The following is a 57,671-nucleotide window of genomic DNA, read 5'->3' on the forward strand; positions in this document are numbered from 1 at the left end:
TTTTCTCCGCTTTCGACCGAGAAGATCGAATCGTTAATAGCGTCAAACAACATGACTCTATCAACTCCTTCTGGGCTTCGATGAACTGAAGCAATCCGCTGCCTTATTCTGCATAACTCTTTGTTTACCAAGGAGTTTTGCGTTTCGACTGCGCCGGAAGTGGGGCGAATTATAGACGCCTACAATCTGCGGTCAAGCGTTAATTACGCTTTTGTTGCAGTGGGTGCTTTTTTAGTAATAAGTCGGGGGATTCGGCGCGCCACTGGCGGTACACGCAGTACCAGAAGCAACGCACCTATAGAAGCATAGATAGCCCATTCCTTCAGATCAGCTCGCACGATCCACAGCATGTGCAACAGACCAAGCCCAAGAATCACATACACCAGCCGATGCAGCTTCTTCCAGCGACTACCCAGTCGGCGTTGGCTATAGCGATTAGAAGTCACCGCCAACACAAACAAAGACAAGAACCCCAGCGCCCCCACAATAATGTAGGGCCGCTTACGCAGCTCCACACCCAATTGCGACCAATCCAGCCCCAGGACAAACACACAGTAAGCCGCTAAATGCGCCACTACATAAGCAAAGCACCACAATCCAAGCTGCCGGCGCACCGCGATCCACCCCGCCCAACCGCTCAGTTTCTGCAGCGGCGTCATTCCAAGGGTAATCAGCAAGAGGATCAGGGTACCCAGGCCAAGCCGATCAACCAGCACCTTGCCCGGATCCGGCCCCAAGGCAAAACTCCATGCCTCATACAGCCATAATAACGGCCACACTGCCGCAGCTATAAAAACGCCAATGCGCCAGATGGGGTAACGCATCAGTAGTTCTTCCGCAGATCGAGGCCTGTATATAAAGAGGCGACCTCATCCGAGTAGCCATTGAACATCTGCGTCTCACGCACATTGGGACTGAACAGCCCACTTGGCAGACGACGCTCCCGCGCCTGGGTCCAGCGGGGATGATCCACCGTAGGGTTCACATTCGCATAGAAGCCATATTCATCCGCAGCGATACTCTGCCAAGTGGTTTTGGGCTGCTCGCTTACAAGACTGATACGCACGATGGATTTCACGCTCTTGAAACCGTACTTCCAAGGTACGACCAGACGTAACGGTGCACCGTTCTGATTGGGCAACTCGCGCCCATACATGCCAACGGCCAGAATCGCCAAAGGGTTCATCGCTTCATCCAGACGCAGCCCTTCTACATAAGGCCAGTCGATCAAGCCAAAACTCGAACGCTGCCCAGGCATGCTCTTGGCATCCTGGAGGGTTTCAAAGCGGATGTATTTGGCCTTGGAGGTCGGCTCAACCTGCTTGAGTAAGGCAGAGATCGGAAAACCCATCCACGGGATGACCATCGACCACGCCTCGACACAGCGTAAACGGTAGATCCGCTCTTCTAATTGATAGGGCTTCATGAAGTCTTCAAGGGCGTAACGCCCCGGCTTTGCGACCTCACCATCGATCACCACACTCCAGGGCTCGGTCTTGAGCGAGCCCGCATTTTTCGCAGGATCGCCCTTGTCTGTACCGAACTCGTAGAAGTTGTTGTAGTGGGTTGCGTCCTTGAACGGGGTGATGGGCTCATCCTTGACCGTCACCGCCTGCCATTTCGTTGCCGGCAATTTTTCGGCAAACCAATTGGGCGCCTTGCCAGGCTCAACATCGGGATAACGCGCGGCCTCGTCAGCACTGGCCCAACGCGGCAGGCTGCTGGCAGCAATGCTGGCAAGCGCACCACCGAGCAAGCTACGGCGAGAAAGGTAGAAGGATTCAGGCGTGACATCCGATTCTTGGCAATCGGACGCTTTGGGCAATTTGATTAACATGGCAACTCCGCAGCATTGGAGAACTGATGCACCAATAGACTGCGGAGTATGGGGGAAATTACATTAAGGCAACGTTTTGTCCCGACGCATATGCAGCAAGTACTGAATCGGCCCCGAAGCGGCGTAGACCAGGAAGGCCAATAGCAGGATCCGAGGAGGATCACTGAAGACCACCGCGAACACCAATACCACTGCCAGGATCGCCACGAAAGGCACACGCCCTTTGAGATCAAGCTCCTTGAAGCTGTTGTACTTGATGTTGCTGACCATCAGCATACCGGCCGCAGCAACCATCAACGCCACCAGGAACGACATTTTTGAACCCTGGATGCCGTAGTCACTGAACGCCCAGACGATACCCGCGACCACGCCCGCTGCCGCCGGACTGGCCAGACCAATGAAGTAACGCTTGTCAGCAGTACCCACCTGGGTATTGAAGCGCGCCAGACGCAACGCCGCACCCGCGACATAGATGAAGGCGACCATCCAACCAACCTTGCCCATGTCCCCCAGCGCCCAGGCGAAGGCCAGCAGTGCAGGCGCAACACCAAAGGCAACCATGTCCGATAGCGAGTCATACTCGGCACCGAAGGCGCTTTGGGTGTTGGTCATGCGCGCCACGCGACCATCAAGGCCGTCCAGCACCATGGCCACAAAGATTGCGATGGCAGCAAAGCCGAAATACTTGCTGGCGCTCGCCGCATCACCCGCCGCCAGGGCACTTTGGGCACTCATTGAGTTGATGATGGAATAGAACCCGGCAAACAGGTTTGCCGTAGTGAACAGATTGGGCAGCAAATAGATGCCACGATGCCGGACCTTACGGCCTTCAGCGTCATGCCCTTCTTCGACATGTTCATCGATCGGTAGCAGGCTTTCGGCGTCAGGAGCCTGGCTTGGCTCTTCGGGACGTTCGCTCATGGACTTTACCTTGCAACGGTGTGAAAAAAATTCGACCAATACTTGCGGCGAGTGTTCGCCCGCAAACGATGCAGCTTTATACCAGAACCCGCCCCTCAAACGAAAAAACGCGGCCTAAGCCGCGTTTTCTGTTGATACGTACGACTTAGTTTTTGGCTTTGTCGACGATCTTGTTGGCACCGATCCACGGCATCATGGAGCGCAGTTGCTCGCCGATGACTTCGATACCGTGAGCAGCGTTGTTACGACGCTTGGCGGTCATCGAAGGGTAGCCGGTAGCACCTTCGCTGATGAACATTTTGGCGTACTCGCCGTCCTGAATACGTTTCAGGGCGTTGCGCATAGCTTGGCGGGACTCGGCGTTGATCACTTCCGGGCCAGTCACGTACTCGCCGTATTCGGCGTTGTTGGAGATCGAGTAGTTCATGTTGGCGATACCGCCTTCGTACATGAGGTCAACGATCAGCTTCAGTTCGTGCAGGCATTCGAAGTAGGCCATTTCCGGCGCGTAGCCAGCTTCAACCAGGGTTTCGAAACCGGCTTTAACCAGCTCAACGGTACCGCCGCACAGAACGGCCTGCTCGCCGAACAGGTCGGTTTCGGTCTCGTCCTTGAAGGTGGTTTCGATGATGCCGGTACGACCGCCACCTACGCCGGCAGCGTAAGACAGCGCAACGTTCTTGGCATTGCCCGAAGCATCCTGGTAGATCGCGATCAGGTCAGGGATACCACCGCCTTTGACGAACTCGGAGCGTACGGTGTGGCCCGGTGCTTTCGGCGCAATCATGATCACGTCGAGGTCAGCGCGCGGTACAACCTGGTTGTAGTGGATCGCGAAGCCGTGGGAGAAGGCCAGGGTGGCGCCCTTTTTGATGTTCGGCTCGATTTCGTTCTTGTACAGCGCGGACTGGAACTCGTCCGGGGTCAGGATCATGACCAGGTCGGCTGCAGCAACGGCGGAAGCAACGTCAGTCACTTTCAGGCCGTGAGCTTCGGCTTTGGCAACGGTGGCCGAGCCTTTACGCAGGCCAACAGTCACGTCAACGCCGGAGTCTTTCAGGTTGCAAGCTTGCGCGTGCCCCTGGGAGCCGTAGCCGATGATGGCGACTTTCTTGCCCTGGATGATCGACAGGTCACAATCTTTATCGTAATAAACTTTCATGAGGTTCCTCTATATATCCAGGCCGTAAGGCCATTCGCTAATTTGGGTTAGATGCTGAGTACTTTGTCGCCACGGGCAATCCCGGTGACACCACTGCGTACCGTTTCCAGAATCGAGGCCGTCCCGATCGACTGGATGAAGCTGTCCAGCTTGTCGCTCGTACCGGTCAGTTGAACGGTATAAACACTGGCGCTCACATCGACGATCTGCCCGCGATAAATATCGGTAGTGCGCTTGATCTCGGCACGTTGAGCACCCGTGGCCTTAACCTTAACCAGCATCAGCTCGCGCTCGATGTGGGCGCTTTCCGACAGGTCGACCAGCTTGACCACTTCGATCAGCTTGTTGAGGTTCTTGGTGATCTGCTCGATCACCTCATCATGGCCAACGGTGGTCAACGTCAGGCGCGACAGGGTCGGGTCTTCGGTCGGTGCCACGGTCAGGCTTTCGATGTTGTAGTTGCGTTGCGAAAACAGGCCGACAACACGAGACAGAGCGCCGGGTTCGTTCTCCAGAAGCAGGGAGATAATGTGCCGCATGATTAAGTACGCTCCGTCTTGTTCAGCCACATATCGCGCATGGAGCCGTCTTTGATCTGCATCGGGTAGACGTGCTCGCTGGTATCCACTTGAATATCGAGGAACACCAGGCGGTCCTTCATGGCGAACGCCTCTTCCATCTTCGGCTTCAGATCTTTCAGATCAGTGATGCGAATGCCGACGTGGCCATAGGCTTCAACCAACTTGATGAAATCCGGAAGCGATTCCATGTAGGAATGGGAGTGACGGCTACCGTAGCTCATGTCCTGCCACTGACGAACCATACCCAGCACACCGTTGTTCAAGCACACGATTTTCACCGGAAGACCGTACTGCAGGCACGTCGACAGTTCCTGGATGTTCATCTGAATGCTGCCTTCACCGGTGACGCACGCGACGTCAGAGTCCGGGAAACTCAGTTTCACACCCATAGCTGCTGGGAAACCAAAGCCCATCGTGCCCAGGCCACCGGAGTTGATCCAGCGGTTAGGCTTGTCGAACTTGTAATACTGCGCGGCGAACATCTGGTGCTGGCCCACATCGGAGGTCACAAAGGCGTCGCCCTTGGTCACTTCGCAGAGGGTCTCGATCACGGTTTGTGGCTTGATGATGCTGCCGTCACCCTTGTCGTAAGGAAACAGGCCGCGGTCACCGCGCCATTCGTCGATCTGCTTCCACCAACTGGCAACGGATTCCTTGTTCGGCGTCTCACCGATGTCCTTGAGCGCAGCAACCATTTCGGTCAATACACTTTCAACAGGACCTACGATCGGCACGTCGGCCTTGATGGTCTTGGAGATGGACGCCGGGTCGATGTCGATGTGGATGATCTTGGCATTCGGGCAGAACTTGCTCGCGCCATTGATCACGCGGTCATCGAAACGTGCGCCCACTGCCAGGATCACGTCGGCATGGTGCATGGTCAGGTTGGCGGTGTAGCTGCCGTGCATGCCCAGCATGCCCACGAACTGACGGTCCGTACCCGGGAATGCGCCGAGGCCCATCAGGGTGTTGGTGACCGGCAGGTTGAGCAGCTTGGCCAGTTCGGTCAGCGGTGCAGAACCGCCGCCCAGGATCACGCCACCACCCGAGTACAACACGGGACGCTTGGCCGCCAGGAGCATTTCTGCCGCCTTGCGGATTTGGCCCGAGTGCCCACGAACGGCCGGGCTATAGGAACGCAGCTTGGCTTTCTTCGGGAAAACGTATTCGAATTTTTCAGCCGGGTTGGTCATGTCTTTCGGGATATCGACCACGACAGGACCCGGGCGACCGGACTGCGCGAGGTAGAAGGCCTTTTTCATGACGTCCGGAATTTCCGAGGCATGCTTGATCATGAAGCTGTGTTTCACGATCGGCCGGGAGATACCGATCATGTCGGTTTCCTGGAACGCATCGGTCCCCACCATGGTGCTTGGCACCTGGCCGGAAATGATCACCATCGGGATGGAGTCCATATAAGCAGTCGCGATGCCAGTAATGGCATTGGTTGCGCCTGGACCGGACGTTACCAGTACCACACCGGCTTTACCGGTGGCACGGGCATAACCGTCAGCCATATGGGTCGCGGCCTGTTCGTGACGAACCAGGATGTGGGTAACAGCCGGTTCCTTGAACAGTGCGTCGTAAACATGCAGCAGAGCACCACCTGGGTACCCGTAGATATAGTCGACGCCTTCGTCACGCAAAAAGCGGACGAGCATCTCACCGCCAGATAAAAGCTCCACGTTGTTCACCTCTAAAACGCCAGAATACCGTCCGTTTAAAACCGACGGGTCTTAATAGGTTTACTTCTCAACAGAGCATGAGCGACGGTGGTCGCCGACTACGTCAGCACTGACTGAGCAAGTATTGGGATCGTCCCAAGTGTTGCGGGCTTTTCCCACCCAGCGCGAGGTAACGCGTTGCGGGTGTAACAGGTCGGCGCGGATGTGCGCCTCATGATCTGCTGAGCGGGCCTGCTTCTGGCAGTCCCGATACAGCGGACTTTGGATTCTTCTGTTTCAGGCCTCTCAAGTCAAGCAATAATTGCGCTTTTTTCCAACTAAGCGCATGAGAACGTAGAAGAAAGGGCTTTGAGGAGGGATAAAACTCGCCTGAATGTCGTCAAGCGGTAGAAATGTGCGCAAGACTGCCGGAAAAACCGGCAGCCAGGCAATTAACGAGCGTCGACGATCAGTTGATCGAACTTTTTCAGCGCGTTACGTAAACCAAGACTCTCCTGAGGCCGATCGGCATAGACCATCTCGGCCATTTCGAGAATGCCTGACGCATTGGGCAACGGCAGGTCCTGTTCGAGGATCTGTTTCATGCGCACCAGGAAGATCCATTGCAACCACTGGTGGAAGTCCAGTGTGTCGACCGCAAACGGCTCGACGCTGCTGAGCGCCTCGGTGCTGGGGGACACTTCGTCCCACCAGCCCCGCACGCGCAATTCGCGCTCGATCAGCAATAACTGTTCGGCAATCGCTGGAAACCGAGCATCCATCAGAGGCTGACCTTGGCTTTTTGCCGAGCCTGGGCAGCGCCGGCGGCGTCACCTTGTGCGGCACGCGCATCGCCGATCAACGCCCACAGGCTGGCTTGCAGATCAGGACGACCGTTGGCCAGGGTCAGGCCACGACGGGCAAATTGCTCAGCCTGCGGCGCATCGCCCTGGGCCATGCGTACCTGGGCAAGGCGATACAACACTTGCGGTTCACGGGGCGCAACACGCTGGGCCCGCTCAAGGCTCGACGATGCACCATTCAAATCCCCCCCCGCCTGCTGTTGCTGGGCAGTGGTCAGCAACGCCAGCACCGGGCCATCCAATTGCTCGTCGGCTGACAAACCGCCAGCGCTGGAGGACGATGGAATGCCGCTCGGCGTCGACGGCATGGTGTAGGTACCCTGGTTGATCGGCGCGGTCTGCATCGGCGCGGAATCGATCGGCCCGGAGGTGCTTGGCCCAGGCGTCCAAGGCTCGGCACTGATTGGCGCCGAGGTAGCTGCACCGCCGCCCGGCACCATCACGACCACACCCGAATCCTGCGGCACGGCCTGAGGCCTGGCCTGGGCCGGACGGTTGGTCACGGTTTGGCGGAAACCGCCATTGGCCGATATCCGGTCATTATTGGAGACAGCTGTACTCGAATCCACCACAGGAATAGAGCCGCGCTGCACGCTGGAGCAACCGCCGAGCAAAGCCAGAGCTGTAATAGCTGGAATCCACCACTTGTTCACTTGAAACCCTCTTTGCTTAATTCATCCAGCCCTTGACCCAATCCATCACCGATTCCGCATCTGCAGGGGCTCCGCCACCGCACGCAGCACCGGCTGGTGGTTCGCTGCCGCGAATATACGGCATCTGCACCGCGCCCGGACAGTTGGCATCGGAGCCCTGGCCGGTATGCGGATCAATCCAGGCCTGCACGATGTTATCCGGCTGCGGCATGTTCAGCGGCAGCGGGTCGGCCTTGCGCATGAAACTGGTCCAGACCTGCAATGCGCCAGTGGCGCCGGTGAATGGTGTCTTGCCATTGTCGTCACGGCCCAGCCACACCACGGCGAGCACATCCTGGCCGAAACCGGCGAACCAGCTGTCACGGGAGTCGTTACTGGTACCGGTCTTGCCCGCCAGTGTCAGGTTGGAAGGCAAGACTTTATAGACCGAGCTGCCGGTACCTTCACGCATCACACGCTGCATGGCGTTCTGGATCAGATAGATGGAGCCCGCATCGAAACGCTGCTGAATCTGGAAAGGATAGCGCTTGAGCGGCTCCCCCTCCGCCGTCAGTACACTGCGGATCCCGCGCATCGGGGTGTTGAAGCCACCGTTGGCGAGGGTCTGGTACATGGTCGCCACTTCAATCGGCGTCATGGCACCGGCACCCAACAGAATCGACGGGAAAGCCGGGAATTCGCGGGTGATGCCCAGGCGCGCGAGTGTCTTGAGGACATTCGGCACGCCAACCTCCAAGCCGAGCCGGGACGTGGAAATGTTGTAGGAATGGGCCAAGCCCTGGTACAGGAACACCGTGCCGTGGGAGCGGCGATCAAAGTTCTGCGGCGTCCAGACCTGGCCGTCCCCTCCTTTGACCGACAGTGGATCATCCGACAGCCAGCTGGTGAGGGTGTATTTGCTCGGCTTTTCCAGCGCCGTCAGGTAGACCGCCGGCTTGACCAGCGAGCCGATCGGCCGCACGGCATCCAGTGCGCGGTTGAAACCGGCAAAGCTGGCCTGGCGGCTGCCGATCATGGCCTGGACTTCACCGGTTTCCGGGTTGGTCACCACCATGGCGGCTTCTACTTCGTCGGCGCCCTTACGGCCCGTCAGGCGCTTGAAGGTGTCGTTGACCGACGCTTCTGCCTTCATCTGCAGGATCGGGTCGAAACTGGTGAAGATCCGCAGGCCTTCTTCGGTCAAGTCTTCGTCGCGGTAGTCTTCACGCAACTGGCGCTTTACCAGATCGATAAAGCCTGGGAATGAACTGTCCGCCAACTTCCCGCGGGTTGTCACACCCAGTGGCATTTTCTTCGCCGCGGCCACTTGTTCCGCCGTGGCAACGCCTTGCTGTTCAAGCACATCGAGCACCAGGTTACGGCGCTCAAGCGCACGCTCCGGATTGCGACGCGGGTTGTAGTAGGAAGGCCCCTTGACCATGCCCACCAACAAGGCCACTTGATGCAGCTTCAACTCCGACAGCGGCTGACCGAAAAAGAACTGGCTGGCCAAACCGAAGCCGTGCACCGCGCGCTGACCATCCTGGCCGACGAATACCTCGTTGAGGTACGCCTCAAGGATCTCCTGCTTGCTGTAGTGCAGCTCGAGCAGCATCGCCATCATGGCTTCGGTGAGCTTACGGGTCAGGCTGCGCTCGTTGGTCAGGTAGAAGTTCTTCACCAACTGCTGGGTCAGCGTACTGCCGCCCTGGGTCATCCTGCCTCCGGATGTATTCACCCAGACAGCACGGGCAATCGACTTCGGCGAAACGCCCCAGTGGCTATAAAAGTCGCGGTCCTCTACAGCCACCAACGTTTCCAGTAGATACGGCGGCACCTGATCAAGCTTGATCAGGATGCGATCTTCAAGGTTCTTCGGGTAAATCCCGCCGATCATCAGCGGTTCCAGGCGTACCACCGGCAACTTCGAACCGTTAAGGGAGGACAGTTCGGCCACGTAGTCGCCGGAGAAGCGCACGCGCACAGGCTGGGCTTTCTCCAGGCCTTCATAGAACTGAAAGCCGCGGGTATTGAGGTCGACGGTGTTGCCGCTGACCGCAGCCGCCCCCGGACCATTGCTCACGGGTTCGCGTCGATAGCCCAGGGCGTCGAGTTCGGTGAGAAAGTCATCCTTGCTCAGCTTCTGGCCGGTGAACAGTTCCAGCGGGCGTGCGTACACCTTGGCCGGGATAGTCCAGCGCTTGCCGGAGAACTTCTCCTGGACCACAGCGTCGAGGTAGACCGCAAAGCCAGCGAGCACCACAAGGCCTACCAGGCCGAGCTTGAGCGCCCAGCCAAGCCACGGGCGCAGGCCGCGGGAAGGAGGTTTTTTACGGGAACGGGGAGATCGGGTTCGAGTCATGGCGGCGGATTATACGCACTTTATTGATGATCAACATGAGCCGGACAGCGGTTTGCACGACCGCCCGTAGCAGCCATAATGCGCGCCATGATTTCCCCCCGACTCTGAAGGATCGCCCGTGAGCCAGTCACTGATCGCAGCCCTGCAAAACCCGGCTTTGTACCCTCATCCGGTTGAAGCGTTCCAAGTCATCGAAACGCATATTTCATGGGTCATCTTGACCGGCCCCTACGCTTATAAATTGAAAAAACCGATGAACTTCGGGTTCCTGGACTTCACCGACCTGGAGAAACGCGGGCACTTCTGCAACGAAGAGCTGCGCCTCAACCAACGCCTGACAACGGATCTGTATCTGGAAGTGTTGCCGATTACCGGCACTGCCGAAGCCCCACAATTGGGTGGCGACGGCCCGGTGATCGAATATGCCCTGAAGATGCGTCAGTTCCCGCAAAGCCAACTGCTCAGCACCCTGCAAGCCAATGGCGAATTGACCGCCACGCACATCGATGAAATGGCCAGGCAGATCGCACGCTTTCACCTCGCCGCACCAAAAGTGCCGCAGGACCACGCGGCCGGCACCCCCGATGAAGTGATGGCGCCGGTACGGCAGAACTTCGACCAGATCCGCCCATTCCTCAGCGACAAGGCCGACCTGATTCAACTGGAAGCCCTGCAAGCCTGGGCCGAAAGCAGCTTCGAGCGCCTGAAACCGCTGCTGGCACAGCGCAAGCTCGACGGTTTCACCCGCGAGTGCCACGGTGACATCCACCTCGGCAACGCCACCTTGATTGACGGCAACGTGGTGATCTTCGACTGCATCGAGTTCAACGAGCCGTTTCGCTTCACCGATGTGTACGCCGACACCGCTTTCCTGGCCATGGACCTGGAAGACCGCGGCCTCAAGTCCCTGGCGCGGCGCTTTATCAGCCAGTACCTGGAACTGACCGGTGACTATCAGGGCCTTGAAGTGCTGAACTTCTACAAAGCCTACCGCGCCCTGGTACGTGCCAAGGTGGCGCTGTTCAGCATGCCGAGCGAGGCAAGCGCGGTGCAGCGCGCCACGACCCTGCGCCAATACCGCAACTACGCCAACCTGGCAGAAAGCTATAGCACCATTCCATCGCGCTTCCTGGCAATTACCCATGGCGTCTCGGCAGTGGGCAAAAGCCACGTGGCCATGCGCCTGGTGGAAGCATTGGGCGCTGTACGCCTGCGCTCGGACGTGGAGCGCAAGCGCATGTTCGGCGAGCAGCAGGTGGAAAACACGCCCCAGGCCGGCATCTATGCATCCGACGCCAGCGCCAGGACCTACGCTCGCTTGAATGACATCGCGGATACCGTGCTGCGCGCCGGCTTCCCGGTAGTAGTGGATGCCACCTTCCTCAAACGCGAACAACGCGACGCCGCAGCCAAGGTGGCCGAAGCCACGGGGGCGCCGTTCCTGATCCTGGACTGCAACGCGCCACAGGCGGTTATCACCAGTTGGTTGGCGCAACGTCAGGCCGACAAAAACGATCCATCCGACGCGACCCTGAGCGTTATCGAAGAACAACAGGCCAACCGTGACCCACTGACCGCCGAAGAACTGTTGCTGAGTAAACGCGTCGAGACCAACCAAAGTGGAACCCTCGATGCGTTGGTCGCACAAATTCGCCAGCGCCTGCCAGGCTTGTAAGAAAAATTTCTTGGGCGTGTCGTCTACTTGGACGCACGCCCAAGAAATAGTGGCACTATAATGGCGTCATAAATCCAACAGGAGTCGTTTTCATGAGTCAGCCCAAGCTTCTAGATACACCGCTCTACGCACTCCTGCATAAAGACGATATTCGTGGCTTCAATCAGGCACGCCCGGCAGGCGGCATTATCGACATGCGCGGCGGCGACTTCCGTGGGCTGGACTTGCGCGACCTGAACGCCACCGGCGTGGACTTCACCGACGCGTATTTCCGCTCCGCCGACTTGCGCGGCCTGGATTTGCGCGACTGCTCAATGGAAGGCGCCAGCCTGGCCCATGCGCAGATTTCGGGCACCTACTTCCCGCCTGAATTGACTGCCGATGAGATCCTCATGTCGGTCAATTTCGGCACTCGCCTGCGCTACCGCACCAAGTAACATTCGATCCAAGCCCGACTACGCGCAACGCGTAGCGGGTGCTTCACGCCTGCCCAGCGTCAAAATCCCCGCGCCATTCTTATAAGCTTTTTGGCCGTTTCGGACCAAAGAACTACGCTTTTCCTACTGAGCGCTACACTGCTGTTCAGGCCTGCCTGGTCACGATACCCACCGCACCATTCGGCCGTCGCAAGGAGGCTTGATGAACGATGAGCTGCAACACCTGAAAAACCTTGGCAAGACGTCAGCGCAGTGGCTGCATGCGGTGGGCATCCACAGTGCATCCGACTTGCGTCGCCTGGGAGCGGTCGATGCGTATCGAGCCGTCAGGACTCGCGGGTTTCGCGCATCAAAAGTGTTGCTCTATGCGATCGAAGGGGCCCTGATGGACGTGCACTGGAATGATATTCCGGTCGAGCGTAAGGAGGCGTTGAACCGCCAGCTGGATGCCATTTCAGCGCGTCAGAAGAGCTAGGTCGTCGGCAAGGCCCAATGTTTACGCGCACTTCGAACGGACGTTTGAGGAAAACCGCAGATCCTTCAAAAACAACTGTTGACTCTCAAATGAGAATCGTTATGATTATCACAACTGGTCGCGAGATCAGCCGATAACTGAAAGACCATTGGTTCGGACTCTCAGATTATCTCCTCATCAGGCTAATCACGGTTATTTGACCCGGCTTTTGCCGGGTCTTTTTTTGCCTGTGAAAAAGCACGCCTCAGCGAGCAATGATTAACGGATGCCCACGCTCCGGGTGCGGCTGAACCAATACTTCCAAACCAAACACGGCCTTAAGCGGCTCGGGCCGCAGCACCTGCGCCGGTGTATCCAAGGCGTGGGGACGGCCCTGCTCCAGCAGCAAAATGCGATCACAGTAGCGCGCAGCCAGGTTCAGGTCATGGAGGATCACCAGCACCGCTGCACCACGATCGGCAAAGCGGCGGATCGCTTGCAGGGTCGTGTGCTGATGCAGGGGGTCCAGCATCGATGTCGGCTCATCCAGCAGCAATGTCTGCCCCGACTCACCTGGCCATAGTTGCGCCAGCACCCGCGCGAAGTGCACACGTTGACGCTCGCCGCCAGACAGCGCCAAGTAACTGCGACCTTTCAAGTGTGCGACGTCTGCCGCCAGCAAGGCTGCGTGGATAATTTCATCATCGCGCGCACGCCCCGCCTGGTGGGGCAAACGGCCCATGCCGACCACCTCTTCGACACGGAACGCGAAGTCCAGGGTCGAGGTTTGTGGCAACACCGCCAGCCGCTGCGCGCGCTGCGGTCCGCTCCAGTCTTTCAACGCCTGCTGCCCCAACCACACCTCGCCCTGATCCGGATGCAACTCGCCACACAACGCCCCCAGCAACGTACTCTTACCCGCACCGTTGGGACCCAGCACACCGATCACTTCACCCGGCAGCAACTCCAGAGTGACGTCCGCCAGCACGACCTTGTGGCCACGCCGGATCTGCAGGTCTTCAACACGCAGCATCAGGCACGCCCCCGTAACAACAGGTAAAGAAAAAACGGCGCGCCAATAAACGCAGTCACGATACCAATCGGCAATTCAGCCGGTGCCAAGGCCAGTCGCGCAACCAAGTCGGCAAACAGCAACAAACTCGCGCCCGCCAATATCGACGCCGGCAGCAGCACGCGGTGATCAGGCCCGGCCAGCAACCTGACCAGATGCGGCACCACCAGCCCGACAAAACCAATCATGCCCGCCGCAGCCACCGCAGCACCTACACCTAATGCGGTACAGAACACCAACTCGCGCTTGAGCCCTTCAACATCAATTCCCAGGTGATTGGCTTCGGATTCACCGAGCAACAGCGCATTCAATGCCTTGGCCCGGCGCGGCAACCAGAGCGCCACACCGGCACTGACCAGCAATAAGGGCCATAACCGCGAATAGCTCGCGCCGTTGAGGCTGCCAAGGTTCCAGAACGTCAGGGTACGCAGGGTGGCGTCGTCCGCCAGGTAGGTGAACAGGCCCACCGCCGAGCTTGCCAGTGCAGTGAGGGCAATGCCGGCAAGCAGCATCGTCGCCACATTGGTCTGACCGTTACGACGCCCCAGTCGATAAACCAGCGCGGTCACGCCCAGCCCGCCTAGAAACGCGCACAGCGACAGCACATAAGGCCCGAATGCCTCCGATAACCCACCAAAAAATGCACCGCCGACAATGGCGATTGCCGCCCCCAGTGCCGCCCCGCTGGAAACCCCGACCAACCCCGGATCGGCCAACGGGTTACGAAACAACCCTTGCATGGCCACGCCCGACAACGCCAATACGCCGCCAACCGCCAAACCGAGCAACGTACGCGGCAAACGAATCTGCCCCAGGATCAACTCAGCCTGTTCCAGGCCTTGCGCCTCTATCGGCACGCCCATCAAGCGCAATGCCGCCTTGAGCGTATCCAGCAGCGGCAAGCTCACCGGCCCCAACGCCAACGAAAGCCAGGTCGCCAACAGGCATAACAGCGCCAGCCCGATGAACAGCGTTTTCGGTTTAACCAGAATGGTCATGGGGCGGGTTTAGCCTGTGACGGATAAAAGCCAGCCGAGAGCTTCACAAGACTTTGCGGCAGGCGCGGTCCAAGCCCACCCACCAGCAAGGTCGGGTCCAGCTCGAATACGCGGCCACGCTTGGCCGCCGGCGTCGAAGCCAGGATCGGATTCTCCTTGAACAACGCCGCGCGCGCCGCGTCCCCCGTGAGGGCGCGGTCGGCAAATACCAGCATATCCGGGCTCAACCCCGCCAACGACTCCACCGAAAACGGCTTGTAACCGCTGTGCGTGGCCAGGTTACGCCCGCCGGCCTGCTGCAACACCCAATCGCCCGCCGTGTCCCTACCGGCAATCAGCGGCTTGCCGCCAGCATGACCGATCAGCAGCAACACGCCAGGTGCCTTCTGCGAGGCCCGTGCCTTGGCGACCCAGCTTTTCTGCTGATCAAGGGCCCGTTCATATCCGGTAAACAATGCACTGGCCTTAGCCTCATCTCCCAGCAACTTACCCAAGTGCTGAAGATTACCCTTCAAAGTCGGCAAATCCGGCTGCGCCGAGAACATTTCCACTTGGACGCCCGCACTGCGAATCTGCGCCAGCACCGCCGGCGGCCCCATCTCTTCAGTCCCCACCAGCACCTGTGGGCGCAGGCTGAGAATGCCTTCGGCCGACAATTGCCGCTGATAGCCGATACTTGGCAACGCCTTGAGCGATTCAGGATGCTGGCTGGTGGTGTCCACGCCAACCAACTTCGGCTCACCGCCCAACGCCGTGACCCATTCCGACAGCGCCCCACCGGCACTCACCCAGCGTTGTGGCAGTTCAGAGGCTTGCGCCCCATGGTTGACCAGCAGTCCGACAACAAGCGCAATAGCGCTGGCACTCAGGCGCATAACAGGGTTTCCTTCCAAGGGCAGGGCCTTTCGAGCACCCATCGATGTGACAGATAACCCCTGCCGGGCATCGAACTGAGCACCCAGTCAGCTAACGGGCGAAGCCGGCATTTGATAATTGTTTGCATTTGAACGTCAAGGCACTTAAGGATTGAAATGAAGTTTCTCTGCCCCTCGGACACGCTCGCGCCCAACAGCAGCCTCGGATTTACGATGGATGGCACGCCGCTGCTGGCGGTACGTCGGGACGGCATCGCCTACTTCTATATCAACCGCTGCCCACATCGCGGCATCCCACTGGAATGGCAACCCGACCGGTTCCTTGACGACAGCGCCAGCCTGATCCAATGCGCCACCCACGGCGCGCTGTTCCTGATCGAAAGCGGCGAGTGCATTGCTGGCCCATGCGCAGGTAAAAGCCTCAAGGCCCTGCAAGGTCGCGAAGACGAGCAGGGCCTGTGGGTGGACCTCTAGTCGAGCAGCACGTCTAACCGACGATCCACGCAAATCTCCTCGGACGTCACGCGCACCCCATACGCCAATACTTCCACCCCGGCGGCTTTAGCCTCTCGCAAGGCCGCACCATAGGCGGCATCGATTTCCAGCGCTGGGCGCACAGCGTCAATCCCCGAGAGGTTGACGCAATACAACTGCACCGCCCGTACCCCTTCACGCGCCAGATGCGCCAGTTCCCGCAGGTGCTTGGCGCCACGCTGGGTCACCGCATCGGGGAAAGCGGCAACCCGGGTGCCATCAAACCCCAGCGTGACACTTTTGACTTCCACATACGCCGCGCCGTCGGGATATTCGAGACGAAAGTCGATGCGGCTTTTCTCCTGGCCGTAAGGCACTTCCCGCTTCAACGCGGTGAAACCGTTGAGTTCAGTGATCACGCCAGCGCGCAACGCCTCCTCGACCAACGGATTGGCGCGTGCCGTGTTAACGCACGCCAAGCGGCCCTGGGGCGTTTCGGCAATTTCCCAGGTGCCGGGCAACTTGCGCTTGGGGTCATTGGAGCGACTGAACCAGACCTGCCCGCCTTCCACCATGCAATTGAGCATCGAACCGGTATTTGGACAGTGAATAGTCAACAACTCGCCGGTAACGGTTTCGATATCGGTGAGAAAGCGCTTATAGCGGCGAATCAGCCGGCCTTCTTCGAGGGGAGGATAAAAACGCATCAGCCTTGCCAGCTCCGCAGGCCACGCTGGATTCGTTCCACCGCCTCCTGTAGTCGATCAAGGTTTTGCGTGTAGGCAAAGCGCACATGATGGCCCGCTTGATAGCGGCCAAAATCCAGACCGGGGGTAAAGGCGACATGCTCGGTTTCTAGGAAATGACGACAAAATGCGAAGGCATCTGTGCCGAACGCACTGATATCGGCATACAAATAGAACGCACCTTCCGGCTCTACGGCAATCCCGAAGCCCAACTCGCGCAAGGCGGGCAGCAGGAAATCGCGACGCCGGCCAAATTCGGCACGGCGCTCCTCCAGAATGCTCAGGGTCTGCGGGGTAAAGCAGGCGAGCGCGGCATACTGAGCCATGCTGGGCGCGCTGATATACAGATTTTGCGCCAGTTTTTCCAGGTCGCCGACCGCAGCTGGCGGCGCCACCAGCCAGCCCAGGCGCCAACCGGTCATGCCGAAATACTTCGAAAAACTATTCAGGACGAAGGCCTCATCGTCGACCTCCAGCACACTGGCGGCGTCAGTGCCGTAGGTCAGGCCGTGATAGATCTCATCCACCACCAGATGGCCGTTACGCGCCCTGATTGCGTCGGAAAGCCCGGCTAATTCATCACGCGTGAGGATCGTGCCGGTGGGATTCGCCGGGGAGGCAACCAACGCGCCCACGCTGTCCTGATCCCAGTGTTTGGCCACCAGGTCAGCGGTCAGTTGATAACGCACGTCAGGGCCTACCGGCACCAGTTGCGCGGCACCTTCCACCAGGCGCAGGAAGTGCCGGTTACACGGGTAACCCGGGTCTGCCAGCAGCCAATGCTTGCCGGGGTCCACCAACAGACTGCTGGCCAGCAACAGTGCGCCGGAGCCCCCGGGAGTGATCAGGATACGCTCGGGATCGACGTTCAATCCGTAGCGCTGCTGGTAGAAACCGCTGATGGCTTCACGCAATTCCGGCAGGCCACGGGCCGCGGTATAGCGGGTCTTGCCATTGGCCAACGCCGCCTGGCCGGCCTGGATGATCGGCTCGGCCGTGGTGAAATCCGGCTCGCCGATCTCCAAGTGGATCACATCATGGCCTGCCGCTTGCAGCTCATTGGCTCGCGCCAGCAACGCCATGACATGAAAAGGTTCGATGGCGCGACTGCGCGCACTGTAGGGCTGAGCCATTAGCCTTCCTTAACGGTGAGGACAAAATCAGGATTCTACCGAACCCTCGCGGTAAAACATGCTCTATTGCCTGCCTGGCCGTCCAAGATGAACCCGGCAAGCGCTTGCAAAACGACTAAAATCAACATTCGAGACGATGCATACCCAGCCACAGCGGGCTGCTGCAGTTGGCAACCCCTGCGTGACGGGCGTCGACAACCGGGAGTGGCGCACCCTGAATCTATCTGGTAAGTTCGCCCGCTTGCAGCCGCAGGGCCGGCAGGTGTCGGTGACGTTGCAATCCTGCGCAATGGATTAGAAGAGTGAGAGGCGGTCTATTCATGTCCACCCAAGCAAAGCAACAGAGCATCAGCGGCTTCCAACCCTACGTTGAATCGAAGGGTGAGGAATACATGGGCAAGCCCATGCGCGAGCACTTCTCCAAAATCCTGAAGCAGTGGAAGCAGGACTTGATGCAGGAAGTCGACCGCACGGTTGACCATATGAAGGATGAAGCGGCCAACTTCCCGGACCCGGCAGACCGTGCCAGCCAGGAAGAAGAGTTCGCCCTAGAACTGCGCGCCCGTGATCGCGAGCGCAAGCTGATCAAGAAAATCGACAAGACGTTGCAACTGATCGAAGACGAAGAATACGGCTGGTGCGAATCCTGCGGTGTCGAGATCGGTATCCGTCGCCTGGAAGCCCGTCCTACTGCGGACCTCTGCGTAGATTGCAAGACCTTGGCTGAAATCAAGGAAAAACAGGTCGGCAAGTGATCCAGCCGAGCTGAACGAATGGGGCGTGCGAACGCCCCATTTTTGTTTCTGGGATTTACCGATTTTCCAGTAGTATCCGACCCATGACTGCCTCTACCTATATCGGGCGTTTCGCCCCCACGCCCAGCGGCCATTTGCACTTCGGTTCCCTGGTCGCCGCCCTCGCCTCCTACCTCGATGCCCGCGCCAATCACGGCCGCTGGCTGATGCGCATGGAAGACCTCGACCCTCCCCGCGAAGAGCCCGGCGCCCAGGCGGCAATCCTGCATGCCCTGGAGAGCTACGGTTTTGAGTGGGATGGCGAACTGGTCCGACAAAGCGAGCGGCATGACGCCTACGCCAAGGTACTGAACGATATGTTCAACCACGGCCTGGCCTACGCCTGTACCTGTTCACGTAAACAATTGGAGCCCTACGACGGGATTTACCCAGGCCTGTGCCGAAATGCCGGTCACGACCAGCAGGACGCCGCCATCCGCCTGCGTGTTCCCGAGCTGGAGTACCACTTTACTGACCGCGCACAAGGAGAATTCCGACAACACCTGGGCCGTGACGTCGGCGACTTCGTCATCCGTCGCCGCGATGGCCTCTACGCCTATCAACTGGCCGTGGTGCTCGACGATGCCTGGCAAGGGGTTACCGATATCGTGCGCGGCGCCGATCTGCTCGACTCCACGCCACGCCAACTGTACCTGCAGGAGTTGCTGGGCCTGCGCCAGCCGCGCTATCTGCACGTACCGTTGATCGTCCAGCCGGACGGTAACAAGCTGGGCAAATCCTATCGTTCCCCGCCGCTGAATCCCGACCAGGCCACGCCGCTGCTATTGAGAGCCCTGCGCGCCCTTGGCCAGCAGCCTGGCGACGAACTGCTTCATGCCAGCCCACGGGAGTTGCTGGATTGGGGCATTGTGCACTGGGATGCCAGCAGGATCCCACGCACACTGACCCTGGCCGAAGCGCAATTACGCTGAAGGCGCTTGCAGCCTGCCAGCCATCCGTTACCATCGCGTAGGAGCGAGCTTGCTCGCGAAAAACTCCCAGGCAACACGTTTATCCAGGATGTACGCGTTTAGGTTAGCGCCCTTCGCGAGCAAGCTCGCTCCTACAGAAAACCGTTGCATTACCGCACTCTCAATCAAAGGCCAACATGTACATCTATCGATTGGTCCTGCTGCTGGTCGTCGGGATCTACCTGTTTTCCCCCGCCATCATGGATTGGTGGATCGACGCCACGGGCGCCTGGTATCGCCCCTATCTGCTGTGGCTGATCCTGATCGTCGTGACCTTCATCCTGCAGAGCCAAAAAGATGCCGATGAGCTTTAGCCTCACTCAGATGCTGCTGATCAGCGCCGCCTACCTGGCCGCGTTGTTCGGCGTCGCCTGGATCAGTGAGCGCGGAATGATTCCGCGGGCGATCATTCGCCATCCGTTGACCTACACCTTGTCCCTCGGCGTGTACGCCAGCGCCTGGGCGTTCTATGGCACCGTCGGCCTGGCCTATCAATACGGCTACGGCTTTCTCTCCAGCTACCTGGGGGTGTCAGGTGCATTCCTACTGGCACCGGTGCTGCTGTACCCGATCCTGAAAATTACTCGCACCTATCAGTTGTCGTCACTGGCCGACCTGTTCGCCTTCCGCTTCCGCAGCACATGGGCCGGGGCATTGACCACGGTATTCATGCTGATCGGCGTGCTGCCCCTGCTGGCCCTGCAAATCCAGGCGGTGGCCGACTCCATCAGCATCCTGACCCGCGAGCCGGTGCAACACCGGGTCGCCCTGGCGTTCTGTGCGCTGATCAGCCTGTTTACGATTTTCTTCGGCTCACGCCACATCGCCACCCGCGAGAAGCACGAAGGGCTGGTATTTGCGATTGCGTTCGAATCGGTGATCAAGCTGATCGCCATCGGCGGCGTCGGCCTCTACGCGCTCTATGGCGTGTTCGACGGCCCGCAACAGCTGGAGCTGTGGCTGCTGCAAAACCAGACCGCCCTCGCCGCCCTGCACACGCCGCTGCAGGAAGGCCCATGGCGCACGCTGTTGCTGGTGTTCTTCGCCTCGGCGATCGTAATGCCGCACATGTACCACATGACCTTCACCGAGAACCTCAACCCGCGCTCGCTGGTCAGCGCCAGCTGGGGCTTGCCGCTGTTCCTGCTGTTGATGAGCCTTGCGGTGCCGCTGATCCTCTGGGCCGGCCTGAAACTGGGGGCCACCACCAACCCCGAGTATTTCACCCTGGGTATCGGTATCGCCGCCAATAGCCCGGCGTTGGCGCTGCTGGCGTATGTCGGCGGTTTGTCTGCTGCCAGCGGGCTGATTATCGTCACGACGCTGGCCCTTTCGGGCATGGCCCTCAATCACCTGGTGCTGCCGCTGTACCAGCCGCCCGCCGAAGGCAATATCTACCGCTGGCTGAAATGGACGCGCCGCGCACTCATCGTCGCGATCATCATGGCCGGCTACGGGTTCTACCTGTTGCTCGGCGCCGGGCAAGACCTGGCCAACCTGGGCATTGTCGCGTTTGTCGCCACCTTGCAGTTTCTGCCGGGGGTGCTATCGGTGCTGTACTGGCCGACCGCCAATCGCCGTGGGTTTATCGCCGGGCTGCTGGCCGGGATCCTGGTATGGATCGTCACCATGCTGCTGCCGTTGGTCGGCAACCTGCAGGGTTTCTACATTCCGCTGCTGAACATGATCTACGTGCTGGACGACACCAGCTGGCACATGGCGGCGATTGCCTCGCTGGCCGCCAACGTACTGATGTTCACCCTGATCTCACTGTTCACCAATGCCAGCCCGGAAGAGACCAGCGCCGCCGAGGCGTGCGCGGTGGATAACGTGCGTCGCCCGCAACGCCGCGAACTGCACGCAGCCTCGCCCCAGGAATTCGCCACGCAACTGGCCAAGCCCCTCGGCGCCAAGGCGGCTCAGAAGGAAGTCGAGCAGGCGCTGCGCGATCTGTACCTGCCCTTTGACGAACGCCGCCCGTATGCGCTGCGTCGCCTGCGCGACCGCATCGAAGCCAACCTGTCCGGCCTGATGGGCCCCAGCGTGTCCCAGGACATGGTGGAAACCTTCCTGCCCTACAAGGCCGGCGGCGAAAACTACGTCACCGAAGACATCCATTTCATCGAGAGCCGGCTGGAGGATTACCACTCGCGCCTCACCGGCCTGGCGGCCGAACTCGACGCTTTGCGCCGTTACCATCGCCAGACCCTGCAGGAACTGCCGATGGGCGTGTGTTCCCTAGCCAAGGATCAAGAGATCCTGATGTGGAACAAGGCCATGGAAGAACTCACCGGCATCGCCGCGCAACGGGTGGTGGGCTCGCGCCTGAATACCCTGGGCGATCCGTGGAAAGAACTGCTCCAGGGCTTTATCAACCTGCCCGACGAGCATTTGCACAAACAGCACCTGGCCCTCGACGGCCAGACCCGCTGGCTCAACCTGCACAAAGCCGCGATCGATGAACCGTTGGCCCCCGGTAACAGCGGCCTGGTTCTGCTGGTCGAAGACCTGACTGAAACCCAGATGCTCGAGGACAAGCTGGTGCACTCCGAGCGCCTGGCCAGCATTGGTCGCTTGGCGGCGGGTGTGGCCCACGAAATCGGCAACCCGATCACCGGTATCGCCTGCCTCGCGCAAAACCTGCGGGAAGAGCGTGAAGAAGACGGCGAAATCATCGAAATCAGCGGGCAAATCCTCGAACAGACCAAGCGCGTCTCGCGCATCGTGCAGTCGCTGATGAGCTTTGCCCATGCCGGCGGCCATCAGAATCTGGATGAGGCCGTATGCCTGGCCGAAGTGGCCCAGGATGCCATTGGGCTGCTCGCCTTGAACCGGCGCAATTTCGAAGTACAGTTCTTCAACTTGTGCGACCCCGACCATTGGGTCGACGGCGACTCACAACGCCTGGCCCAAGTGCTGATCAACCTGCTGTCCAACGCCCGTGACGCAACCCCGGCCGGTGGTGCGGTACGCGTCAAGACCGAGGCTTTCGAACATACCGTCGATCTGATCGTCGAAGATGAAGGCAGCGGTATTCCACAGAACATCATGGACCGATTGTTCGAACCCTTCTTCACCACCAAGGACCCGGGTGAAGGTACCGGTCTGGGCCTTGCACTGGTCTATTCCATCGTTGAAGAGCATTATGGACAAATCACCATCGACAGCCCGGCTGACACCGAAAGCCAACGCGGCACCCGTATTCGGGTGACCTTGCCGCGTCATGTCGAAGCGACGTCCGCTGTGAACTGAGACCGTCGAGAGAATTGAATCAATGCCGCACATTTTGATCGTCGAAGACGAAACCATTATCCGCTCTGCCTTGCGTCGCCTGCTTGAACGTAATCAATACCAGGTCAGCGAAGCCGGCTCGGTGCAGGAAGCACAAGAGCGTTTCAGCATCCCCACGTTCGACCTGATTGTCAGTGACCTGCGCCTGCCGGGCGCGCCGGGCACCGAGTTGATCAAGCTTGGCCAGGGCACTCCGGTACTGATCATGACCAGCTACGCCAGCCTGCGCTCGGCGGTTGATTCCATGAAGATGGGCGCGGTGGACTACATCGCCAAGCCGTTTGACCACGATGAAATGCTCCAGGCCGTGGCCCGCATCCTGCGCGACCGCCAGTCAGCCAGCAGCGCGCCTGCCGAACAGCGCCCCGCCGGCAAGGCCACCAACGGCGCCGACAAACCGGGAGTCGACAACAGCAACGGCGAAATCGGCATCATTGGCTCCTGCCCGCCGATGCAGGACCTGTACGGCAAGATCCGTAAGGTCGCGCCCACCGACTCCAATGTATTGATCCAGGGCGAGTCAGGCACCGGTAAAGAACTGGTGGCCCGCGCCCTGCACAACCTGTCCAAACGCGCCAAGGCGCCGATGATTTCGGTGAACTGTGCGGCGATCCCCGAATCCCTGATCGAGTCCGAACTGTTCGGCCACGAGAAAGGCGCGTTTACCGGCGCCAGCGCTGGGCGTGCGGGCCTGGTGGAAGCGGCGGACGGCGGGACGCTGTTCCTTGATGAAATCGGTGAGTTGCCGCTGGAGGCCCAGGCGCGACTGCTGCGTGTGCTGCAGGAAGGTGAGATTCGACGTGTAGGCTCGGTGCAATCGCAGAAGGTTGACGTACGCCTGATCGCGGCCACCCACCGCGACCTCAAGAGCCTGGCCAAGATCGGTCAATTCCGTGAAGACTTGTATTACCGCCTGCACGTGATCGCGCTCAAATTGCCGGCCCTGCGTGAGCGCGGTGCCGACGTGAATGAGATCGCCAACGCATTCCTGCTGCGCCAGAGTGCACGCATCAACCGTACCGACCTGACGTTCGCGCCGGACGCCGAGCAGGCGATTCGGCATTACTCGTGGCCGGGTAACGTGCGGGAACTGGAGAATGCGGTCGAGCGTGCAGTGATCCTGTCGGAAAGCCCGGAAATTTCCGCCGAGCTGCTGGGTATCGATATTGAGCTCAGTGACTTGGAAGATGACGATTTCATTGGCCTGGCCCCGACACAGGGCGGCGCCAGCAATACCAGCCATGAGCCGACGGAAGATTTGTCACTGGAAGACTACTTCCAGCATTTCGTCCTTGAGCATCAGGACCACATGACCGAGACCGAGCTGGCACGCAAGCTGGGCGTGAGCCGCAAGTGCCTGTGGGAACGCCGCCAGCGCCTGGGCATTCCACGGCGCAAGACCGGGGTGGCCAGCGAAAGCTGAGGGTGCGCCTCCACAGGAACACCCTCAGATGTGAAAAAACTGTTACCGCGGATATTTCGCGTAACAAAAGCCGGGGCTTACGGTAACGAAGCCCCGGCTTTTTTTTGCCCCTCAAAAACCAAAAAACACCTCAACCCCCCGGTTTTGCTGGGCGTCGCAAAAGTTGGCACGCACCCTGCTATATGCTTAGTACAAAAACAATAACAAGCTTTGTACAAGACAATAAAAATAAGACGAATCGACTCACGCATAACAAAAACAACACGGCGGAGGCGCAGCTAACTGATTCTTTTGGAGAGGCGTTGCATTTGGGGCTTGCCCCGCAACCAGGCCGAGAACAACAAAAACTGCCCTAAGGCAGAGCCTGAACTGGTTGGATCGTAGATCAGCAACACAGCGACCAAAGCAATCCGTTTGCTCTTGACTCCCGATTGGGAGGGTCATGAAGGTGAAGCTTCATGGCGAGGGCGATCAACAAAAACAAGAAGCCCGAAATCAATAATAAAAATAGAGCACGCAACTACTTCTGGGGGAGCTTCGGCTCCCCTTGTAGTTTCCGGGATTTGACGATTTAAGGCTTATGGCGCAACGCCGAAGCTTGTTCCTACACCATCCCCTGACTAAATGCTAGAATCCCCGCCCATCATGCGGTCATTCTTCGTTATGGCCGAACATTCCTTCAAACAGTGCATCCCATGCTGAAGAAGTTGTTCCAGTCATTCCGTTCTCCCTTGCGTCGTACGCAACACAAACGCAGCACGCCTGAAGTGCTCAACAGCAGCCAGCATTCGTTGCAGCGCGCTCAATTCAGCCGTTATGCGGTGAATATCGTCGAACGGTTGCAGAACGCCGGTTACCAGGCCTACCTGGTGGGCGGTTGCGTACGCGACATGCTGCTCAATATCACGCCTAAGGATTTCGACGTCGCCACCAGTGCCACGCCTGAGCAAGTGCGTGCCGAGTTTCGCAATGCGCGAATCATCGGTCGCCGCTTCAAGCTGGTGCACATCCACTTTGGTCGCGAAATCATCGAGGTCGCGACCTTCCGTGCCGGCCACCCGCAAAACGATGAAGAGGAAGACACCAATCAGTCCTCCCGCAACGAGAGCGGGCGCATCCTGCGCGACAACGTCTATGGCACCCTGGAAGAAGACGCACAGCGCCGCGACTTCACCATCAATGCCCTCTATTACGACCCGGTCAGCGAACGCATCCTCGATTACGCCAATGGCGTACACGACATCCGCAATAACCTGATCCGCCTGATCGGCGACCCGACGCAGCGCTATCAGGAAGACCCGGTGCGCATGCTGCGGGCCGTGCGCTTCGCCGCCAAGCTCAACTTCGGTATCGAGAAACACACCGCCGCACCGATACGCGAGCTGGCACCGATGCTGCGGGAAATCCCGTCCGCGCGTCTGTTCGAAGAAGTGCTCAAGCTGTTCCTCTCCGGCTACGCCGCCGACACCTTCGAAATGCTGGTCGACTTGCAGTTGTTCGACCCACTGTTCCCGGCCAGCGCCGAAGCACTGGAGTACAACCCGACTTATACCCACACGCTGATCAGCGAAGCCTTGATCAATACCGACCTGCGCATCAAGCAGAACAAACCGGTCACGCCGGCGTTCCTGTTTGCCGCCCTGTTGTGGCCGGCCCTGCCCAAGCGCGTACTGCGTCTGCAGGAACGTGGCATGCCGCCGATCCCGGCCATGCAGGAAGCCGCTCACGAGCTGATCGCCGAACAGTGCCAGCGCATTGCTATCCCGAAACGTTTCACGATGCCGATCCGCGAGATCTGGGACATGCAGGAACGCCTGCCCCGCCGCAGCGGCAAGCGTGCCGACCTGCTGCTGGACAACCCGCGCTTCCGTGCCGGCTACGACTTCCTGCTGCTGCGTGAAAGCGCCGGCGAGCAGACCGACGGCCTGGGCGAATGGTGGACCGACTATCAGGATGCCAATGACAGCCAACGCCGCGACATGATTCGCGACCTCGGCAGCAAGGGTGATGGCGAAGGCGCAGGGCCGAAGAAGCGTCGTCGCAGCGGCACCAAGCGCAAACGCAGTGCTGCCGATGCCTCGGGCGCTGCGGGCGAATAAACGTGGAACGCATCTACATCGGCATGGGCAGCAACCTGGCAGCCCCGGACCAGCAATTGCGCAGCGCTATCCAAGCGCTGGCGCAATTGCCAGACACTTGCGTCGCGGGTGTGTCCGCCTTTTACCAAAGTGACTCCCTGCTCCCGGGCCAGCCGCGCTACACCAACGCGGTCGCTGCCCTGGACAGCCGTCTTGCGCCACTTGACCTGCTGGACGCGCTGCAAGCCATCGAAAACGACCACGGCCGCGAGCGCCTGGAGCGTTGGGGCCCTCGCACCCTTGACCTGGACATTCTGCTGTTTGGCGATCGCCTGATCGACGAACCGCGCCTGAAGGTGCCCCACTATCAGATGCACCTGCGTGCATTTGTGTTGTATCCGCTGGCCGAACTGGCACCTGCCGCATTGCAATTGCCGGATGGCAAACGCCTCAGTGCCCTGCTTGACGCCTGCCCGTTTGTCGGCCTGGAACGGCTCCCGGTTGCTGAATCGCGTCAGTAACAGCGGTAACACCGCCATCGTAACAATGCGGTAACACATCCAATTGACTTCCCGTGTCCTCCTCACGACTATAGGCGTCCCGCTGCCGCCAACCCGGCAATGAAGGGCGCAATCCAGGCCTTATAAGCACTGCTCTCAAGACAGTGCGCCTGTATAAACGAAGACTCACGCGCGTTACTCGCTGTTTCCAAGCGCCTGAACGAGGACCCTTTTCATGCCAGACATTACCCTGACCACCTTGCAGAGCCTCAAGCTCAAAGGTGAAAAAATCACCATGCTCACCTGCTATGACGCCACCTTCGCCCACGCCAGTTGCCAGGCCGGGGTTGAAGTGTTGTTGGTAGGCGACTCCCTGGGCATGGTCCTTCAAGGGAATGACAGCACCCTGCCCGTCACCACCGATGAACTGGCCTACCACACCGCCAGCGTCAAGCGCGGGAACGACGGCGCATTCATCATCGCCGACCTGCCGTTCATGGATTACGCCACCGTCGAGCAGACCTTCCTGAACGCCGGCAAACTGATGCGTGCCGGTGCACACATGATCAAGGTAGAGGGCGCCGTATGGCTCGCCGAGTCGATTCGCCTGCTGGCTGAACGCGGCGTGCCGGTCTGTGCACATATGGGCCTGACACCACAGTCCGTGAACATCCTCGGCGGCTACAAGGTGCAAGGCCGCAACGAAGCCCAGGCGCGCCAGATGCGCGCCGATGCCATCGCCCTGGAGCAGGCGGGCGTCGCGATGATCCTGCTCGAATGCGTGCCCAGCGAACTCGCGGCAGAAATCACCCAGGCCGTTAAGGTGCCGGTGATCGGTATTGGCGCGGGCTCGGCCACCGACGGCCAGGTGCTGGTGCTGCACGACATGCTCGGCCTGTCGATTACCGGCCGCGTGCCAAAGTTCGTGAAGAACTTCATGACTGGCCAGGACAGCATCCACGCGGCATTGAGTGCCTACGTCGCCGAAGTCAAAGGCGTGACCTTCCCAGGCGCCGAACACGGATTCTCTGCATGAACACCGTAAAAACCGTACGCGAACTCAGAGCCGCCGTCGCCCACGCCCGCAAGGCCGGCAAACGCATCGGCTTCGTGCCCACCATGGGTAACCTGCACAGCGGACATGCCAGCCTGGTCAGCAAGGCTGTGCAGCAGGCGGACTTTGTCGTGGCGAGTATTTTCGTCAACCCACTGCAATTTGGCGCCGGCGAAGACCTGGACAAGTACCCTCGCACCCTGGCCGCCGATCAGGAAAAGCTCCTGCAGGCCGGCTGCAACCTGCTGTTCGCGCCAACCGTCGAGGAGATGTACCCCGGCGGCATGACCGGCCAGACCCGCGTCAGCGTCCCGCAATTGTCCGAAGGCTTGTGCGGCGCCAGCCGTCCCGGGCATTTCGAAGGCGTGGCGACCGTGGTCAGCAAATTGTTCAACATGGTCCAGCCGGACATGGCTGTATTTGGCCAGAAGGACTACCAGCAACTGGCCGTGATTCGTGCCATGGTCCATGACCTGAACATGCCGATCCAGATTATCGGCGAGCCCACCGTACGCGCCGATGATGGCCTGGCGCTGTCCTCGCGCAACGGTTTTCTCAGCGAAGAACAACGTGCGATCGCGCCGGTGCTGTACCGCAGCCTCAGCCAGATTGCCGCAGCCATCAAAAGCGGTGATCACGACTTCGCCAGGCTGCGTGCCGAACAGGTGCAGCAGATCGAGGCTGCCGGGTTGCGCCTGGATTACCTCGAAGTGCGCCAGGGCCTGCACCTGCGGGCCGCTACGGCGGAGGATCGGGATATTGTGATTCTGGTGGCGGCCTTCCTAGGCACGACCCGCCTTATCGACAACCTGCATCTGACCCTCGACTGACCCCTCTGAACACCCCGCCGATTGCCCTGATCGCTGTGCCGGTATAAAAAAGTACCGGCCACAGCGCAGACAAAGCCAAGACATATCGACACGCTAGGTTTAATGTAATCGCCCTGCGCTATGGTTAGCGCTGTCTGGAACCCAATCCTTGAGATAGGACTGGATGTTCCGGGCTTTGAAGTGTCCTAAAGGCAGTCCCCGTAATAAAAGGAAACCCGCAGCGATGGCGTACTACCGCACCCCTCATGACGTTACCGCTCTGCCCGCCTGGCAAGCGCTCAACCAACATCGCCAAGCCATGCAGGATTTCAGCATGCGCGAAGCGTTCAATGCCGATCCCCAGCGCTTTTCCCAGTTCACCTTGAGCAGCTGCGGACTTTTCCTCGATTACTCGAAAAACCTGATCACCGGCGAGACCCGCGACCTGCTGGTGGGCCTTGCCAACGAAGTGGGTCTTAAAGACGCAATCAACTCGCTGTATGCGGGCGAGCCGGTCAACTCCTCCGAAGGCCGCCCTGCCCTGCACACCGCCCTGCGTCGCCCGGTGGGCGACAAGCTGTCGGTCAATGGCGTGAACATCATGCCGGACGTGCACAAGGTGCTGAACCAGATCACCGACCTGGTCGGCCGCATCCACGACGGCCTGTGGCGTGGCTACACCGAGAAGCCGATCACCGATGTGGTGAATATCGGCATCGGCGGCTCGTTCCTCGGCCCGGAGCTGGTCTCTGAAGCGCTGTTGTCCTACGCCCACAAAGGCGTGCGCTGCCACTACCTGGCGAACATCGATGGCAGCGAATTCCATGAGCTGACCATGAAGCTGCGCGCCGAGACCACGCTGTTTATCGTCTCGTCGAAATCCTTCAACACCCTGGAAACCCTGAAAAACGCCCAGGCCGCCCGCGCCTGGTACCTGGCCCAGGGTGGCTCGGAAGCCGAGCTGTATCGCCACTTTATCGCCGTGTCGAGCAACAACGCGGCCGCCGTGGCCTTCGGTATCCGCGAAGAAAACATCTTCCCGATGTGGGACTGGGTGGGCGGCCGTTATTCGTTGTGGTCGGCCATCGGCCTGCCAATCGCCCTGGCCATCGGCATGTCCAACTTCAAGGAACTGCTGTCCGGTGCCTACACCATGGACCAGCATTTCCAGAACGCGCCGTTCGAACAGAACATGCCGGTGCTGCTGGGCCTGCTGGGCGTGTGGTACGGCAACTTCTGGGGCGCACAAAGCCATGCGATCCTGCCGTACGACCACTACCTGCGTAACATCACCAAGCACTTGCAACAGCTGGACATGGAATCCAACGGCAAGAGCGTGCGCCAGGACGGCAAACCGGTGTCCACCGACACCGGCCCAGTGATCTGGGGCGGCGTCGGCTGCAACGGCCAACATGCTTATCACCAGTTGCTGCACCAGGGCACCCAACTGATCCCGGCCGACTTCATCGTGCCGATCGTCAGCTTCAACCCGGTGTCCGACCACCATCAATGGCTGTACGCCAACTGCCTGTCCCAAAGCCAGGCACTGATGCTCGGCAAGACCCGCAGCGAAGCCGAAGCCGAGCTGCGCGACAAGGGCATCCCGGAAGACGACGTGCAGAAGCTGGCACCGCACAAGGTGATCCCGGGCAACCGTCCGAGCAACACCCTGGTGGTTGAACGCATCAGCCCGCGTCGCCTGGGCGCCCTGGTTGCGATGTATGAACATAAAGTGTTCGTGCAAAGCGTGATCTGGGGCATCAACGCCTTCGACCAATGGGGCGTGGAGCTGGGCAAGGAGCTGGGCAAGGGCGTATACAATCGCCTCACCGGCGCCGAAGAAACCTTGGCCGAAGACGCTTCGACCCAGGGGCTGATCAACTACTTCCGCGGCCGTCACCGCGGCTGATGCAGGCACCGAAAGGCCAACGTCCGTTTGGACGTTGGCCTTGAACCCTCTCCATACAGGGTGCATCTTTATGACTTGTCGCAAAAACAAGAATAAGGATCGCTCATGTTCGATATCAGCACGTTTCCCACCGCCGATGCCGTCCGCCGGGCTGCGCAACTCAGTCAAGAGGACTACCAGCGCCTCTATCGCCAATCCATCGAACAGCCGGACACGTTCTGGGCCGAGCAGGCCAAGGGCTTTCTCGACTGGATAACACCGTGGCACACCGTCCAGCAGTCAGACATCCAGACCGGTGCCGCCCAATGGTTTGCCGGTGGCCAGTTGAACGTCAGCTACAACTGCATCGACCGTCACCTGGCGCAACGCGCCGATCAGCCGGCCTTCATCTGGGAAGGTGACGATCCTGCAAAATCTTCCAAAATCACCTACCGCCAACTGCACCAAAACGTCTGTCGCCTGGCCAATGTGCTGAAAAGCCGTGGCGTGAAAAAAGGCGACCGGGTGTGTATCTACATGCCGATGATCCCGGAAGCGGCCTACGCCATGCTGGCCTGCACGCGGATTGGCGCGGTGCACTCGGTGGTATTTGGCGGGTTCTCACCGGACGCCCTGCGCGACCGCATTCTGGACGCCGACTGCCGCACCGTGATCACAGCCGATGAAGGCGTGCGCGGTGGTAAGCCGGTGGCGTTGAAACAGAACGTCGACAAGGCCCTGGCCAGTTGCCCCGACGTCAGCACGGTGCTGGTGGTACAGCGCACCGGCGCCCCAGTGAATTGGAGCGAAGGCCGCGACCTCAAGTATCAACAGGCCCTGGATGCAGCGAGCGACGATTGCCCTCCCGAACCGATGGACGCCGAAGCCCCGCTGTTTGTCCTCTACACCTCCGGCAGCACCGGCAAGCCCAAGGGTGTGCTGCACACCACGGGCGGCTACCTGCTCCAGGCGGCAATGACCTTCAAGTACGTACTCGATTACCGCGACGGTGAGGTGTTCTGGTGCACCGCCGACGTGGGTTGGGTCACCGGCCATAGTTACATCGTGTACGGGCCGCTGGCCAATGGCGCGACCTCGCTGATGTTCGAAGGTGTGCCGAGCTACCCGGACAGTTCGCGCTTCTGGCAGGTCATCGATAAACACCAGGTGAATATCTTCTACACCGCTCCCACCGCCTTGCGCGCGTTGATGCGCGAGGGTCACGCCCCGCTGGAGACGACCTCCCGCGCCAGCCTGCGTCTGCTGGGCAGCGTGGGCGAACCGATCAACCCGGAAGCCTGGGACTGGTACTTCAACGCGGTGGGCGAACAGCGTTGCCCTATTGTCGATACCTGGTGGCAGACCGAGACCGGCGGCATCATGCTCAGCCCGCTGGTCAGCGCCCAGCGCATCAAACCAGGTTGCGCCACCCAGCCGATGTTTGGCGTGCAGCCCGTGCTGCTGGATGAACAAGGCAAGGTCATCAGCGGTGCCGGCAGCGGCGTACTGGCGATCAAGGCCAGTTGGCCGGGGCAGATTCGCAGCGTCTACGGCGACCCGCAGCGCATGGTCGACACCTATTTCAAACCCTACCCCGGTTACTATTTCACCGGTGACGGCGCGCGCCGCGATGAGGACGGCGACTACTGGATCACCGGGCGTATCGACGATGTGATCAACGTGTCCGGCCACCGTATCGGCACCGCCGAGGTAGAAAGTGCGCTGGTGCTGCATGACCAGGTGGCCGAGGCCGCCGTGGTGGGCTACCCCCACGACGTCAAGGGCCAGGGCATCTACGCCTTCGTCACCCCCATGAATGGCGTCGAACCCAGCGAGGCGCTGAAAAAACACCTGCTGGAACTGGTCAGCAAGGAAATCGGCAGCTTTGCCAAGCCGGAACTGATCCAATGGGCATCGGCCTTGCCGAAAACCCGATCCGGCAAGATCATGCGCCGGATTTTGCGCAAGATCGCCTGCAACGAACTGGACAGCCTGGGTGATACCTCGACCCTGGCCGACCCCAGCGTCGTCGACGGCCTGATCGACAAACGCCTGAACCGCTAGGAAACCCGAGTCACCATGGAATTTATCCGCAGCCGTATCGAAACCCAGTTGATGAGCCTCACTGGCTTGTCACTGGGCCAACTGGACCTGGAAAACCCCAAGGGCGATCCGGGCCTGTTCGGGCCGGACTCGGTCAGTTGGCAAGTCCATGGTGACTTCAGCAGCATGCTCATCGGCGGCATCAGCGCCTTGATGCTGCAAGCCTTGCACCCATTGGCCCTGGCCGGCGTGTGGGACCATTCGAATTTTCGCCAGGACATGCTTGGGCGCCTGCGCCGTACCTCGCAGTTTATTTCCGGTACCACATTCGGCGCGCGCAAAGACGCCGACTGGCTGATCGAAAAAGTGCGCACCATTCACCTGCAGGTGGTGGGCCATGCCCCGGACGGGAGGCCTTACGCGGCCAGCGATCCAGCGCTGCTGACCTGGGTGCATGTGGCGGAGGTGAGCAACTTTCTTGCTGCCCACTTGCGCTATCGCAACCCGCACCTCTGCGGCCGTGATCAGGACCGTTACTACAGCGAGATCGCCGTCGTCGCAGAACGGCTCGGCGCGCAGGATGTGCCGCATTCACGCCAGGAAATTTCCGATTACCTTGAGAATATCCGCCCGCAATTGCTGTGCGACGAGCGCAGCCGCGAAGTGCTGCGCCTGTTGCTGAACGCGCCCTCCCCCAGCCTGTTGGCCAAGCCTTTTGGTGCCTTGATGATGCAAGCCGGGATCGACCTGCTGCCGGACTGGGCCAGCACCCTGCTCGATCAGCACCAGGGCCCGCTGCAACGCCGGATGATCCGCGCCGGGGTCAAGCGCAGCGCGCCGTTGTTGCGCTGGGCGATGCGCAATGGTTCGGTGCAGCGTGCACACCGGCGGATGGGGTTGATGTAGGCAACGCGCCATAGCTGCTAAACTCCGCGCCCTCATTACCCCCATTTACCTAAGCAAGGCGCGCTCCATGTCTCCCTTGAATCAGGCGCTGCGCGCCGCCCTCGATCATCGCCAGGATCTGATCAGCGAACTGCACGCCCAGGGCACCGATTGCTATCGGCTGTTCCATGGCAGCCAGGAAGGCGCCGGCGGCCTGACCATCGACCGCTACGGCCCGCAGTTACTGGTGCAAAGCTTCCATCAGTCGCTGGAAACCGCCGACCTGCTGGAGCTGCACCAACTGGTCAACCAGCACATGGGCCTGGAGTTGCTGCTGGTCTACAACGACCGCTCCCGCGGCAACTCGCGGGTCGATCGCGAAGATTCGGTATACCGCGCCGAACCTGCCGCGCTGGAAGACCTGGTCGGCCGCGAATGGGGCCTCAATTACCGTGTCCGTGGGCGCCACGCCGGCCAGGACCCACTGCTGTTCCTCGACCTGCGCAATACCCGCGGCTGGGTCAAGGGCCACAGCGCCGGCAAAAGCGTACTGAACCTGTTTGCCTACACCTGTGGGGTGGGCCTGAGCGCCGCTGCCGGGGGTGCGCGCGAGGTATGCAACCTGGACTTCGCCGAGGGCAACCTGGCGGTGGGGCGTGAAAACGGCCAGCTCAATCCACAGCTTCCTACCATGGAGTTCGTGCAATCGGACTACTTCCCGGCGATTCGCCAACTGGCCGGGCTGCCGATCACCCAGCGTCGCGGGCAAAAACTGCCGAGCTATCCGCGCCTGGAGCAGCGTCAATATGACCTGGTGTTGCTCGACCCGCCGGCCTGGGCCAAGAGTGCCTTCGGTACCGTTGACCTGTTGCGTGACTACCAGAGCCTGCTCAAGCCGGCACTGCTCGCTACAGCCGACAATGGCGTGCTGATCTGCTGTAACAACCTGGCAAAAGTCAGCATGGAGGATTGGCGTGAACAGGTGCTGCGTTGTGCGCAAAAGGCTGGGCGTCCGGTGCGGGACTGGAAAATCATGACGCCCGGCGCGGACTTTCCCTCACAAGATCAACAGCCACCGCTGAAGACTCTGATACTTCAACTGTAAGCAGCATCCTAAAGGCCCGGTTCTTCGGAACCGAAAACCCGTGCCATACTCCAAGGCACTCCTGTTTGACATAGATGGCGCCGCCCCATGCCCAAAGGATTGATTCGCGCCGCTGGCGCCTTGTTGACTGCCCTCGCGTTGTACAGCTTGCTGGGCTTTCTGATTTTGCCTGGCATCGCCCTTCGCATTGCCAACCAACAGTTGGCCAATTACGCCACAGTGCCGGCACACATCGAACGGATCGAACTTAACCCGTTCAGCCTGGAAGTAACGGTATGGGGCTTGAAGATCGGCGAGCCCGGTAAGGAACAGGTAGGTTTCGAACGGCTTTACGCCAATCTGCAGGCCGATAGCCTGTGGACCCGCGCCCTGCACCTGGCGGATGTGCAACTGGACAAGCCCAGGACCGAGTTGTTGTTCGACAAGTCAGGCCAGCTGAATCTGGCGCAGTTGTTCAAGCTGCCACCGAGCGAGCCGACCCCGGCAGACCCTGACGCCAAGCCGTTCCCGCTGCGTGTCGACAGCATCAAGCTGGCTGGCGGTTATTTGCATTTCCAAGACCTGCGTCCCAGCGAACCCATCGAATTCCTCTACGACACCCTCGACTTCGAACTGAAGAATCTCAGCACCCTGCCGGAAGACAATGCGGACATGACCTTGGTCGCCGCCGGCCCTGAAGGCGGGCAGATCGACTGGAAAGGCAACTTCAGCCTGGTGCCGATCACGTCCGAAGGTACGCTCAAAGTCACCGGCGGCAAGATGAAAGCCTGGTGGCCTTATGTGCGTGACGCCTTACCCCTGGTACTTGAAGACGGCGTGCTCAACTTCAGTACCGAATACAGGTTCAGTCTGGCCAAAGAGACCGAGCTGAACCTGACCAACACCGCCGCCAGCATCGCACCGTTCGCGATCAAGGCTCCGGATGGCCGGCCGTTGGTGCGCCTGGAGCGTTTGGACGTCAGCGAGACCACGGTGGACCTGGCCAAACAGCAGGTGGTGGTGGGCAAGATCCGCAGCAATAAACTCGAGACCTGGGCGGCTCGTGAAGCGGATGGGCAACTGGACTGGCAAAAACTGTTCGCCGGCCAGCCGAACAAACCGGCCAAGGCGCCGGAGCCTGCGACTGCACCCGCCACGGCCGACTCGCCAAAGCCTGCGCCCGTCGCCCCAAGCAAGCCCTGGCAAGTGCTGCTCAAGGATGTACAGCTGCGCAACTACCAAGTGCACTTGGCCGACCGTCAGGCCAAACCTGCGGTGGCGCTGGAGCTCGGCCCGTTGAACGTCGACGTGCAGAACTTCGACAGCCTCAACCAGAGCCCCTTTACCCTGAAGGTCGACACCGGCCTGGGCAAGCAGGGCAAGATCCAGGCAACCGGCACGGTCAACCTCAACCCGGTCAGCGCCAAGTTGAAGGTCAATACCAAGGACATCGACCTGCGAGTCGCCCAGTCCTATATCAGCCCGTTTATCCGCCTGGAACTGCGCAGTGGCATGCTTGGCAGCGACCTCGACGTGAACCTGAAAAGCACCGATCCCCTGGCGCTGCAGATCACCGGCCGAGCGCAGGTTGACCAGTTGCATACCCTCGACACCCTCAAGACCCGCGACTTCCTCAAGTGGCAGCGCCTGGTGCTCGAAGGCGTGAACTACCAACACGGCGACAGCCTGTCGATCGACAAGGTCAACCTGCTACAGCCCTATGCGCGGTTCATGATCAACGATGACCGCACCACCAACGTCGACGACTTGCTGATCCCGCAGCCGGCCGACAGTGGCGCCAAATCGTCAGCCAAACCTGCCGCGAGCAAAGACAAGCCGCTGGGTATCCATATCGGGCAGATTGCGATCAACGACGGTTCGGCCAACTTCGCCGACTTCAGCCTCACCCCCAACTTCGCCACTGCGATCCAACAGCTCAATGGGCAGATCGGCACCATCGACAGTCGCCAGGCCAAGCCGGCGAGCGTTGACATCAAGGGCAAGGTCGACCGTTATGCACCGGTGACCATCAAAGGCAGCGTGAACCCGTTTGACCCGATGGCGGCGCTGGACATCGCCACCAGCTTCAAACGTGTCGAGCTGACCACCCTGACGCCTTACTCGGGCAAGTTCGCCGGTTTCCGCATCCGCAAGGGCCGCCTCAACCTTGACCTGCATTACGTGATCACCAAGGGCCAGTTGAAGGCTGAGAACAAAGTGGTGGTCGAGCAATTGCAGCTGGGCGAAAAAGTCGACAGCGCCGATGCCGTGGACTTGCCGATTCGTCTGGCAATCGCCTTGCTCAAGGACAGCGACGGCAAGATCTCCATCGAACTGCCCGTATCCGGTGACCTGAATAACCCGCAATTCAGCGTGATGCCCATTGTGTGGCAAACCCTGCGCAATCTGGTGGTGCGAGCGGCCACTGCGCCGTTCAAGTTTATTGGCGGATTGGTCACCGGAGGCGGAGCGGAGGACTTGGGTAGCGTGTCGTTCGCGGCAGGCTCCAGCGAGTTGAACAAAGACGCCGAAGGCGCTCTCAACACCTTGGCCAAAGCCTTGAAAGAACGCCCTGCCCTACGCCTGGAAATCGAAGGCACGGCCGCAGCCAGCAGCGACGGCCCATTCCTGGCGGCCCAGCGGCTGGAGCGGGAATACCAATACAACTACTACAAAATGCTGCAGCGCCGTGGCGAGAAAGTCCCGGCCCAGGCGTCCTTGCTGGAAGTCCCTGAGAGCGAAAAAGCCCCCTTGCTCGAAGGTATTTACCGCACCCGCTTGAAACAGCAGCCTCCGGCAGAATGGAAGGACCTGAGCAGCAGTGACCGCACCGCCAAGTTGAAAGAGGGCGTGATCAAGTTCTGGAGTGGCAGTGACGTGCTGCTGCGCCAGTTGGGCCAGGACCGTGCGAGCACGATCAAGGACTACCTGGTGGATAAAGCCCAGCTGGAGGACGACCGGGTCTACTTCATTGACGCGCAACTGGGCCAGGCAGAGAAAGACGGTCGAGTGATAACGCCGATGCACTTGGACGCCGAGTAGGCGCCGCTGGCGCATTACTTTCCCGCCCCAATAGAACAGGCCCCGACACAGAAGTGCCGGGGCCTGTAATGACCACATCCGTGTGGTCGGTCGCATGAAACTTAGAGGTGCATTGAGTGGATATCTAACTCACGCGCCGCCGCCGCTAGTTCAGACGAGTGCTTGAGCGTTACTCTGCTTTCAGGCCATCGGCCGATACAGCTTTAACGCCTTTGATTTTCTTGGTGATGTTCACCGCGGTCGTTTTCTGTGCCTCGGTCACAGCGACCGAAGAGGACAGGGAAACTACACCCTTGTTGGTTTCGACTTTAATGTCGGTGCCAGGAATGCCTTTCTCGGTGACCAGGTCAGCTTTGACTTTGGTGGTGATCCAGGTATCGGAGGTTGCGCCTTTGGCGTCAGCCGCTGCACCTTTGGTTTTGTCGATGTTGTCTGCCTTGGTAGCGCCGCCAGCCAACAGGCCGTCAGCCGAAACTGCGGTAACACCTTTGATTTTCTTGGTGATCGCTACGGCAGTTTCTTTCTGCGCGTCCGAAATGGCTACGGTCGAAGACAGGGAAACCACACCTTTGTTGGTCTCAACCTTGATGTCCGAACCAGGAATGCCTTTTTCGGTCAGCAGATCGGATTTAACTTTGGTGGTGATCCAAGTATCCGAAACGCTTTCTTTTGCCTTGGTGGCTTCACCGGCCGCCAGAGTCATTGGAGCTTGGGAAGTCTGGGCAAAGGCCACGTTAGCACCCATGGCCAGGGTCAGAGCGGTAGCAGTAGCGAGAGCGAACTTCTTCATACGAGTAACTCCTGTTTTATTAAAAGTCTGCAGTGTGTGAACCTTGATGCTGCAGCGTTAACAGGGTTATTGCAGGCAGTGTGCCAAGTCTCTAGCGCAGATTAAATACTTAAAAATCATATAGTTATCAAAATAGCCGAATTTCGGAATCGTGCAACTTGCATGAACCTGATCGTGCCTGCGTGCAAGTTGCGGCTTTTGCGATTTACTAAGCGTCTGATTTTTCGGCATTTTCCTTCAGGCGTAAAAAAAGGACTCCGAAGAGTCCTTTTTTTCAGCGTGAGCCTGGGGTAATTAAACGCCCGAAGCCTTGGCTGCTGCAACGTCCTTGATGGACAGCTTGATACGGCCGCGGTTGTCCACGTCCAGTACCAGCACTTCGACTTCCTGGCCTTCTTTCAGAATGTCGGTCACTTTCTCAACGCGAGCGTCGCTCAGCATGGAGATGTGAACCAGACCGTCTTTGCCTGGCAGGATGTTGACGAATGCGCCGAAGTCGACGATGCGCTCAACCTTACCGACGTAGATCTTGCCGATCTCGGCTTCAGCGGTGATGCCCAGGACGCGTTGACGCGCAGCTTCTGCAGCTTCCTTGGTTTCGCCGAAGATCTTGATCGAGCCGTCGTCTTCGATGTCGATCGAAGCCTTGGTCTCTTCACAGATCGCACGAATGGTCGCGCCGCCTTTACCGATAACATCACGGATTTTGTCGGTGTCGATTTTCATCGCGATCATGGTCGGAGCATTTTCCGACAGTTCGGTACGGGACTGACCAATGATCTGGTTCATCTGACCGAGGATGTTCAGGCGCGCTTCCAGGGCTTGGCCCAGGGCGATTTCCATGATCTCTTCGGTGATGCCCTTGATCTTGATGTCCATCTGCAGCGCGGTAACACCTTTGGCGGTACCGGCTACTTTGAAGTCCATGTCGCCCAGGTGGTCTTCGTCACCCAGGATGTCGGTCAGGATAGCGAACTTCTCGCCTTCCTTAACCAGGCCCATGGCGATACCGGCAACCGGCGCCTTCATCGGCACACCCGCGTCCATCAGCGCCAGGGAAGCACCGCAGACCGAAGCCATGGAGCTGGAGCCGTTGGACTCGGTGATTTCCGACACCACACGGATGGTGTACGGGAACACGTCAGCAGCAGGCAGCATGGCCTGGACCGAACGACGGGCCAGACGGCCGTGACCGATTTCGCGACGACCAGCACCGCCCATGCGACCACACTCGCCCACCGAGAACGGCGGGAAGTTGTAGTGCAGCATGAACGGGTCTTTTTTCTCGCCTTCCAGGGTGTCCAGCAGCTGTGCGTCACGGGCAGTACCCAGGGTCGCAACGACCAGTGCCTGGGTTTCACCACGGGTGAACAGTGCAGAACCGTGAGTCTTCGGCAGAACACCGACTTCGATGTTCAGCGGACGAACGGTGCGGGTGTCGCGGCCATCGATACGAGGCTTGCCGTTAACGATGTTTTCGCGAACGGTGCGGTATTCGATTTCACCGAAGGCTGCTTTGACTTCGCTGGAAGAAGGCTGGCCTTCTTCGCCGGACAGCTTGGCAACAACCTGGTCCTTCAGCTCACCCAGGCGAGCGTAACGGTCGGCCTTGACGGTGATGGTGTAGGCATCGGAGATCGCAGTGCCGAACTCGGAGCGGATAGCGCCCAGCAGTTCGGTGGCTTCGGCTTGCGGGGCCCAGGCCCAGGTCGGCTTGGCAGCTTCGGCAGCCAGTTCTTTAACAGCGTTGATCACAACCTGGAACTCGTCGTGAGCAAACAGTACTGCACCCAGCATCTGGTCTTCGGTCAGCTCTTTGGCTTCCGATTCAACCATCAATACGGCTTCCGACGTACCGGCAACGACCATGTCCAGGCTCGATGCTTTCAGTTGCTCGTAAGTCGGGTTCAGCAGGTAACCGGTGCTTTCGTGGAAAGCAACGCGGGCTGCGCCGATCGGGCCATCGAAAGGAATACCGGAGATGGCCAGGGCAGCCGAAGTACCGATCATCGCAGCGACGTCAGGATCGGTTTTCTTGCTGGTGGAAACGACGGTGCAGACAACCTGCACTTCGTTCATGAAGCCTTCTGGGAACAGCGGACGGATCGGACGGTCGATCAGTCGGGAAGTCAGGGTTTCTTTCTCGGAAGGACGGCCTTCGCGCTTGAAGAAACCGCCAGGGATCTTACCGGCAGCGTAAGTCTTTTCCTGGTAGTGAACGGAAAGAGGGAAGAAGCCTTTGCTTGGGTCGGCGTGCTTGGCGCCAACAACGGTCACCAATACGGTAACGTCGTCATCAACGGTAACCAGCACTGCGCCGGAGGCTTGACGGGCGATACGGCCTGTCTCGAGGGTAACGGTCGACTGACCGAACTGGAATTTTTTGATAACCGGGTTCACGGTGTCCTACCTTCTTTGTGGCTCTTGGGGAACTTGTCTTCTTGCGAAATTCTTGGGCAATGTCGGGAATCGGCCCAACCCTTGTCCAGGGGTAAAACGTGTATCCAGATAAAACTTGAGGCTGGGAGCCTACCATGGGCCAGCGGGAATCCCACTGACACACGGCAGACAACCAACCTCTAGCGCAATCGCTGATTAGCGACGCAGACCCAGGCGACCGATCAGAGCCTGATAACGACCCAGATCCTTGCCTTTCAGGTAGTCCAGCAGCTTACGGCGCTGGTTTACCATGCGGATCAGACCACGACGGGAGTGGTGATCTTTACCGTTGGCCTTGAAGTGACCTTGCAGCTTGTTGATGTTGTGGGTCAGCAGTGCAACTTGCACTTCTGGCGAACCAGTGTCACCAACAGCTTGCTGGTAGTCAGCTACGATTTGTGCTTTTTCTTGAACGTCGAGAGCCATGAGGCAATCCTTTTTTCAGGAAACCACCCAAAGGGCAGTTTCAACAGGCCAGGGACAAATCCCTGTATCTAAAAATGAGTGTTGACCGTGCCTGTTAACAGCCACACTCGTTCGGTCATTCTGACCGAATCAGTCGACGTGGCGCGATGCGCCCGTCTTCGCTCACTTCACCGATACCGATAAAGCGACCGTTATGATCCTGTACCCGCACCATGCCGAACTTCGGGGCATCCGGGGCGCGTACCGGCTGGCCGTTAAGCCAGTAGAACGCGCTGTGTTCCGAAAAGTGCAGCAATGGCCAATCCAGCAAACCGCTGTCCGATGGCATCAGGAAGCGATCAACTGCTTCGTTGCCGCCCTCGGCATGCACGGCTTCCAACTCTTCCAGCGTGACCGTCTGGGCCAGGGTGAAAGGGCCAGCCTGGGTGCGTCGCAACTCAGCAACGTACGCGCCGCAACCGAGCTGTTCACCAATATCTTCCACCAGGGTACGGATATAAGTGCCTTTGCTGCAGTCTACGGCCAAGCGTGCGGTGTCACCTTCACAGGCGAGCAATTCCAAGCGCGCAATAGTAACAGAACGCGGTTCGCGCTCCACTACTTCGCCCGCACGTGCCAGCTTGTAAAGGGGCTGCCCATCACGCTTTAGAGCCGAGTACATCGGCGGTATCTGACTGATTTGCCCACGAAAAGCAGGTAAAGCAGCTTCGATATCAGCACGACCAACGGTCACGTCGCGAACCTGCAAAACATCACCTTCGGCGTCTGCCGTGGTGGTGGTCTTGCCCAGTTGCATCAGGGTTTCGTAACCCTTGTCGGAATCGAGCAGGTATTGCGAGAACTTGGTGGCCTCGCCAAAGCACAACGGCAGTACGCCAGTAGCCAAGGGATCAAGGCTGCCGGTGTGTCCGGCCTTCTCGGCATTGAGCAACCAGCGGACCTTCTGCAACGCGGCATTGGAGGTAAAGCCAATCGGCTTGTCGAGCAGAATGATGCCGCTGACGTTGCGACGGATACGTTTGACCTGAGCCACCGCTTACTCCTTGGCGTCTTCAGGTGTGGACGGATGCTGATTGTCTTCAGCCACGGCGCGCTCGATCAGGGCCGACAGGTGCGCACCACGCACGACGCTTTCGTCGTAGTGGAAGTGCAACTGGGGCACGCTGCGCAGCTTCATTTCACGGGCCAACTGCATGCGCAGGAAACCTGCCGCCGAGTTGAGCACCTTGATGCTTTGCGCGATTTCTTCGCTGTTGTCCTGCCCCATCACGGTGATGAAGATCTTAGCGTGACCCACGTCACGGCTCACTTCAACAGCGGTGATGGTGACCAGGCCAACACGCGGGTCTTTGACTTCGCGACGGATCAGTTGGGCCAGCTCACGCTGCATCTGATCGCCGATACGCTGGGTACGGCTGTATTCTTTTGCCATGTCTTGTTACCTGTTACTGCCACACGGTGAAACCCATGGGGTCTGAAAGCGGCAAACGCCCGGCCTGACAAAAGCCAGACCGGGCGTTGCGTTTAGAGTCCGGACACTGCGCGGGGCATTTGCATGCCCACACGCGGCGTGGCTCCTGAAGTGCGCGAGTTAGAGGCTGCGAGCAACCTGAACCTTCTCGTAGACTTCGATCTTGTCACCAGCCTTGACGTCGTTGTAGCTCTTGACGCCGATACCGCATTCCATGCCGGCACGCACTTCGGAAGCGTCATCCTTGAAGCGGCGCAGGGATTCCAGCTCGCCTTCGAAGATAACGATGTCTTCACGCAGTACACGGATTGGACGGTTACGGTACACGGTACCTTCGATAACCATGCAACCGGCGATCGCACCGAATTTCGGCGAGCGGAACACGTCACGAACCTCGGCGACACCCAGGATGTTCTCCCGGACGTCACTGCCAAGCATGCCGGTGAGGGCTTTCTTGACGTCTTCGATGATGTCGTAGATGACGTTGTAGTAACGCATGTCCAGGCCTTCCTGCTCGACGATCTTGCGAGCGCCAGCATCGGCACGCACGTTGAAGCCGAACAGTACAGCGTTGGAAGCCAGTGCCAGGTTGGCGTCGGACTCGGTAATACCACCGACACCGCCACCCACAACACGCACTTGCACTTCGTCGTTACCCAGGCCGTTCAAGGCGCCGTTCAACGCTTCGAGGGAACCACGGACGTCAGATTTGAGGACGATATTAAGCGTCTTCTTCTCTGCCTGGCCCATGTTCTCGAAGATGTTTTCCAGCTTGCCGGCGTGAGCACGGGCCAGCTTGACTTCGCGGAACTTACCTTGACGGAACAGAGCCACTTCACGGGCTTTCTTCTCGTCCGACAGCACGCTCATCTCGTCGCCAGCGTCCGGGGTACCGTCCAGGCCGAGGATCTCGACAGGGATGGATGGACCCGCTTCCTTGATTGGCTTGCCGTTCTCGTCGAGCATGGCACGTACACGGCCATAGTTCGAACCGACCAGCACCATGTCGCCTTGGCGCAGGGTACCGTCTTGAACCAGAACGGTAGCAACCGGGCCACGACCCTTGTCGAGACGCGATTCAACTACAACACCACGACCCGGGGCCGATGGCGTTGCTTTGAGTTCCAGGACTTCGGCTTGCAGCAGGACCGCTTCGAGCAGCTCGTCTACGCCAGTACCGACTTTCGCCGAAACCGAAACGAACGGCGTATCACCGCCCCACTCCTCGGAAGTCACACCGTGAACCGACAGTTCGCTACGGATGCGATCGAGATCGGCGCCCGGCTTGTCGATTTTGTTCACGGCAACAACCAGTGGAACACCAGCGGCCTTGGCGTGCTGGACAGCTTCAATGGTCTGCGGCATTACGCCGTCGTCCGCTGCAACTACCAGGATCACGATGTCGGTCGCCTTGGCACCACGGGCACGCATTGCGGTAAACGCGGCGTGACCTGGGGTGTCAAGGAAGGTGACCATGCCGCGCTCGGTTTCAACGTGGTATGCACCGATGTGCTGGGTGATACCACCGGCTTCGCCGGCAGCTACCTTGGCACGACGGATGTAGTCGAGCAGCGAGGTCTTACCGTGGTCAACGTGGCCCATTACGGTCACGACTGGTGCACGGGAGAAGGTCTCGCCTTCAAACTTCAGGGACTCGGCCAGGGAGTCTTCCAGGGCGGTGTCGCTGACCAGGGTCACTTTGTGGCCCAGTTCTTCGGCTACCAGTTGAGCAGTTTCCTGATCAAGCACCTGGTTGATGGTCGCTGGAGTACCCAGTTTGAACATGAACTTGATGATTTCAGCAGCCTTGACCGACATCTGATTGGCCAGATCGCCAACCGTGATGGTCTCGCCGATCTGCACATCACGCACGACAGGGCCGGTTGGGCTCTGGAAACCGTGGGCGTTGCGTTTCTTCAGCTTGGCCTTGCCGCGACCACCACGACGGAAGCCATCGCTTTCTTCGTCGGTAGTGCGTGGCGCAACGCGCGGAGCAGGCGCTTTCTCTTTGACCGAGGCACGATGCGGAGCGTTTTTACGCTCGCCATCGCCACCACCACTGCGACGATTGTTATCGTCGGCACGTGGTTTGTCCGGACGACGAGGTTCGTCGCGCTTGCGAGCGTCAGCAGCAGGTGCTGGAGCAGCGGCAACCGGAGCGGCCTCACGCACAGTTTCAACAGGCGCGCTAGGTGCAGCGACTGCATCAGTAGCGGATTGCGCAGCAGCAGGCTGGCTACGCGCTTCTTCTTCGGCGCGACGCTTGGCTTCTTCTTCAGCCTTCTGGCGTGCAGCATTTTCTACTGCGCGACGTTCGTCCATCTCGCGTTTGCGCTCGGCTTCGATTTCTTCCGGGCTGCGCTGTACGAAGACTTTCTTCTTACGCACTTCAACGCTGATGCTCTTGCTACCAGCCACCCGCAGGGTGCTGGTTGTTTTGCGCTGCAATGTAATCTTGCGCGGTTCTTCCACTTTCGCCTTGTGGCTGCTTTTCAAGTGAGTCAGCAACGATTGCTTCTCACTGTCGCTCACATGTTCCTCGGCGGCGGTGTGCGGCAGACCTGCCTCACGCATCTGCTGCAACAGGCGCTCTACCGGTGTTTTGACCTCATCGGCCAGTTGTTTCACCGTGACTTGCGTCATGCACTTCTCTCCTCAGGCCGCGCCTAATTACTCGAACCAATGGGCTCGGGCGGCCATGATCAACTTGCCGGCACGATCATCGTCAATGCCGTCGATGTCGAGCAGATCGTCAATAGACTGCTCGGCCAGGTCTTCGCGGGTAATTACGCCGCGCACCGCCAGTTCCATCGCCAAATCCTTGTCCATACCCTCAAGCGAGAGCAGGTCTTCGGCCGGATGGGCGTCTGCCAGCTTTTCCTCAGTAGCGATGGCTTTAGTCAACAAACGATCCTTGGCCCGAGCGCGAAGCTCGTTGACGGTGTCTTCGTCAAAGCCGTCGATGTTGAGCATTTCTTCCAACGGTACGTAGGCAATCTCTTCCAGGCTGGTGAAGCCTTCATCTACCAGCACCTGCGCCAGGTCTTCGTCGACTTCCAACTCGTCGATGAAGTTGCGCAGGATGTCACCGGTTTCAGCTTGCTGCTTAGCCTGGATGTCCGATTCGGTCATCACGTTCAGGGTCCAGCCGGTCAACTGGCTGGCCAGACGCACGTTCTGACCACCACGACCAATGGCCTGGGCCAGATTGTCTGCGCCAACGGCGATGTCCATTGCATGGGCATCCTCGTCAACGATAATTGCCGCCACTTCAGCCGGCGACATGGCGTTGATCACGAACTGCGCCGGGTTGTCGTCCCAGAGGACGATGTCCACACGCTCACCACCCAATTCGCCCGACACTGCCTGGACGCGCGAACCGCGCATACCAATGCAAGCGCCTTGCGGGTCGATGCGTTTGTCCTTGGAGCGGACCGCGATCTTGGCACGCGAACCCGGGTCGCGGGACGCAGCCATGACTTCGATCAGGCCTTCGGCAATTTCCGGCACCTCGATACGGAACAGCTCAATCAGCATTTCCGGCGCAGTGCGCGACAGGATCAACTGAGGGCCACGGTTCTCGGTGCGGATTTCCTTGAGCAGCGCACGCAAACGCACGCCAACACGGAAGGTTTCGCGGGAGATGATGTCTTCGCGGGCCAGCAACGCTTCAGCGTTGTTGCCCAGGTCGACGATCACATTGTCGCGGGTAACTTTTTTCACGGTGCCGGAGATGATTTCACCCAGGCGCTCGCGATAGGCATCAACGACTTGAGCGCGCTCGGCTTCGCGAACCTTCTGCACAATGACCTGCTTGGCGGTCTGTGCAGCAATGCGGCCGAACTCGATGGACTCGATCTTTTCTTCAACGACATCACCGACCTGGGCGCCTGGGTGCGTTTCAGCAACCTTGCTTGGCCAGGTTTCGATGGCCGGATCATCAAGATCGGCTTCTTCGACGACCGTCCAGCGACGGAAAGTCTCATAGGCACCGGTGTGGCGGTTGATTTCCACACGCAGATCAACTTCGTCTTCAAAACGCTTTTTGGTAGCAGTGGCCAGGGCCAGCTCCAGCGCTTCAAAAATCACGTTTGCCGGTACGCCCTTTTCATTGGATACCGACTCAACAACCAGCAGTACTTCTTTGCTCATCGTACGCCTCGCCTTTCGCAAGCCATTGGATCCGCGGGATCCGCGTCTCAGTCAAAACTGGGAATAATGTTGGCCTTGTCGATCATATCGATCGGCAACAGGAACTCATGGTCTTCTACCTGCACCACGACATCCTGTTCTTCTACACCGCGCAGAAGGCCCTGAAAGTTGCGACGCCCTTCGAACGGGGATCGCAGCTTGATCTTCACTTGTTCACCGGCAAATTTTGCAAACTGATCAATAGTGAACAGTGGGCGTTCCATGCCTGGCGAGGAAACTTCGAGGGTGTATTCAACGGAGATAGGATCTTCAACATCCAGAACACCGCTGATCTGACGGCTGACAATGGCACAATCGTCCACCAGCACGCCGCCCTCTTTATCGATATAAACGCGCAACATTGAGTGGCGACCTTGAGCCGAAAACTCAATACCCCAGCATTCATAGCCTAGGGCCACGACCACCGGGGCCAACAAGGCCTGCAACTCTTCTAGCTTGCTCGACACCTGAACCCCCTCGTGCATGTATGTGCATGCTGTGCAAAATAAAAAAATGGGCGAAACGCCCATCCTTGAAACGCCGTCGAACAGCGGCGTTGAAAGTGTCCAGCTAACAAAAAGCCCCTTAAAAGGGGCTCCGCTAAAACTGGTTGCGGGGGCCGGATTTGAACCGACGACCTTCGGGTTATGAGCCCGACGAGCTACCAGACTGCTCCACCCCGCGACAAAGCTGGGGCGGAAGTATACGACCGATCCCTTACAGGGTCAATGTAACCTTCCACCTACAAGAAAGCCCGCAACAGCGGGCTCTCCTGATAATTGGTACCGAGAAGGGGACTCGAACCCCTACACCCTATGGGCACAACCACCTCAAGGTTGCGTGTCTACCAATTCCACCACCTCGGCAATACAGCGCTTACAACCCTTCTTACTTCTGCTCTTGAGCTGGAGGTACGTCAGTCGCTGGAGTAGCCGACTTTTGCTCTTGAAGCACCGGGACATCATCAGAAGCCGGTTTTGCTTTTGGCACTTCCAACACTGCTGGGTTTGGCAAACCTACTTGAGTCAGCACATGAGCTTTCTCTTTAGCAAAGTAACCTAACCCTAAGCTGGTTATGAAGAAACCGGCGGCAAGTATAGCAGTAAACTTACTAAGAAAGGTAGAGGAACCTTGGCTTCCGAACACAGTATTTGAAGCACCTGCACCGAAAGACGCACCAGCATCCGCACCTTTACCCTGTTGCAACAAAACCAGGGCAACTACGCCCAAGGCAGCCAACAGATGAAAAACGACTACGACTGTTTCCAGCATTTTTTCAGTTTCCCGCGGCGCGACAAATCGCACCGAACTCATCTGCATTCAGGGAAGCTCCACCAATGAGCCCCCCATCGATATCCGGCATGCCGAACAGTTCGACCGCATTGGCCGCCTTCACGCTGCCGCCGTATAGAAGCCGCACACCTTGTGCGACTTCAGAATTCTCTGCCGCTAACTGAGCACGGATGGCTGCGTGCACATCCTGCGCCTGTTGCGGTGTAGCAGTCAGCCCGGTGCCAATGGCCCAGACCGGCTCGTAAGCAATTACCGCCTTTGCGAACGCACCAACACCCAGCTCCTCGATGATGCTGCCAAGCTGACGCGAGACAACCTCAAGAGTCTTGCCCGATTCACGCTGCTCAAGGGTCTCCCCAATACACAACACCGGAATCAAGCCACAAGCCTGCGCTGCTGCGAACTTGCGATTGAGTGTCCCATCACGCTCGCCCATCATCTGACGGCGCTCGGAGTGCCCGACAAGCACATAGGAACAACCCGCATCAACCAGCTGACTCGGTGCAATCTCACCGGTCAACGCACCTTGCATGGCTTCCACCGCGGAGTTCTGCGCGCCGACCTGAATCGACTTACCTTTCAAGCCATCCACCACTTGGGTGATATGCAAGCAAGGCGGGAACACCGCGATATCAACACCGCTAGGCAAGGCCAAGTGACGAAGGCCATTGATCAGCTCAGCGACACTGGCGCGGGTACCGTGCATCTTCCAGTTACCAGCTACCATAGTGCGACGCATGCTGTACCTCGTCGGTCAAAGTGGGCGCAGATGTTACCCAACCACATCATCACTGGCAAGCCGAATTCAGGCGCAAACTTCAGTTACCAGTTTTGCCAGGTCCTCGGCATGACCGCGAACCTGTATTTCGTCGTCACCTTCGACCATGACGCGCACCAAAGGCTCTGTGCCGGACTTGCGTAGCAATACCCGTCCACGACCAGCCATTGCCAGGGTCGCGCGCTCGCAAGCCTCTTTGACAGCAGGGTGCTCGATCGGGTTTTCCCCACCTGCGAAACGCACGTTCAGCAATACTTGCGGGCATTTGCGCAAAGCCTGACGCGCCTGGGCCAGGCTCTCTTCGCGGCGACGCAAAGCCAATAGCACCTGCAACGCCGCAATAATCGCGTCACCGGTGGTGGTGTGCTGGAAGCACACCACGTGCCCGGAGTTCTCACCACCTACCTGCCAGTTACGCTCCAGCAGCTCGGCGATCACATACCGGTCACCGACGTTGGCGCGAACAAAAGGAATACCCAGGTCTGCCAACGCCAGCTCAAGCCCCAGGTTGCTCATCAGCGTACCGACGACACCGCCTTGCAGCTTGTTACGCTCATGCAGGTCGCGGGCAATGATGAACAACAGATCATCGCCATCGACCACGGCACCCGTGTGGTCGACCATCAGCACACGGTCGCCGTCACCGTCGAAGGCAATCCCGAGGTCGGCATGCTCGGCCAGGACAGCGGCTTGCAACTGCTCCATATGGGTGGAGCCGCAGTTTTCGTTGATGTTCAATCCGTTGGGCTGAGCCGACAGCACTGTCACGTCTGCGCCCAACTCCTTGAATACGCTTGGCGCGACTTTGTAGGTCGCACCATGGGCGCAGTCGACAACAATCTTCAGGCCGGCAAAATTGGTGCTGGTTGGCACACTGCTCTTGCAGAACTCGATATAACGACCGGACGCGTCATTGATACGTGACACCTTGCCCAGCTTGCTGGACTCGACCACGGTCATCGGCGTATCCAACAATTCTTCGATCATCAGCTCAATCTCATCCGGCAACTTGGTGCCCTGGCCGGAGAAGAACTTGATGCCGTTGTCGTCGTGTGGATTGTGCGAAGCACTGATCACAATACCGGCCTCAGCGTGAAAGGTACGCGTCAGGTATGCAATCGCGGGCGTCGGCATTGGCCCCAGCAACATCACATCGGCGCCTGCGGCGGATAAGCCGGCCTCAAGCGCTGATTCAAACATGTACCCCGAAATCCGGGTGTCCTTGCCCACCAGGATGCGACACGCCCCCATGCTGCGGAACGCCATACCCGCCGCCCATCCAAGCTTGAGCATGAAATCAGGAGTAATCGGAAACTCGCCGACCCGACCACGGATACCGTCGGTGCCAAAGTATTTTTTAGTCATAAGTGCTCCATCATTCTTATTCGGCTGATTCCACAGCTGCAATCATGCGTACCACATCCACGGTCTCAGCAACGTCATGCACACGCAAGATGCGCGCACCCTTGGTCACCGCGAGCGCCGCCAGTGCAAGACCGCCGTACAACCGCTCACCCACCGGACGGCTCAATGCCAGCCCTATCATGCTCTTGCGCGAAACACCGACCAACAGGGGCCGACCAAGGGCATGCAAGGACTCCATGTGCTTGAACAAACTCAAATTGTGTTGCAGGGTCTTGGCGAAACCAAACCCCGGATCAAGGATGATCCTTTCCGGCGCAATACCTACCGCGACGCACTGGGCAACGCGCTCGGAGAGAAAACCACTCACTTCACCAACCAGGTCATCATAGTGCGGGCTGTCCTGCATATTGCCGGGCTCACCCAGCATATGCATCAAACACACCGGCAAACCGGTAGCTGCGGCTGCATCCAGGGCACCGTCGCGCCGCAGGGACCGCACATCGTTGATCAAGCCGGCACCTAATCGCGCAGTCTCACGCATCACGGCCGGGGTGGAGGTATCAACCGAAATGATCACATCCAACTCTCGAGCGATGCGCTCGACAATCGGCGCCACGCGCTCCAACTCCTCCAAAGGAGAAACTGCGCGAGCACCAGGCCGAGTCGATTCACCGCCCACATCAATCAAGGTCGCGCCAGCCGCCACCATAGCTTCTGCGTGGCGCAATGCAGCATCAAGCTGGCTGAAGCGGCCACCATCGGAAAAGGAGTCAGGGGTTACATTAAGAATGCCCATGACATGCGTATGGGCCAAATCAAGAACCCGGTTGCCGCAAGGCAACCGGGGGGAGGACGGAGCAAAAGTCATTTCAAACCTTAATGGTCAGCTGCCGGGCCACCGATTGGGGTTTCAGGACGTTCGTTCTGAACCACTGGCGGGGTGCCCGAAGTACCCGAACCACCTTCCCAATCACGAGGCTCACGAGGCGCCCGACCGGCCATAATGTCGTCGATCTGGTCTGCATCGATGGTCTCGTACTTCATCAATGCATCAGCCATTGCATCAAGCTTGTCGCGATTATCGGTCAGGATCTGCTTGGCCGTGCCATAGCACTGGTCAATGATACTGCGCACCTCAGAATCGATCAGCTTGGCTGTCTCACCAGAGAAACTGGCGTTTTGACCGCCGCCGCCACGCCCCAGGAATACTTCACCTTCTTCCTCGGCGTACATCAAAGGACCGAGTTTTTCCGACAACCCCCACTTGGTCACCATGTTCCGCGCAATCTGGCTGGCGCGCATGATGTCGTTGGAAGCCCCAGTGGTCACGCCGTCGAAGCCCAAGGTCATTTCTTCAGCAATTCGACCGCCGTACAGCGAGCAGATCTGGCTAATCAGCGCACGCTTGGAGAGGCTGTAACGATCCTCTTCCGGCAGGAACATGGTGACACCCAAGGCGCGACCACGAGGAATGATCGACACTTTGTAGACCGGGTCATGCTCAGGCACGACACGCCCCACAATAGCGTGGCCGGCTTCGTGGTAAGCAGTGTTCTGCTTCTCTTTTTCGGACATGACCATGGATTTACGCTCAGCGCCCATCATGATCTTGTCTTTCGCCAGCTCGAACTCTTTCATTTCAACGATGCGCTTGCCGGTACGGGCTGCAAACAGCGAAGCCTCGTTCACCAGGTTAGCCAGGTCAGCACCCGAGAACCCCGGGGTACCACGGGCAATCACAGCCGGTGCAACGTCGTCGCCCATTGGCACTTTGCGCATGTGCACTTTCAGGATTTGTTCGCGCCCACGGATGTCCGGCAGGCCAACCACCACCTGGCGGTCAAAGCGGCCTGGACGCAACAGCGCAGGATCCAGCACGTCCGGACGGTTGGTTGCCGCAATGACGATGATGCCGTCATTCATCTCGAAACCATCCATCTCGACCAGCAACTGGTTGAGGGTTTGCTCACGCTCATCATGACCACCGCCCATGCCAGCACCACGATGGCGACCAACGGCGTCGATTTCATCGATGAAGATGATGCATGGCGCATGCTTCTTGGCCTGTTCGAACATGTCGCGAACGCGGCTCGCACCGACACCGACGAACATTTCAACAAAGTCAGAACCGGAAATGGTGAAGAACGGTACCTTGGCTTCGCCGGCAATGGCCTTGGCCAGCAAGGTTTTACCGGTACCTGGAGGGCCGACCATCAGCACGCCGCGAGGAATACGGCCACCCAGGCGCTGGAATTTGCCTGGATCGCGCAAGAACTCAACCAACTCGCCGACTTCTTCCTTGGCTTCGTCGCAACCCGCTACGTCAGCCAGGGTGGTCTTCACCTGATCTTCAGAGAGCAGGCGCGCCTTGCTCTTGCCGAAGCTCATCGGCCCGCCCTTGCCTCCCGCACCGCCTTGCATCTGGCGCATGAAGAACATGAACACGGCAATGATCACCAGGATCGGGAAGCTTGCCACCAGGAGTTGAGTCCAGATGCTCTGCTGCTCAGGCTGCTTGCCTTCGACAACCACGTGGTTATCCACCAGGTCGCCGATCAGACCGTTGTCCTGAATTGCCGGACGAATGGTCTTGAAGCTATCGCCATCGTTGCGTTTGCCGGTGATCACGTAGCCATCAACCGCTACGCGCTCGACCTTGCCATCCTTAACTTGCTGGATGAAGTCGGAATAGTTGAGGGTCTGCGGCTCGTTAGGGCTGGAGAAGTTGTTCATCACCGTCACGAGGACAGCCGCGATGATCAACCACAGGATCAGATTCTTTGCCATATCGTTCAATTAACTACCCTCTGAAGCAAGCTCCGCTACTGGCGCGCGCTTCGCATGATATTCACCGGCCTAACTTACTACATTACCTACAACTCTGGCAGGCGCCGTCTGTAACCCTTTGTGAAACTTTGACTACACAATATTCGTAAAGCTTCGTGACGAAAGCGATATAAAAAAACCTATCGCCCTCCTCGAATTCCTCAAAAACGCTCTTCACTCGCCGCGCCTTCGACGCCACGGAAGCCGCGGCACAGCAGGTATTGCTCCCTGGACCGGTCCCGGGAAGAGTCTGGTTTACGCGTCTGCACCTTGTCGAACAACTTGCGGATGTTCTTGTGGTACTCGTCGAAACCCTCTCCCTGGAACACCTTCACCAGGAAATCGCCACCGGGACGCAACACCCGACCCGCCAAATCCAGCGCCAATTCGCAAAGGAACATGGCTCGTGGCATATCGACGGCCGGTAACCCACTCATATTGGGGGCCATGTCGGAAATCACAAGGTCTACCTGCGAATTTCCCACAGCCTCAAGGATCTGGGCGAGCACTGTGTCCTGGGTAAAGTCTCCATGAACAAAGGTCACGTCCGGGATGCTGTCCATTTCCAGGATGTCGGAAGCAATCAGGCGACCTTGACCACCAATCAGACGACTGGTCACCTGGGACCAGCCACCGGGGGCCGCGCCAAGATCGATGACGCTCATGCCTGGACGAATCAACTTGTCCTTGTCCTGGATCTCCAACAGCTTGTAGCTGGCCCGGGAACGATAGCCATCCTTTTGCGCCTTTTTGACGTAAGGATCGTTGAAATGCTCTTGCAGCCACTTAAGGCTAGTTTTGGAACGGGCCACGGGCCACCTCGAAAATAAAACGGGTCGTGATTAACTGGGCGGTCCCGGACTCGCTCGGGTAAACTGGCCGCCGCTTTTTACAAGATCAGACGCAGGGGTCAGATTATGCCGCTCACTCAAGAGCAGAAGAAACAGTACAAATCCATTGGCCACCATCTGAAACCAGTTCTGATTGTGGCAGACAACGGTTTGACTGAAGGTGTGTTAGCCGAACTTGAACGCGCACTGGGCGATCACGAACTGATCAAGATCAAGGTCAACATCCTTGACCGCGAAGCACGCCTGGCCGCCATTGCAGAACTGTGCAAGGTTGGCAAGGCGGACCTGGTTCAGGTCATCGGCAAGATGGCGCTGCTGTATCGCAAGAACTTCAGCGTCAACAAGCAACTGTCGAACGTACACCGCTTCAAGTAATACAAAGGGTCACGGGCGTGCTTCGCGCGCCCCGCCACTCCATCCCGGAGCAGGCTGTATAACCAGCACCAGGCCGGAGAACCCTAGCACAAGATAGCTGAATAGCTGCCAGCGCAACGCTTCCGGCAGCCAGACATGCACAATGCAATACATTGCACACGCATACAGCGCCATCAACAGCAGTTGGCCGCGAATATCCCGCCACAGACTCTCCAAGCCTTCAGCCTTGACCAGCACCAACGCCTGAAGCGCTACGCACGCCGCCGCGAAACCCACCAGCAGCGCACTCAGTAATCCATCGATTTCATCGATCAGCAACGGAGCCAGGCCAATCACGCCCAGCACCGGCAATACACCAAGATGTAACAACCATAGGCCGCCCACCCAAAGCATCTGGGCAAGCTGCCAAAGCATGGCGCCCGCACGAAGCGGGCGCCGCCTTTCAGATGTGACGAACTTCAACAATCTCGTACTCGATCACACCGCCTGGCGTTTTGACAGACACCACATCCCCCTCTTCCTTGGCGATCAAGGCACGGGCCAGTGGTGAGCCGACGGAGATCTTGCCGAGCTTGAAGTCAGCCTCGTCCTCTCCCACGATGTGGTAGACCACGCTCTCGTCAGTCTCGACGTTGGCGATCTCCACGGTGGTGCCGAAAATCACCTTGCCAGTGTGCGGAATAGTCGTGACGTCGATGATCACCGCATTCTGCATACGGCCTTCGATGTCACGGATCCGCGCCTCGACCATACCCTGCTGCTCACGAGCAGCGTGGTATTCGGCGTTTTCCTTCAAGTCACCCAGCTCGCGGGCCGTACCGATGTCCTGGCTCAGCTTTGGACGTACGACCTTGGTCAGATGGGCGTGCTCCTCTTCCAGGGCCTTGGCGCCCTGGACGGTCATTGGGTATTTGATCATGCCTTCAATCCTGCGTGTAGATCCTGCAAGCGACGCACGGTCTTTTCCGGACCGAACTTGAGCGCTTCGCAGATAGCTTCGCCAGCAGCAATAGTGGTGGTGCAGTAGATCTTGTGCTGCAAGGCATTACGGCGAATGGAGTAGGAATCCGCGATCGACTGGCGACCTTCGGTGGTATTGATGATCAGCGTGACTTCATCATTCTTGATCATGTCGACCACATGCGGACGGCCTTCCGTCACCTTGTTCACGCGGCGCACTTTCAAGCCGGCCGCTTCGATCAGCTTGGCGGTCCCGGCAGTTGCCACGATTTCAAAACCCAAGTTGATCAGATCACGGGCCACGCCTGCAACCAGCGGCTTGTCATCATCACGCACACTGATAAACGCAGTACCGCCGGTCGGCAGCACTTCGCTGGCGCCCATCTGGGCCTTGGCGAACGCTTCACCGAAGGTGTCGCCCACGCCCATCACTTCACCGGTGGACTTCATCTCCGGGCCCAGGATCGGGTCCACACCAGGGAATTTGGCAAATGGGAACACTGCCTCTTTCACACTGTAGAAGTTCGGAATGATTTCCTTGGTGAAGCCAATTTCCTTCAGGGTCTTACCAGCCATCACACGCGCAGCGATCATGGCCAGGGACACGCCGATGCACTTGGAAACGAACGGCACGGTACGCGAAGCACGCGGGTTGACTTCAATGACGTAGATGTCTTCGCCCTGCAGCGCCAACTGTACGTTCATCAGGCCGACAACACCCAACTCCAAGGCCATTTTCTTGACCTGCTCGCGCATCTCATCCTGGATATGTGCAGGCAACGAGTACGGCGGCAGCGAGCACGCGGAGTCACCGGAGTGAACGCCCGCCTGCTCGATGTGCTGCATGATCGCGCCGATGACCACGTCGGTACCGTCGCAAACTGCATCCACGTCCATTTCGATGGCGCAGTTGAGGAAGTGGTCCAGAAGCACCGGGCTGTCGTTGGACACTTTTACCGCATCACGCAGGTAACGCTTGAGCTCTTCTTCTTCGTAGACGATTTCCATGGCTCGGCCGCCCAGTACGTAGGACGGACGCACCACCAGCGGGTAGCCGATCTTGCTGGCTGCACGGATGGCCTCGTCTTCGCTGCGCACGGTAGCGTTTGGCGGCTGGCGCAGGTTCAGGCGCTCAACCATTTGCTGGAAGCGCTCACGGTCTTCGGCACGGTCGATGGCGTCTGGGCTGGTGCCGATGATTGGCACGCCGGCAGCCTCAAGGGCACGCGCCAGTTTCAGCGGGGTTTGGCCGCCGTACTGGACGATCACACCTTTTGGTTTCTCGACACGACAGATTTCCAACACGTCTTCCAACGTTACCGGCTCGAAGTACAGACGGTCTGAAGTGTCGTAGTCAGTGGAAACAGTTTCCGGGTTGCAGTTGACCATGATGGTCTCGTACCCGTCTTCGCGCAGCGCGAGGGCGGCGTGTACGCAGCAATAGTCGAATTCGATACCCTGGCCGATACGGTTCGGACCACCGCCCAGGATGATAATCTTGTCGCGGCCCGACGGCGCGGCCTCGCACTCTTCCTCGTAGGTGGAGTACAGGTACGCAGTGTCGGTGGCGAACTCGGCGGCACAGGTGTCAACGCGCTTGTAGACCGGGAAGATCTCCAGCTTGTGGCGATGCGTGCGCAGGTTTTTCTCAGTCACACCCAGCAGCTTGGCCAGGCGCTGGTCGGAGAAGCCTTTGCGCTTGAGGCGGAACATCATGTCGCGGTCGATGCTGGCCAGCCCCAGGGTCTTGACCTTCTCCTCTTCCTTGATCAGATCTTCGATCTGCACCAGGAACCACGGATCGATCATGTTCATGCCAAAGATGTCTTCGACAGTCATGCCGGCGCGGAAGGCATCAGCCACATACCAGATACGCTCGGCGCCCGGTACGGTCAGCTCACGCTTGAGGATGCTCATGCTTTCCGGATTGCTCAGGTCGAGCTTCTCGTCCAGGCCGCAAACGCCCACTTCCAGGCCACGCAGGGCTTTCTGCAAGGACTCCTGGAAGGTCCGGCCGATAGCCATGACCTCACCCACCGACTTCATCTGGGTGGTCAGGCGCGCGTCGGCCTTGGCGAACTTCTCGAAGGCAAAGCGTGGCAGCTTGGTCACGACATAGTCGATGGACGGCTCGAAGGACGCCGGCGTAGCGCCGCCC

The 57,671-nt window shown here is 59.0% G+C and carries 50 protein-coding genes and 2 tRNA genes (1 of these 52 running past the window's edge); 19 read left to right on the plus strand and 33 right to left on the minus strand.

Features of this window, described 5'->3' with window-relative positions; genetic code table 11:
- Positions 1–203: 203 nt before the first annotated feature.
- The 9 genes from msrQ to mrcB all read right to left on the minus strand — a co-directional run bounded on the left by msrQ (position 204) and on the right by mrcB (position 10,022).
- Positions 204–824 (minus strand): protein-methionine-sulfoxide reductase heme-binding subunit MsrQ, encoded by a 621-nt coding sequence (gene msrQ, locus Q8X51_RS28330; RefSeq protein WP_065925288.1) that lies wholly within the window; start codon positions 822–824, stop codon positions 204–206.
- On the minus strand, positions 824–1,837 hold the full coding sequence (msrP, locus tag Q8X51_RS28335) for a protein-methionine-sulfoxide reductase catalytic subunit MsrP (RefSeq protein ID WP_065925289.1): 1,014 nt from the start codon (positions 1,835–1,837) through the stop codon (positions 824–826). The genes msrQ and msrP overlap by 1 nt, the downstream gene beginning before the upstream one ends.
- A 63-nt stretch (positions 1,838–1,900) precedes the next feature.
- Positions 1,901–2,758, minus strand: a complete 858-nt coding sequence (gene pssA / locus Q8X51_RS28340) for a CDP-diacylglycerol--serine O-phosphatidyltransferase (RefSeq protein ID WP_407693790.1) — start codon at positions 2,756–2,758, stop codon at positions 1,901–1,903.
- 145 nt (positions 2,759–2,903) lie between these two features.
- Positions 2,904–3,920, minus strand: a complete 1,017-nt coding sequence (gene ilvC / locus Q8X51_RS28345; RefSeq protein WP_003176099.1) for a ketol-acid reductoisomerase — start codon at positions 3,918–3,920, stop codon at positions 2,904–2,906.
- Positions 3,921–3,967: 47 nt separating this feature from the next.
- The gene (gene ilvN / locus Q8X51_RS28350; protein ID WP_003176102.1) at positions 3,968–4,459 is read right to left on the minus strand and encodes an acetolactate synthase small subunit; all 492 of its coding nucleotides are present in this window, start codon (positions 4,457–4,459) and stop codon (positions 3,968–3,970) included.
- A gap of 2 nt (positions 4,460–4,461) precedes the next feature.
- Complete coding sequence (locus Q8X51_RS28355) at positions 4,462–6,186, minus strand: acetolactate synthase 3 large subunit (protein WP_065925350.1); 1,725 nt, start codon at positions 6,184–6,186, stop codon at positions 4,462–4,464.
- Positions 6,187–6,617: 431 nt separating this feature from the next.
- On the minus strand, positions 6,618–6,947 hold the full coding sequence (locus Q8X51_RS28360; protein WP_407693791.1) for a YqcC family protein: 330 nt from the start codon (positions 6,945–6,947) through the stop codon (positions 6,618–6,620).
- Positions 6,947–7,681 (minus strand): tetratricopeptide repeat protein, encoded by a 735-nt coding sequence (locus Q8X51_RS28365; protein WP_065925291.1) that lies wholly within the window; start codon positions 7,679–7,681, stop codon positions 6,947–6,949. The genes Q8X51_RS28360 and Q8X51_RS28365 overlap by 1 nt, the downstream gene beginning before the upstream one ends.
- Positions 7,682–7,697: 16 nt before the next feature.
- Complete coding sequence (mrcB, locus tag Q8X51_RS28370; protein WP_065938262.1) at positions 7,698–10,022, minus strand: penicillin-binding protein 1B; 2,325 nt, start codon at positions 10,020–10,022, stop codon at positions 7,698–7,700.
- Between the two features lie 118 nt (positions 10,023–10,140).
- Here mrcB and Q8X51_RS28375 point away from each other — a divergent pair, with 118 nt between their 5' ends.
- The 3 genes from Q8X51_RS28375 to Q8X51_RS28385 all read left to right on the plus strand — a co-directional run bounded on the left by Q8X51_RS28375 (position 10,141) and on the right by Q8X51_RS28385 (position 12,609).
- On the plus strand, positions 10,141–11,697 hold the full coding sequence (locus tag Q8X51_RS28375; protein WP_407693792.1) for a bifunctional aminoglycoside phosphotransferase/ATP-binding protein: 1,557 nt from the start codon (positions 10,141–10,143) through the stop codon (positions 11,695–11,697).
- A gap of 92 nt (positions 11,698–11,789) precedes the next feature.
- Positions 11,790–12,134, plus strand: a complete 345-nt coding sequence (locus tag Q8X51_RS28380; RefSeq protein WP_065925294.1) for a pentapeptide repeat-containing protein — start codon at positions 11,790–11,792, stop codon at positions 12,132–12,134.
- Positions 12,135–12,336: 202 nt separating this feature from the next.
- Entirely contained in the window at positions 12,337–12,609 is a 273-nt protein-coding gene (locus Q8X51_RS28385) for a TfoX/Sxy family protein (RefSeq protein WP_027605391.1), read from the plus strand.
- Positions 12,610–12,853: 244 nt separating this feature from the next.
- Here Q8X51_RS28385 and Q8X51_RS28390 read toward each other — a convergent pair whose 3' ends face one another.
- The 3 genes from Q8X51_RS28390 to Q8X51_RS28400 are packed head-to-tail and all read right to left on the minus strand — an operon-like array spanning position 12,854 to position 15,533.
- Complete coding sequence (locus Q8X51_RS28390; protein ID WP_407693793.1) at positions 12,854–13,621, minus strand: heme ABC transporter ATP-binding protein; 768 nt, start codon at positions 13,619–13,621, stop codon at positions 12,854–12,856.
- Positions 13,621–14,604 carry a FecCD family ABC transporter permease gene (locus Q8X51_RS28395; RefSeq protein ID WP_407693863.1) on the minus strand — a complete coding sequence of 328 codons (984 nt, stop codon included), beginning with the start codon at positions 14,602–14,604 and terminating at the stop codon, positions 13,621–13,623. The genes Q8X51_RS28390 and Q8X51_RS28395 overlap by 1 nt, the downstream gene beginning before the upstream one ends.
- Positions 14,605–14,654: 50 nt before the next feature.
- Positions 14,655–15,533 (minus strand): heme/hemin ABC transporter substrate-binding protein, encoded by an 879-nt coding sequence (locus Q8X51_RS28400; RefSeq protein ID WP_407693794.1) that lies wholly within the window; start codon positions 15,531–15,533, stop codon positions 14,655–14,657.
- A gap of 156 nt (positions 15,534–15,689) precedes the next feature.
- Here Q8X51_RS28400 and Q8X51_RS28405 point away from each other — a divergent pair, with 156 nt between their 5' ends.
- Entirely contained in the window at positions 15,690–16,007 is a 318-nt protein-coding gene (locus tag Q8X51_RS28405) for a Rieske (2Fe-2S) protein (protein WP_407693795.1), read from the plus strand.
- Here Q8X51_RS28405 and sfsA read toward each other — a convergent pair.
- Positions 16,004–16,714, minus strand: coding sequence for a DNA/RNA nuclease SfsA (gene sfsA / locus Q8X51_RS28410; RefSeq protein WP_065925299.1), 711 nt, complete (start codon positions 16,712–16,714; stop codon positions 16,004–16,006). The two genes, Q8X51_RS28405 and sfsA, sit on opposite strands and share 4 nt — an antisense overlap.
- Positions 16,714–17,886, minus strand: coding sequence for a pyridoxal phosphate-dependent aminotransferase (locus Q8X51_RS28415; RefSeq protein WP_330215573.1), 1,173 nt, complete (start codon positions 17,884–17,886; stop codon positions 16,714–16,716). Before Q8X51_RS28415 ends, sfsA begins: the two co-directional genes overlap by 1 nt.
- A gap of 320 nt (positions 17,887–18,206) precedes the next feature.
- On the opposite strand from Q8X51_RS28415, the gene dksA reads away from it, so the two are divergent.
- The 14 genes from dksA (at position 18,207) to Q8X51_RS28485 (ending at position 37,748) form a co-directional block, all read left to right on the plus strand.
- The gene (gene dksA / locus Q8X51_RS28420; protein WP_005791430.1) at positions 18,207–18,641 is read left to right on the plus strand and encodes an RNA polymerase-binding protein DksA; all 435 of its coding nucleotides are present in this window, start codon (positions 18,207–18,209) and stop codon (positions 18,639–18,641) included.
- An 83-nt stretch (positions 18,642–18,724) separates the two neighbouring features.
- The gene (gene gluQRS / locus Q8X51_RS28425; RefSeq protein ID WP_065925301.1) at positions 18,725–19,612 is read left to right on the plus strand and encodes a tRNA glutamyl-Q(34) synthetase GluQRS; all 888 of its coding nucleotides are present in this window, start codon (positions 18,725–18,727) and stop codon (positions 19,610–19,612) included.
- 176 nt (positions 19,613–19,788) lie between these two features.
- The gene (locus tag Q8X51_RS28430) at positions 19,789–19,965 is read left to right on the plus strand and encodes a hypothetical protein (protein ID WP_003176118.1); all 177 of its coding nucleotides are present in this window, start codon (positions 19,789–19,791) and stop codon (positions 19,963–19,965) included.
- Positions 19,949–22,903, plus strand: a complete 2,955-nt coding sequence (locus Q8X51_RS28435; protein ID WP_027605383.1) for a sensor histidine kinase — start codon at positions 19,949–19,951, stop codon at positions 22,901–22,903. Before Q8X51_RS28430 ends, Q8X51_RS28435 begins: the two co-directional genes overlap by 17 nt.
- A gap of 22 nt (positions 22,904–22,925) precedes the next feature.
- A complete protein-coding gene (locus Q8X51_RS28440; RefSeq protein WP_065925302.1) occupies positions 22,926–24,365 on the plus strand; it encodes a sigma-54-dependent transcriptional regulator in 1,440 nt (479 codons plus the stop codon).
- 695 nt (positions 24,366–25,060) lie between these two features.
- On the plus strand, positions 25,061–26,464 hold the full coding sequence (locus tag Q8X51_RS28445) for a polynucleotide adenylyltransferase PcnB (RefSeq protein WP_027605381.1): 1,404 nt from the start codon (positions 25,061–25,063) through the stop codon (positions 26,462–26,464).
- A gap of 2 nt (positions 26,465–26,466) precedes the next feature.
- The gene (gene folK / locus Q8X51_RS28450) at positions 26,467–26,964 is read left to right on the plus strand and encodes a 2-amino-4-hydroxy-6-hydroxymethyldihydropteridine diphosphokinase (RefSeq protein WP_323145710.1); all 498 of its coding nucleotides are present in this window, start codon (positions 26,467–26,469) and stop codon (positions 26,962–26,964) included.
- A 214-nt stretch (positions 26,965–27,178) separates the two neighbouring features.
- The gene (panB, locus tag Q8X51_RS28455) at positions 27,179–27,979 is read left to right on the plus strand and encodes a 3-methyl-2-oxobutanoate hydroxymethyltransferase (protein WP_065925304.1); all 801 of its coding nucleotides are present in this window, start codon (positions 27,179–27,181) and stop codon (positions 27,977–27,979) included.
- Positions 27,976–28,827, plus strand: a complete 852-nt coding sequence (gene panC / locus Q8X51_RS28460) for a pantoate--beta-alanine ligase (protein WP_074847624.1) — start codon at positions 27,976–27,978, stop codon at positions 28,825–28,827. Before panB ends, panC begins: the two co-directional genes overlap by 4 nt.
- Before the next feature lie 223 nt (positions 28,828–29,050).
- Positions 29,051–30,715 (plus strand): glucose-6-phosphate isomerase, encoded by a 1,665-nt coding sequence (gene pgi, locus Q8X51_RS28465; RefSeq protein WP_027605377.1) that lies wholly within the window; start codon positions 29,051–29,053, stop codon positions 30,713–30,715.
- A gap of 105 nt (positions 30,716–30,820) precedes the next feature.
- On the plus strand, positions 30,821–32,758 hold the full coding sequence (gene acs / locus Q8X51_RS28470; protein ID WP_407693796.1) for an acetate--CoA ligase: 1,938 nt from the start codon (positions 30,821–30,823) through the stop codon (positions 32,756–32,758).
- Positions 32,759–32,773: 15 nt separating this feature from the next.
- On the plus strand, positions 32,774–33,643 hold the full coding sequence (locus Q8X51_RS28475; protein WP_065925307.1) for an oxygenase MpaB family protein: 870 nt from the start codon (positions 32,774–32,776) through the stop codon (positions 33,641–33,643).
- 67 nt (positions 33,644–33,710) lie between these two features.
- Entirely contained in the window at positions 33,711–34,727 is a 1,017-nt protein-coding gene (locus tag Q8X51_RS28480) for a class I SAM-dependent rRNA methyltransferase (protein ID WP_407693797.1), read from the plus strand.
- Between the two features lie 87 nt (positions 34,728–34,814).
- Positions 34,815–37,748, plus strand: a complete 2,934-nt coding sequence (locus tag Q8X51_RS28485; RefSeq protein ID WP_407693798.1) for a DUF748 domain-containing protein — start codon at positions 34,815–34,817, stop codon at positions 37,746–37,748.
- Between the two features lie 169 nt (positions 37,749–37,917).
- Here Q8X51_RS28485 and Q8X51_RS28490 read toward each other — a convergent pair whose 3' ends face one another.
- From Q8X51_RS28490 to rlmE, 16 genes are all read right to left on the minus strand, one after another.
- Positions 37,918–38,538 (minus strand): BON domain-containing protein, encoded by a 621-nt coding sequence (locus tag Q8X51_RS28490; RefSeq protein ID WP_027605372.1) that lies wholly within the window; start codon positions 38,536–38,538, stop codon positions 37,918–37,920.
- Positions 38,539–38,832: 294 nt separating this feature from the next.
- On the minus strand, positions 38,833–40,938 hold the full coding sequence (gene pnp / locus Q8X51_RS28495; protein ID WP_027605371.1) for a polyribonucleotide nucleotidyltransferase: 2,106 nt from the start codon (positions 40,936–40,938) through the stop codon (positions 38,833–38,835).
- Between the two features lie 195 nt (positions 40,939–41,133).
- Complete coding sequence (gene rpsO, locus Q8X51_RS28500) at positions 41,134–41,403, minus strand: 30S ribosomal protein S15 (protein ID WP_003176135.1); 270 nt, start codon at positions 41,401–41,403, stop codon at positions 41,134–41,136.
- Between the two features lie 115 nt (positions 41,404–41,518).
- Positions 41,519–42,436, minus strand: coding sequence for a tRNA pseudouridine(55) synthase TruB (gene truB, locus Q8X51_RS28505; protein WP_003176136.1), 918 nt, complete (start codon positions 42,434–42,436; stop codon positions 41,519–41,521).
- Between the two features lie 3 nt (positions 42,437–42,439).
- Entirely contained in the window at positions 42,440–42,835 is a 396-nt protein-coding gene (gene rbfA, locus Q8X51_RS28510) for a 30S ribosome-binding factor RbfA (RefSeq protein ID WP_029298974.1), read from the minus strand.
- A gap of 159 nt (positions 42,836–42,994) precedes the next feature.
- Positions 42,995–45,517, minus strand: coding sequence for a translation initiation factor IF-2 (gene infB / locus Q8X51_RS28515; RefSeq protein ID WP_065925310.1), 2,523 nt, complete (start codon positions 45,515–45,517; stop codon positions 42,995–42,997).
- A gap of 27 nt (positions 45,518–45,544) precedes the next feature.
- Positions 45,545–47,026 carry a transcription termination factor NusA gene (nusA, locus tag Q8X51_RS28520; RefSeq protein WP_003212187.1) on the minus strand — a complete coding sequence of 494 codons (1,482 nt, stop codon included), beginning with the start codon at positions 47,024–47,026 and terminating at the stop codon, positions 45,545–45,547.
- Positions 47,027–47,073: 47 nt separating this feature from the next.
- Entirely contained in the window at positions 47,074–47,532 is a 459-nt protein-coding gene (gene rimP, locus Q8X51_RS28525) for a ribosome maturation factor RimP (protein WP_003235029.1), read from the minus strand.
- A 140-nt stretch (positions 47,533–47,672) separates the two neighbouring features.
- Positions 47,673–47,749, minus strand: a tRNA-Met gene (locus tag Q8X51_RS28530).
- Between the two features lie 96 nt (positions 47,750–47,845).
- Positions 47,846–47,931 (minus strand) — tRNA-Leu (locus Q8X51_RS28535).
- Positions 47,932–47,953: 22 nt separating this feature from the next.
- Positions 47,954–48,337, minus strand: a complete 384-nt coding sequence (secG, locus tag Q8X51_RS28540; protein ID WP_010206600.1) for a preprotein translocase subunit SecG — start codon at positions 48,335–48,337, stop codon at positions 47,954–47,956.
- Between the two features lie 4 nt (positions 48,338–48,341).
- Positions 48,342–49,097 carry a triose-phosphate isomerase gene (gene tpiA, locus Q8X51_RS28545; RefSeq protein WP_015885920.1) on the minus strand — a complete coding sequence of 252 codons (756 nt, stop codon included), beginning with the start codon at positions 49,095–49,097 and terminating at the stop codon, positions 48,342–48,344.
- A 66-nt stretch (positions 49,098–49,163) separates the two neighbouring features.
- Entirely contained in the window at positions 49,164–50,501 is a 1,338-nt protein-coding gene (gene glmM / locus Q8X51_RS28550) for a phosphoglucosamine mutase (RefSeq protein ID WP_065925311.1), read from the minus strand.
- A gap of 16 nt (positions 50,502–50,517) precedes the next feature.
- On the minus strand, positions 50,518–51,369 hold the full coding sequence (folP, locus tag Q8X51_RS28555) for a dihydropteroate synthase (protein WP_027605366.1): 852 nt from the start codon (positions 51,367–51,369) through the stop codon (positions 50,518–50,520).
- Positions 51,370–51,377: 8 nt separating this feature from the next.
- The gene (ftsH, locus tag Q8X51_RS28560; protein WP_027605365.1) at positions 51,378–53,288 is read right to left on the minus strand and encodes an ATP-dependent zinc metalloprotease FtsH; all 1,911 of its coding nucleotides are present in this window, start codon (positions 53,286–53,288) and stop codon (positions 51,378–51,380) included.
- A 200-nt stretch (positions 53,289–53,488) separates the two neighbouring features.
- Complete coding sequence (rlmE, locus tag Q8X51_RS28565; RefSeq protein WP_015885924.1) at positions 53,489–54,139, minus strand: 23S rRNA (uridine(2552)-2'-O)-methyltransferase RlmE; 651 nt, start codon at positions 54,137–54,139, stop codon at positions 53,489–53,491.
- Positions 54,140–54,244: 105 nt separating this feature from the next.
- Between rlmE and Q8X51_RS28570 the strand changes: the two genes are divergently transcribed.
- Positions 54,245–54,553, plus strand: coding sequence for a YhbY family RNA-binding protein (locus Q8X51_RS28570; RefSeq protein ID WP_017139256.1), 309 nt, complete (start codon positions 54,245–54,247; stop codon positions 54,551–54,553).
- 9 nt (positions 54,554–54,562) lie between these two features.
- Here Q8X51_RS28570 and Q8X51_RS28575 read toward each other — a convergent pair whose 3' ends face one another.
- The 3 genes in view from Q8X51_RS28575 to carB are tightly spaced (at most 28 nt apart) and all read right to left on the minus strand, a layout consistent with a single transcriptional unit that may run on beyond the window.
- Positions 54,563–54,967, minus strand: a complete 405-nt coding sequence (locus tag Q8X51_RS28575) for a hypothetical protein (protein ID WP_027605364.1) — start codon at positions 54,965–54,967, stop codon at positions 54,563–54,565.
- A gap of 28 nt (positions 54,968–54,995) precedes the next feature.
- A complete protein-coding gene (gene greA, locus Q8X51_RS28580) occupies positions 54,996–55,472 on the minus strand; it encodes a transcription elongation factor GreA (RefSeq protein WP_053137809.1) in 477 nt (158 codons plus the stop codon).
- On the minus strand, positions 55,469–57,671 hold the 3' portion of the coding sequence (carB, locus tag Q8X51_RS28585; protein WP_027605362.1) for a carbamoyl-phosphate synthase large subunit. Its footprint extends 1,019 nt past the window's final position; the window shows 2,203 of its 3,222 coding nt (coding positions 1,020–3,222); the start codon falls outside the window, past its right edge; the stop codon is at positions 55,469–55,471. The genes greA and carB overlap by 4 nt, the downstream gene beginning before the upstream one ends.

Source organism: Pseudomonas sp. Yb2C2 (assembly GCF_052112325.1).
Lineage (GTDB): Bacteria > Pseudomonadota > Gammaproteobacteria > Pseudomonadales > Pseudomonadaceae > Aquipseudomonas > Aquipseudomonas marginalis.

Coding starts and splice junctions, on each gene's coding strand:
- msrQ (WP_065925288.1), bottom strand. CDS start 824: ATGCGTTACCCCATCTGGCGCATTGGCGTTTTTATAGCTGCGGCAGTG.
- msrP (WP_065925289.1), bottom strand. CDS start 1,837: ATGTTAATCAAATTGCCCAAAGCGTCCGATTGCCAAGAATCGGATGTC.
- pssA (WP_407693790.1), bottom strand. CDS start 2,758: ATGAGCGAACGTCCCGAAGAGCCAAGCCAGGCTCCTGACGCCGAAAGC.
- ilvC (WP_003176099.1), bottom strand. CDS start 3,920: ATGAAAGTTTATTACGATAAAGATTGTGACCTGTCGATCATCCAGGGC.
- ilvN (WP_003176102.1), bottom strand. CDS start 4,459: ATGCGGCACATTATCTCCCTGCTTCTGGAGAACGAACCCGGCGCTCTG.
- Q8X51_RS28360 (WP_407693791.1), bottom strand. CDS start 6,947: ATGGATGCTCGGTTTCCAGCGATTGCCGAACAGTTATTGCTGATCGAG.
- mrcB (WP_065938262.1), bottom strand. CDS start 10,022: ATGACTCGAACCCGATCTCCCCGTTCCCGTAAAAAACCTCCTTCCCGC.
- Q8X51_RS28380 (WP_065925294.1), top strand. CDS start 11,790: ATGAGTCAGCCCAAGCTTCTAGATACACCGCTCTACGCACTCCTGCAT.
- Q8X51_RS28385 (WP_027605391.1), top strand. CDS start 12,337: ATGAACGATGAGCTGCAACACCTGAAAAACCTTGGCAAGACGTCAGCG.
- Q8X51_RS28390 (WP_407693793.1), bottom strand. CDS start 13,621: ATGCTGCGTGTTGAAGACCTGCAGATCCGGCGTGGCCACAAGGTCGTG.
- Q8X51_RS28400 (WP_407693794.1), bottom strand. CDS start 15,533: ATGCGCCTGAGTGCCAGCGCTATTGCGCTTGTTGTCGGACTGCTGGTC.
- Q8X51_RS28405 (WP_407693795.1), top strand. CDS start 15,690: ATGAAGTTTCTCTGCCCCTCGGACACGCTCGCGCCCAACAGCAGCCTC.
- sfsA (WP_065925299.1), bottom strand. CDS start 16,714: ATGCGTTTTTATCCTCCCCTCGAAGAAGGCCGGCTGATTCGCCGCTAT.
- Q8X51_RS28415 (WP_330215573.1), bottom strand. CDS start 17,886: ATGGCTCAGCCCTACAGTGCGCGCAGTCGCGCCATCGAACCTTTTCAT.
- dksA (WP_005791430.1), top strand. CDS start 18,207: ATGTCCACCCAAGCAAAGCAACAGAGCATCAGCGGCTTCCAACCCTAC.
- gluQRS (WP_065925301.1), top strand. CDS start 18,725: ATGACTGCCTCTACCTATATCGGGCGTTTCGCCCCCACGCCCAGCGGC.
- Q8X51_RS28430 (WP_003176118.1), top strand. CDS start 19,789: ATGTACATCTATCGATTGGTCCTGCTGCTGGTCGTCGGGATCTACCTG.
- Q8X51_RS28435 (WP_027605383.1), top strand. CDS start 19,949: ATGCCGATGAGCTTTAGCCTCACTCAGATGCTGCTGATCAGCGCCGCC.
- Q8X51_RS28440 (WP_065925302.1), top strand. CDS start 22,926: ATGCCGCACATTTTGATCGTCGAAGACGAAACCATTATCCGCTCTGCC.
- Q8X51_RS28445 (WP_027605381.1), top strand. CDS start 25,061: ATGCTGAAGAAGTTGTTCCAGTCATTCCGTTCTCCCTTGCGTCGTACG.
- panB (WP_065925304.1), top strand. CDS start 27,179: ATGCCAGACATTACCCTGACCACCTTGCAGAGCCTCAAGCTCAAAGGT.
- panC (WP_074847624.1), top strand. CDS start 27,976: ATGAACACCGTAAAAACCGTACGCGAACTCAGAGCCGCCGTCGCCCAC.
- pgi (WP_027605377.1), top strand. CDS start 29,051: ATGGCGTACTACCGCACCCCTCATGACGTTACCGCTCTGCCCGCCTGG.
- acs (WP_407693796.1), top strand. CDS start 30,821: ATGTTCGATATCAGCACGTTTCCCACCGCCGATGCCGTCCGCCGGGCT.
- Q8X51_RS28475 (WP_065925307.1), top strand. CDS start 32,774: ATGGAATTTATCCGCAGCCGTATCGAAACCCAGTTGATGAGCCTCACT.
- Q8X51_RS28480 (WP_407693797.1), top strand. CDS start 33,711: ATGTCTCCCTTGAATCAGGCGCTGCGCGCCGCCCTCGATCATCGCCAG.
- Q8X51_RS28485 (WP_407693798.1), top strand. CDS start 34,815: ATGCCCAAAGGATTGATTCGCGCCGCTGGCGCCTTGTTGACTGCCCTC.
- Q8X51_RS28490 (WP_027605372.1), bottom strand. CDS start 38,538: ATGAAGAAGTTCGCTCTCGCTACTGCTACCGCTCTGACCCTGGCCATG.
- rpsO (WP_003176135.1), bottom strand. CDS start 41,403: ATGGCTCTCGACGTTCAAGAAAAAGCACAAATCGTAGCTGACTACCAG.
- rbfA (WP_029298974.1), bottom strand. CDS start 42,835: ATGGCAAAAGAATACAGCCGTACCCAGCGTATCGGCGATCAGATGCAG.
- infB (WP_065925310.1), bottom strand. CDS start 45,517: ATGACGCAAGTCACGGTGAAACAACTGGCCGATGAGGTCAAAACACCG.
- nusA (WP_003212187.1), bottom strand. CDS start 47,026: ATGAGCAAAGAAGTACTGCTGGTTGTTGAGTCGGTATCCAATGAAAAG.
- secG (WP_010206600.1), bottom strand. CDS start 48,337: ATGCTGGAAACAGTCGTAGTCGTTTTTCATCTGTTGGCTGCCTTGGGC.
- tpiA (WP_015885920.1), bottom strand. CDS start 49,097: ATGCGTCGCACTATGGTAGCTGGTAACTGGAAGATGCACGGTACCCGC.
- glmM (WP_065925311.1), bottom strand. CDS start 50,501: ATGACTAAAAAATACTTTGGCACCGACGGTATCCGTGGTCGGGTCGGC.
- folP (WP_027605366.1), bottom strand. CDS start 51,369: ATGACTTTTGCTCCGTCCTCCCCCCGGTTGCCTTGCGGCAACCGGGTT.
- ftsH (WP_027605365.1), bottom strand. CDS start 53,288: ATGGCAAAGAATCTGATCCTGTGGTTGATCATCGCGGCTGTCCTCGTG.
- Q8X51_RS28570 (WP_017139256.1), top strand. CDS start 54,245: ATGCCGCTCACTCAAGAGCAGAAGAAACAGTACAAATCCATTGGCCAC.
- Q8X51_RS28575 (WP_027605364.1), bottom strand. CDS start 54,967: ATGCTTTGGCAGCTTGCCCAGATGCTTTGGGTGGGCGGCCTATGGTTG.
- greA (WP_053137809.1), bottom strand. CDS start 55,472: ATGATCAAATACCCAATGACCGTCCAGGGCGCCAAGGCCCTGGAAGAG.